A 57,671-nucleotide genomic window follows, 5' to 3' on the forward strand; every position below is an offset into this window, starting at 1 on the left:
AAGCGCACGAAGGCGTTTGTAACCAAAATCAAAATTTTTGCCCTAACAAAACAGGCCATCAATAAGTTGATTGCTTTGGGTGGCCCAAGCGCCATGCAAATGTTTTTTGAAGTCGCCATATTTACGGCAGCCATTTGGTTGAGTGGTATTTTAGGGAAGAACGCCCAGGCGGCCAACCAAATTGCACTCAACCTGTCTTCAATGACGTTTATGGTGGCTATGGGTTTAAGTGTTGCTGCCATGATACGCGTAGGAAACCAAAAAGGCTTGAAAGACTTTAGTAATCTAAAACGAATTGCCGAATCAATATTCTTAGTTGGTTTCGTTTTTGCCATTGGCTTCGCATTGGCGTTTGTTGTTTTTCACGATAGCTTGCCTCATTTATATGTAGATGTCAATGACCCCAAAAACGCTTTAGATACAATGGAAGTAGTTAAAATAGCATCAACGCTGCTATTAGCGGCGGCTGTGTTTCAAGTTACGGATAGTCTTCAGGTGATTGTTTTGGGTGCACTGAGAGGGCTTCAGGACGTTAAGATTCCCACACTTATTACATTTATTGCGTATTGGTTAATTGGGTTTCCTGTATCGTTCTTTCTAGGGAAGGACGATGCCTTGGGCAGTTTAGGGATATGGATTGGGTTGTTGGCGGGACTCACGGCAGCGGCCATGATGCTATTTTGGCGCTTTAATTACCTTACCAAAAAGCTGATTAGACAGAAAACCCTTCAAGCTTAACAATAAATTGTAACTTTGAAGTTTTGAATCTCAAACTTTGAAATAACGCATGGAGCTTCCAAAATTTATACTCGGAGACAACACAGATTTCCCCAATGCTATTTTTATAGTACATACCGAATTCCCGCGATTTGTCATTAATCTCGAAAATGATGAGGTAGAGTGGTTAGAGGAATTTGATCAGCACGACCAAAAAGAATTGGAAACCGAAACCGAGAACTACATCAAGGAAGCCACGGCCTTTTACGACCGTGAAATTGAACGATACGACCAATAGCAAATGGAACAGTTTTTTCAATCCGACTGGGACTTATTTTTATTTCTGAATAATCTGGGGAATGAAACCCTAGATCCTGTAATGCTCGCGATCACTAACGAGTTTACCTTTGTGCCACTCTATACGCTTTTACTTTACTTAATCTACAGAAAGCAAGGCGTAAAACCATTGATACTGGTGGTTTTGGTCACAGTAATTATGATAACCTTTACCGACCAATTGACTAATGTGGTAAAGCACTATTTTGAGCGTCCTCGTCCTTGTCGACAGCCAGGTGTTATGGAAACGGCACGATTTATAGCGGAACGTTGCGGCCCATTTGGGTTCTTTTCTGGGCACTCGTCCAATTCCATGGCAGCCGCAATTTTTGGAGGTCTTATCTTAAAACCTTACTACAAAAAGCTGATTTATATTCTCGTCGTATGGAGTATTATCGTTGGATTTAGTCGAATTTACGTTGGCGTGCATTACCCAACTGATTTATTGTTTGGCTTTATGTTTGGCGCCATCAGTGGTTTTGCATTCTATAAGCTCGATGTGTTTTTAAAGAGACAGTTTATCGACGCGTAAGTTTGTAAACCTTGTTTACCAAGCGTTCCTTGTAACTTCTGCTGTTTTTTTCTGAAGTGTTTAAATCGAAAGTGCCGATTAGTTCTATTCGATATAAGTTTGAAAGCGCTTCTGGAATCTCGGTTTCATTATGATTGAATGCCAATAAGAATGAAGACGCTTCTGGAATTTGCAAGCCTCCTTCGGTTTTTAAAACGGGAATTTTAGAACCGTAATTCCAAATGGCTTCAGGCGAAATACCTGAATAAGCATGTAATTTTAAATCGTCTGAAGTATCGAGTTCTGCAATGGGCTTATAGTTTGAAGCTTTATTGTTATCAGCTAATGGCAAAGCCAACAGACCAAGAGTAAGCATCATTAAGAAATTTAAGGCAATGGTTTTGCTGATGTCTTTCGTTCTAAGGGATTTCAAAATTAAAAAACCTAAAATGAGAAGGCAAATCGATGCCAAAATGTAGAGCACCAAATACAGACCTGAAAAACCGCCCAATGCCAAGTACGCCAAAATAGGAAAAACTACGGCGACTAGTCCAATCAGTCCAAAATTAAAATAAACAGGATAGGTTTCTTTCTTATCCGACATCGACTTGAATGACCGCACCAAATATTCCAAATAAAATCCAATGTTAATCGCCAACGGAATGAGTACTGGCATGAGGTAGCGCGATTTCTTTTCAGGAACAATAGATAAGAGAATAACCGCAAAAAGCGTCCAAAATAAGCTGAATTTATAGGCCTTTAGATTAGAAACACGTGACTTTAAGTAAGGATACAACAAACTAACAAAGGCAGGAATGGTCCACAACCCACTTTGGGTAAAGAAACTCCAATAGTAGTAAAACGGTCTTACATTATAGCTACTCCAATTCCCCGTTTCCTTGCTAGCAATGGCGGTAAAGGTTTCAGGATCTGCAATACGAACATATAAATACCACAAACCGCCAATGGCTATTCCGAACACCAAAAGAGTAATCCATTTGAGATGTCTCAAAATCCCACCTTCAAATTTATAGACGAACACATAGCTCAGTACAAATGGTAGAAAAAGCGCATATAAGGAGACCGGGCCTTTGGATAATACTGTTGCGGCTATCATAATGGCAAACAAGATGCTATTCCAAAATTTCGCTCTGCCCTGAAACAACATGAATAATTGACACAAAGCAATAGTCGTAAACCCATGGGCGTAGATATCCCAAGGCGCTTCAACCACAATACCGATGATATAAAATGAGGTTACGGCAACAAATGCGTTCCGTAGACTTTGGGCCTTTTCTAATTGTAATTGTTTGGATAATAGGTAGACTTGACTCCCAATAATCCCAATAAGCAAAATGGCTGGTAAGCGTAAGGCCCAAACCTTTGTAATGCCAAAGATGCTTCCAAAAAATGCTGTAATCCAAGTCGGTAGAGGGGGCTTTTGATAGCGGGCTTCACCGTTCATGGTGGTCAAAATCCAGTTGTCGTCTTGCAACATTTCTCTAGCGGCGATAAAATTCCGGGCCTCCATAATACTTACAGGTAAGACCCAAAGACTTAGTCCCAGCATTAGAAAGACAAAAGCAAAGATGCTCGCTATCGGATATTTCTCAATGGTCTTAATCATTTGTTTTTTCGGATTAGCATGGCGTTTCTAGCGTAAATTATAATTCCGAATAAGTGACCTACAAACAACACGGGATCTTTACGGATAATGGCGTAACATAAAATCATAAGTGCACCAATGAGGCTCATCACCCAAAACCCCATTGGTAAGCTCGATGTTTTTTCACGTTCAGAATATAACCACTGGTAAATAAAACGCAAGGTAAAAACAACTTGTGCAGCGATGCCCAAAATCAAGAGCCATATTGGGATTGCTTCATTCTTAAAGAGTAAATCAATATCTATTTTATTGTTATTGAAGTAGTAAACACCGATGAGTATAGGCAAAATGACAAAGCCAATTTGTGCTATTTTAGGATAGCGTTTCCATTCACCTTGCAACTGTAAATTTCTTATATAAATGTAATACGTTAGCGACTGGCCTAACATTATGGCAAAGTCTAATCGGAGATAGCCATAAATAAATAGGAGGAATGAGGCAATTAAACTCAGCGTCCAAAACAAGGTCGGTGTAACGACTTTCTTCTGTTTTTCAGATTTTACCCATTGCACAATGAGACGCGATGAAAACAAGATTTGAGCTAAAAACCCAATACTATAAATCATCCAATCTTTCATTCGCTTTTAGAGGCTACTTTGTAATTGATGTATTTTTTCTTCATCCATAAATAGGCGAAACAGTCCATTAATGGGCCTAGAAGTCGATTCCATAAACCATATTTCGCTTCTCCGGCAACACGCGGAAAATGTTGGACGGGCACTTGCTTTATTTTTCCCTCTTGAAGAAGAATCATCGCTGGTAAAAACCGGTGCAAGCCTTTAAACATAGGAATGCGCTTGGCATAATCCGTATGAATGATTTTTAACGGACAACCCGTATCGTCCATACCGTCTTTGGTAAACGCCCTTCGAATACCGTTGGCAATTGTTGAAGACATATTCTTCACAAAGGAGTCCTTTCGATTAGCGCGTACACCAGTTACCAAATGGTAATCTTCGGAATGTTCCAATAATAAATTGAAGTCTTCAGGTGCGGTCTGTAAGTCAGAATCGATATAACCCACCAATCGGGATTCGGTATGATCAAAGCCAGCTTTAATGGCGGCACTTAATCCTTTGTTAGCTTCAAACGAAATAAAATGGAAATCGGGTTGACGAGCACAAATGGCTTCAATCATTTCTTGACTATTGTCCTTGGATCCGTCATTCACAAAGAGAATCGAAGTGGGGACAGATGCAATCTTTAAATAATCTGAAAGCTCTTTTTCTACCCGCTCCAGGTTGTCTTCTTCATTATAAACAGGAACGATAATGCTAAGGTCATACCCCATAAAGCCGTGTGTTGGTCTAATTTGGCTGTAAAAATATCGTTTTTTTTGGATAGTCTTTGTGGTGGTAGGTTTAAATACAAAAAAGATGTTTCTTTGTGATGCTCAGAACAAATTATGAAGATTTTAGTTACAGGAGTTGCCGGATTTATAGGGTCACATTGCGCCGAACGCTTATTGCATTTGGGGCACGAAGTGATTGGTATAGACAATTTTTCTGATTATTACGCTGTTGATTTAAAAGAAATGAATGCCAAAGCGGTTAAAGATAAAGGTGGTAAAATCCTAAAACTCGATTTAAGAGATGCTGAATTTCATCACATACTTTCTACAGATTTCGATTACATCTTTCATTTTGCCGCACAACCTGGGATTTCTCAATCATCGACGTTTGAAGATTATGAAAGCAATAATGTCATCGGAACAAAAAACCTGATTGATTTTGCCCTTCTGAATAAAAAACTCAAACTGTTTGTTAATATCGGAACCTCGTCCATTTATGGATTAGAAGCTACTTCGCCTGAAGATGTTGCGCCCAAACCTGCATCACATTATGGTGTTACTAAATTGGCGGCGGAGCAATTGGTGCTTCAGAAGAGCAGGGAAGGGAAGATGAAGTCCTGCTCCTTACGTTTGTATTCGGTTATTGGCCCAAGGGAGCGCCCAGAAAAAATGTACACCAAACTGATAGCCGCGGGATTGAATAATACATCCTTTCCTCTTTTTGAAGGAAGCGCCAAACACCTGAGAAGTTTTACTTATGTTGGTGATATAATTGATGGTGTAGTTGCTGTTATTGGTAAGGAAGATTCTGTTGACAGCGAAGTGATTAATTTGGGTACGGAGCAAGAACACACTACACAAGAAGGTATCGATACGGTATCTGAAGTTTTAGGACAATTCATTACAATAGAAAAAGTTCCTGCAAGACAAGGTGATCAATTGCGCACTAAAGCCAATATTGATAAAGCCCGAAAATTATTGAATTATAATCCTACCAAAACGTTAAGAGAAAGTATTGAGGCACAAGTAGCTTGGTACGAGGCTAATTTTTCTTAAAGCTTAATCTGGCTCGAGAAGTAACTAAATCATCATCTATAAATACCCCTAAAGTCCCCTCAAGGGGACATCAGTTCTAAGTGTATTTTTAAGATTGTCCCCTTGAGGGGACTTTAGGGGTGTAAGGTTTGGACGAGAATCGCCTTAATAAAACTAAAGACTATGTAGACTCAACAAATAATCCGCCGCTGCAAAAGGCGTAGTCTCACCATCTTTAATCAATTGAATTTGTTTTTGCAATTCGTCTTCCAATTGTGGTTGATTATAAAATCGGCTTTTTAATTGTTCCTCAATAGTTTGCTTCAGCCAAAATGTGTTTTGTTCGTTTCGGTTGTGCTCAAAGAAGTTATTAGCTTTTACCGTATCTAAATAGTCTAGAATCATGTCGTAGATCTCAGAAATCCCTTCGTTTTTCAGTGCACTACAAATAGCGGTCTTTGGTGACCAGCCCGAAGCTTTTTCCGGATAAAGATGCAAGGCTCTATTGAATTCCAGTTTTGCCGCTTTTGCCGCTTTAACGTTTTCGCCATCTGCTTTATTGATAACAATAGCATCAGCCATTTCAATAATCCCGCGTTTAATACCTTGAAGTTCATCACCTGCACCAGCCAGTTTCAATAGCAAGAAAAAATCCACCATGCTATGTACGGCGATTTCGCTTTGGCCAACGCCGACAGTTTCAATGATAATGGTATCGTAACCTGCCGCTTCGCAAAGAATAATGGTTTCACGCGTTTTTCTCGCTACGCCTCCCAAAGAATCTCCAGAAGGTGAGGGTCGGATAAATGCATTCTCCGTTTTCACCAAGTCTTCCATTCGGGTTTTATCACCCAAAATACTGCCTTTACTTAAACCGCTACTCGGGTCAACGGCCAATACGGCAATTTGTTTTCCTTCGTCGATGAGGTGCTTTCCAAAGGTCTCAATAAAGGTGCTTTTGCCCACGCCAGGAACACCTGTGATGCCTATTCTTATAGAATTATTTGCATGTGGCAAACAGCCTTTGATGACAGTAGATGCTTTTTCGGAATGTGCAGGATTTGTACTTTCAATTAAGGTAATTGCACGACTCAAGGCCGAAATATCTTGCGCGAGTATCCCTTCGATTAAAGCTTCAGCTGTTGGATTGTTCTGTCGTCGTTTTTTTATGTTGTGAAGTGCATCCGTATTTAGCGCATCTGGTTCAGAAATACCAGGTTGTTCATGAAGCGCTGAGGTTTTGGATGTTTTTTTCTTCGTCACGACAGTTTATAATTACGGTCGTGTTCTATTGACCAATTTCAGTGGAATTGCTACTTTGGTTTGGTCCCAAGCCATGGTTAGCTTTAGGTCTCCAGTAGTATTATCAAAGGCTATGGTAAAATCCTCAACAACGGTTTCTAAGTCTTGAGTTGGGACTTGGAGGGTTATCACATCGAAATTAGGGTCCCACATGGGTTCCATTTTTTCATCGACACCCCAAGGGTATTGCTTGCTGTTAAACATCACTTTCCACGCAGAATCCATGGGGACCGACCATAAGGTATAATCGCCTTTTGGAAGAAACATACCTTCAATCATCAAATCTTGATTTGTGGAAAATGTCGTCGCTTCGTTTGCACCAGTTCGCCATACCTTATCATAAGGCACCAAAGCGCCAAAAACCTCTCTGTCTCGTTTGGAAGGGCGGTTGTATTCCACTTCCAATTTTAGGTCGTTTAATTCAATCTTCGCTGTATCCTTCGGGCTTAATCGTGGTGAAAAGATATTTTCAACAAAATAAGAATAGAGAAAAAGACCGAGGGCCACGATGGATAAAACAATGAGAAGGCGTTTGAGAAACGTATTCATAAAAGCGGTAAAATTTTAGGCTTAAAGATAGTTCAAATCTTAAATATCCATTAGGAAAAGGGTGAAATTTAGGTAACTTCAGAAATAATTTTCAAAAATTTGAGAAAATTTGCAACACAGATATTTTTGTGTCGTCTTTAGATTGAACCTAACCAATTAACCAAAACCAATTAACGCATGTTTCACGTTGAAATTGTTGAAAAATGCAAGCAAAACGATAGGCAAGCACAGCTCAAACTTTACAAACAGTATTGCGACGGCATGTTTGTGGTGGCCAACCGATTTGTAAAAAATACCATGGAAGCTGAAGACGTGGTCCAAGAAGCCTTCATAAAAGCCTTCACAAAAATAGACCAGTATAAAGCCGAAGTGACCTTTGGGGCATGGTTAAAACGAATTGTGATTAATAAGAGTATAGACCTCCTAAAATCTAAAAAACAACGGTTAGAAGATTTGGAAGATATCCACTTGAAAGTTGTAGACCAAGATAACGATGACGAGTGGTTAGTTGAAGACCACGTTACTATTGACGAGGTGAAGGCAAAGATTGAAACTTTACCAGATAAATATAAATATGTTCTGATGCTGTATTTGATAGAAGGCTATGACCATCAAGAAATTTCGGAAATACTGAATATCAGTCAAGTGGCGTCAAGAACACAATTATCACGAGGAAAGGTATTATTACAGAACTTATTAAATGTAGAAAAAAATGGCACAAGATATTAGAGACTTATTCAAGCAAGAACAGCAAAATAGTGTATCAAAACTATCCGAAGGCCACGAAGCACGCTTTATTAAAAAGTTGGATGATGCTTTACCAAAAAAAGCGTCCAGGAAAAGCGGTTGGTCGTTTTTAAGCATTGCGGCGAGTGTGGTTGTCCTTTTGGGATTGGGCTATGGCACCTTTCAATATTTGAATCAACCAATAGAAAATGATACAACCGAAATTGTAGAAGCAATAACGCCCGAGGTGAAAACCATGGGCGATTTTTCGCCAGACCTTAAAAAAGTAGAAGATTATTATTTGGCAAGTATCAATTTAGAATTGTCTAAAGTGGAATTAACCCCAGAAAATAAGGAGGTATTCGATGGCTATTTAATGCAGTTAGAAGAACTTAAGACCGAATATCACAACCTCAATTTGGAGTTGACTGAAAACGGAGCTAATCCGCTAACCATTGATGCCCTTATAAATAATTTAAAATTGAGACTCAATTTATTGTATCGTCTCCAAGAGCAGTTAAAAGATTTGCAGGCTGTTGATGCCAACGGCGAATCGAGTATATAATATCAATCTATCAATAATTCATCACTAATTAACGAACAGTTTAAAAATCAATTCATCATGAAAAAAAGAGTAGTACAATTTGCCCTTTGTTGCCTTATCGGAAGTTTAGCTTATGGGCAGACCAAAGTGGAAAAAACCAAAAAGAGTATCAATGCTTCCAAGGATGTTACCATCGATTTAAATACCAATTATGTAGAAATTGAAATCGATACGTGGAACCAAAACACTGTAGAGGTTGAAGCCTATATAGAAAGTACTAAACTCAGCAAGGACGAGTTGCAAAAGGCCTTAAAATCGTGGGGTTTAGAAATCAGTGGTTCGGGAGACTATGTCAGCATCAACTCTAAAGGAGGGCTAGCAGGCGGGCTTTTTTCGGAAGGCGATTATGCTAACGAATTACGGGATTTAGAAATCCGTTTGGCCGATTTACCGGACATACCTAATATTCCAAATTTACCAGAAATGAATTTTGCTATTACTGAAATGCCTAACATGTCAGAGTTTCCAGAAATGCCAGAGTTACCAGAATTACCAGAAGGCGTCAGTTCGGTGCAGTTTGATTATGACCGCTATAAAAAAGAAGGTGATACCTATCTAGAAAAATGGAGTTCGGAGTACGAAGCCAAATATGGTAAGGAGTACAAGGAGAAAATGAAAAAATGGGCTAAAGAGTTTGAAGCGTCCGGTTTTCAAGAAAAAATGGAAAAGTGGGGTGAGGAATTCGGAAAGAAGTTCGAAGGCAAATGGTCCAAAGAGATGGAAGCTTGGGGCAAAAAGTTCGGAGAGCAATTCGGAAAAGATTTTGAGAAAAACATGGAGAATTGGGGTAAGGAGTTTGAGAAAAGCTTCGGAAAAGATTTTGAAAAACGCATGGAAGCTTGGGGCGAGAATTTAGCCAAAAGTTTAGAAGCGAGAAGCGAAGCCATGGAAAAGCGAGAAGAAAGCCTTGCTAAACGCCTAGAGTCCATGGAAGAGCGTCAAGAAGCCTTAGCCGAACGCAACGAGGCTAGACGTAGCGCTTTAAATAACAGAGCCTTGTTTAGGTCTCGCGGTACAAATAGCGATGTAAAAAAAGTCATAAAGATTAAAATGCCAAAGAAGGCAAAATTAAAACTGAATGTAAGGCATGGCGAGCTTAAAATGAGCTCTGTGATATACAATGCCAAAGGTGATATTTCACATTCAAAAGTATTGGCACAGCACATTGATGGGAGTTCTACTTCCATCAATGCTAGCTATTCGCAGGTGTTGATTGACGAATGGAACAAAGGCAGTCTTAACTTAAAATATGTGGATGATGCAGTATTAAATAAGGTGTCTGGCTTGAGTTTAACCTCCAAGTCTTCAAACATTAATATCGATTACCTGTCGGGTAATAACATGATTAACGGAAGTTTTGGAGAGTTGGCCATTCATAATATTATGGATGATTTTAATAACCTCAATGTCGTTTTAGAAAATAGTGATGCTTGGTTAAAGTTACCAAAAACCGACTACAGCCTAATGTATTCTGGTGAACGTTCAAAGTTGAATGACAAACTGATGACGAAGAAAGTGGTGAATTCAGATTCTGGAAAATCCATTATTATCAACGCTAAATTCAGTAATGTGACTATAGAATAGCACTACGTTTCTTATTAAATTTGATTAGTTTTAAGTTCGAAAATAAATGCGATGTCTAAAACTAATTTCGAAGTCTTTTTAGAGGCTTTAAGCCCAAAGCCTTTAACCGTTTTATCCCCTTCAATCTCTTTGAAGGATTTTTGTTTTTTAGACCTTTCCCTTCAGAATGAAGCTTTAAAAGATGTAGATGTATCGTCATCTGATGAACTTGAGACCTTCATTTTTAATCACATTAAATCGAATAATGCCAAAGTCGCTTACGGTGGTTATTTGGAATCCCGTGGCATTTATAACCGGTCAGATTATTTTAACGAGACTGACCCAGAATTAGAACGCAATATCCACTTGGGTCTGGATTTATGGTTGGAAGCAAATGCTCCCATCTTCGCACCCTTAGATGGTATAATACATTCTTTTGCCAACAATACCAATCACGGCGATTATGGACCAACACTTATTTTAGAGCATAAAATCAAAGGTCAAACGTTTTACACCTTGTACGGTCATTTAAGTTTAGCTTCGCTCCAGGGCAAATCGGAAGGTCAACCTATCACAAAAGGCGAAGCAATTGCAACGCTTGGCACTGCAGACGTGAATGGCGATTACCCACCGCATTTACATTTTCAGATAATTAAGGATATTAAAGATTATAAAGGCGATTATCCTGGTGTTTCAAATTTGAAAGACTTAGAGTTTTACAAGGAGAATTGTCCAAATCCTAATCTATTACTAAAACTTTTTTAAAATAAAAACCCCAGAACTAATTCTGGGGTTAAGGTTATTTTTTATATGAATACCTCGAGGGATAATAATTAAATCTTGAAAAAGATTATTCTTGGTCTACCAACACATACTCGCCTTTATCAATCAAAGGAATGGCTTGTTTATATTTTACCACTTTACTTTCACCACTCATCACATGTTTAATGGTCACACGGTCGTTACGCCCAATTTTTGGTTGCTCACGGACAATGGTTTCTACCACTTGTTGCTGACGTGAAGCACCCGCACCAACGGAGCGACTCTGTGCGGCACGCTCATCGAGGTTTTGGATTTCCTCTTTTTGCTCTTGTGTTTTTTCTTGACGACGGGCTTTGGCTTCCTGAATAGTATTGGCGGTTTCCTGAGGGATTTCACCTTTAAACAAGAAGGAAATTACGTCTTTGTTAACTTGGTCGATCATTTGTTTGAAAAGCTCAAACGCTTCAAACTTATAAATCAACAACGGATCTTTTTGCTCGTGAACAGCTAATTGCACCGACTGTTTAAGTTCATCCATTTTACGTAAATGGGTTTTCCAAGCGTCATCCACAATTGCCAGGGTAATATTCTTTTCAAAATCGTTTATCAGTTGCTTTCCTTTGGTTTCATAAGCCTTTTCTAAATCTGTTACGACCTGAATGTTTTTAGTACCATCCGTAAAAGGCACAACAATTCTTTTGAAACGATCGCGCTGTGTGTTGTACACATTTTCAATCACGGGAAAGGCTAAATCGGCAGCACGTTGCATCTTTTCTTTGTAATGCTTGAAAGCCGCTTTGTACACACGACCAGCAATTTCTTGAGCCCCTAGTTTTCCAAATTCTTCTTCAGAAATTGGAGATGGCATAGAGAAGTAGCGGATCAATTCGAATTCAAAATTCTTGTAATCATTGGCTTCCTTGTTTGTTTCTGCGATGCCTTCCGACGTATCAAAAATCATGTTGGCCAAATCCACACTTAATCGCTCACCTTGTAAGGCGTGACGACGGCGTTTGTACACAACCTCACGCTGTGCGTTCATCACATCATCATATTCTAACAAACGCTTACGAATACCGAATTGGTTTTCTTCAACTTTCTTTTGGGCACGTTCAATAGATTTTGAAATCATGCCGTGCTGAATCACTTCGCCTTCCTTAAGCCCCATACGGTCCATCATTTTGGCGATACGCTCACTTCCGAACAAACGCATTAAGTTATCTTCCAAAGACACATAGAATTGCGAACTTCCTGGGTCTCCCTGACGACCAGAACGCCCACGTAACTGACGGTCTACACGACGCGAATCGTGACGTTCCGTACCTATAATGGCTAAACCACCGGCTTCCTTAACGGCTTCAGATAATTTAATATCCGTACCACGACCTGCCATGTTGGTGGCAATAGTCACCTGTCCAGGTTGACCAGCTTCTGCAACGATATCAGCCTCTTTTTTATGAAGCTTGGCGTTCAATACATTGTGCGGAACTTTGCGTTGGGTCAATATTTTTCCAAGTAATTCCGAAATGTCTACAGAAGTTGTACCAATCAATACAGGTCGCCCAGCTTGAGATAAAGCAGTAACTTCATCTACAACTGCATTATATTTTTCGCGCTTAGTTTTATAGACTAAATCGTCACGGTCATCTCTTGCGATTGGACGATTGGTTGGTATTTCAACCACATCTAATTTATAGATTTCCCAAAGCTCACCCGCTTCCGTTACCGCAGTACCCGTCATACCAGAGAGCTTACGGTACATTCTAAAATAATTCTGAAGCGTCACCGTAGCAAAGGTTTGTGTGGCGTCTTCAATCTTCACATTTTCCTTGGCTTCAATCGCTTGGTGTAATCCGTCAGAATAACGACGACCATCCATAATACGACCAGTCTGTTCATCCACAATCATCACCTTGTTGTCCATGACAACATACTGCGTGTCTTTTTCGAATAGGGCGTAGGCTTTTAAAAGTTGATTCAATGTGTGAATTCGTTCTGACTTAACCGAGAAATCACGGAATAAGTCTTCTTTTAACACGGCTTCTTCTTCAGCAGGAAGACCTTTATTTTCTATCTTGGCGATTTCCGTACCCATTTCTGGCATCACAAAGAAATTAGGGTCGTCCTTACCAGATAATTCCTCGACACCTTTATCAGATAATTCAACCTGATTGTTCTTTTCATCGATAACATAATAGAGTTCTGCATCAACCTTTGGCATTTCTCTATTGTTATCTTGCATATAGAAGTTTTCAGTCTTTTGAAGGAGTTGTTTAATCCCTTCCTCACTCAAAAACTTAATCAGGGCCTTATTTTTTGGAATACCTCGATAGACTCTCAGTAATTGGAAACCACCTTCTTTAGTGTCACCTTCAGCAATCAGCTTTTTGGCTTCAGCCAATACACCGACTAAATATTTGCGTTGCGTTTCAACCAAACTGCTCACCTTAGGTTTAAGCTCGTTGAACTCATGTTGATCGCCTTTTGGGATTGGACCAGAAATAATCAAGGGCGTTCTGGCATCATCAATCAATACAGAATCCACCTCATCCACAATGGCGTAGTGGTGTGGGCGCTGTACTAAATCTTCTGGTGCGTGCGCCATGTTATCTCTTAGGTAGTCAAAGCCAAATTCGTTATTGGTACCATAGGTAATATCTGCGTTGTAGGCGGCACGTCGTTCTGGGGAGTTTGGTCTGTGGTTGTCTATACAATCCACGCTTAAGCCATGGAATTGAAATATAGGCGCCATCCAGGCACTATCACGTTTCGCCAAATAATCATTCACCGTTACTAAGTGTACACCATTCCCAGCTAAAGCATTTAAATATACTGGAAGCGTTGCTACCAAGGTTTTACCTTCACCCGTTTGCATCTCCGCTATTTTACCTTGGTGCATAGCGGCACCACCGATAAGTTGGACATCATAGTGAATCATATCCCATGTAATGGGCTTACCAGCGGCATCCCAAGAATTGGACCATAAGGCTTTGTCTTCTTGAAGGGTCACATAATCATTTGCTCCTGAAATCTCACGGTCAAAAGCAGTGGCTGTGACCTCAATTTCGGTATTATTTACAAAGCGCTTTGCGGTTTCCTTTACTACGGCAAAGGCTTCAGGAAGAATCTCGTTGAGAACATCTTCAGAAATGGTATAGATTTCATCTTTGATGCTATCTATTTTCTGATAGATGTCTTCGCGTTCATCAATATCTTCTGTGGCTTCTGCTTGTTTGGTTAGCTCGGCTATTTCGTCATTGTAGGGCTTTCGCGCTTCAGCGATTTTGGTTTTGAATGCTTCGGTCTTAGCTCTTAACTCATCGTGCGATAAGGCTTCCAAGGCAGATTCAAAAGCCTTAACCTGTTCAACGATAGGAGAGAGTGCTTTGACATCTTGTTTGGATTTGTCGCCGACAAAAAGTTTAAGTACGGAATCTAAAATGCTCATTTATGTATGCTTTAAAAGGCTTGGGTGGCCTGTGTTTTCAATATGTTTGGTTAGCCGAAAAGGCTGGTAAATATACGGTTTGTCTAAGGGTTTTTAAAACCTTAATTCATAAAAAAAAGTCTCAAAACCGTTAGGAAGAGACTTTTTGTTTAAGCTGTTGTTATTCTAATATTCATCCTCGTTCCAGAGGTAATCATCATCAGTTGGATAATCTGGCCAAATTTCCTCAATAGAGTCGTATGAATCTCCTTCATCCTCTATGGATTGTAGATTTTCAACGACTTCTAAAGGCGCTCCTGTACGGATAGCGTAATCGATTAATTCGTCTTTAGTGGCTGGCCAAGGTGCATCACTTAAATAAGATGCTAATTCTAATGTCCAATACATTTCGTTATGGGTATTTAATTTTCTGCAAAAATAATTTTTTAGACTAAAAAGCCAAGAAAAAATCAAATTAATTCCATGGTATCAACTATTTAATACTTAAATGTCTCATCAATATTCAAAGAACGTCTGATTTTGTCACGTTTCGGAAGAGCGTATTGCAATGACTTTTCCTAACTGAAAAGCAATCAAGATTCTTTCTTGGGAATCCACTTTACTTCATCGGCTTGCAAGTCATGGGACAACTTTCGTGCCAACACAAAAAGGAAGTCAGACAGTCGGTTGATGTACATTAAGGTTTCGGGTTGAAAAGGCTCTAAACTGTTAAGATGCGAGGCCAAACGCTCGGCACGACGACATACACAGCGCGCAATGTGACAGAATGACACGGTTTGGTGCCCACCTGGCAATACAAAGTGTGTCATCTCGGGTAATTGGGCATTCATGCTGTCCATAGCATCTTCTAGTTTCTTGATGTCGGCGTCTGAAATCTTTGGAATGTTCAATCGGGCTTTACCGTTTTTCAATGTTGCTTTTTCAGGGTCTGTAGCCAAGATTGCGCCTACAGTGAATAGCCTATCCTGAATATCCATCAGCAATGATTTGTAAATCGGGTCTATCTGCTGGTCTCTAATGAGTCCGATGTGCGAGTTGAGTTCGTCTATTGTGCCGTAACTTTCAATACGGATATGGTGTTTTGGAACACGTGTCCCTCCGAATAGGGCGGTTGTGCCTTTGTCGCCTGTTTTGGTGTAGATTTTCATGTTTGTAAAGTTAAGGCTTCTGTAGAAAAATTTAATAGTATTTCTTTCTGTTCATTTTGTCTTGATATAAAACTAATTAATCCCGAAGCGTTGGGAGTAACATGTTTTTTTGTGTATACTTCTCGATACAATTTACTCGTACCTCATAAATCACTCGAAGTGACGAATGTTTGTTGTTCCGTCAGTTCGAGTGGCGGGCCAGAGCACGCTTATCGAGAACCTATTATGGATATACGAATTAGATTTGACAATGAAAGACTTCTCAATATAATTTGCTCGTGCCTCACAAACCACTCGAAGTGACGTTCTTCTTAATACACTTGGCCCATGCTTCACAAATCATTCTCCCGAAGCGTTGGGAGTGACATGTTTTTTTGTGTATACTTCTCGATACAATTTACTCGTACCTCATAAATCACTCGAAGTGACGAATGTTTGTTGTTTCGTCAGTTCGAGTGGCGGGCCAGAGCACGCTGTATCGAGAACCTATTATGGATTTACGAATTAGATTTGACAATGAAAGACTCCTCGATACAATTTGCTCGTACCTCACAAGCTATTGGAACGGATGTTCTTCTCGATACGTTTTGTTCGATTCCTCACAAACCACTCTCCTGAATCCTCGGGAGTTACAAAAAATCATTTTCTAAATTTAATGTGACTATCTACTGCCTACTAACTGTCTACTGCCAACTAAATGATTTTAGATTTAACTAAAAGTCTCTACTCTTTAAAATCTCGATTTTGTTTTTTCTTGAAGTAGGAATCCTTATACCTGCCTCTCTCTTTTGGTTTTGAGATTTTTCCTAAAGTGAGGGAAATGATTATAAACCCAAGTATTAGTAGAAGTAACATTTAATTTCTTTGGTATTTGTCATTATAGTGAATATACTAAAAATTAAAGTGTCTTGATAAATTATGAAGAAATTGGAAATAGTTAGACCTATAATTATTTCCCCTTTGGGGAACATCGATGACCTTTGGAAAAGCTATTACACCATCAAGGGGCTTATTAATTAAAGGTATCACTCTCAATGACCCCATCCCTAAGTCGGATGACACGTTTGGCGTGGGCGGCGATATCTTCTTCGTGGGTGACCATAATTACGGTGTTTCCAGCACTATGGATTTCGTTAAAAAGCGCCATGATTTCTGTCCCGGTTTTGGAATCTAAGTTCCCTGTTGGCTCATCGGCTAAGATAATCGATGGCTTATTAACTAAAGCTCTGCCAACCGCAACACGTTGTCGTTGTCCACCAGAAAGCTGATTCGGTTTATGGTCCATACGGTCGGCAAGTCCAACGTCAGTCAGCACTTCAGAAGCACGGGCGGCACGCTCTTTTTTTGAGGCACCTGCATAAATCATCGGAAGGGCGACATTGTCTAAAGCTGTAGTTCTCGGCAAAAGGTTAAACGTTTGAAATACAAAGCCAATTTCCCTGTTTCGGATTTCGGCCAGTTCATCGTCACTCATTTGGCTGACGTCTGCGCCGTTAAGGATATAACTCCCCGCGGTAGGCGTATCTAAGCAACCCAGTAAATTCATTAATGTGGATTTTCCTGAACCCGAAGGCCCCATAATAGCGACATATTCGCCACGTTTTATATCTAAGTCTATACCTTTTAATACATGAACGGTCTCTTGGCCCATTTTAAAATCCCGAATAATGTTTCGGATTTCAATAACGTTGGATGTCATACAATCACTGTGCTTTAGTTGATTTGCCTGCAAGATACAGGTTTACTGTCTTAATGAGACGTTAAAAGTTTTAGGTTGTTACATTTGGTTTTAAGTTTTTTAGTAGGCAGTAGGCAGTAGGCAGTAGGCAGTAGGCAGTAGGCAGTAGGCAGTAAGCAGTAGGCACTCTTTGCGTCTCTGTGCCTTGGCGAGGTCTGGTTTACTTTTCAACTTCAACTTCAACTTCAACTTCAGCTTCGAATTCTAAAATGTTCTTTCTGTTGTTCCTGTCTAAAAAATATAAAGCCTAGATGAAAGGTATCCACGGTGACTCTTACTTGAGGATGCTTTTTAATTTGTTCCCAAGCCTCTGTCATGCCTTTGGACCAATAGATATCATCAAATATAAAAACTGAATTATTATGCGCCTTGGGCAATAATTTTTCAAAATAGTTGAGCGTGGCTTGCTTTTGATGATGCCCGTCAAAAAACACCAAATCAAAAGTGTCGTTTTGAAGCGTTGGAATTAAGGAAGTGAAATCACCTTTTAAAAAGGTAACAGAATCTATTCCGAATACCTTGTGTGTGGCTTTGGCAAAATCTGATGTGTTAGGGCAACCGTCAATGGTAATCAGGTTGTTTCCTGGCATTCCCAGTGACATTGCGTGTGTGGCCATTCCTAATGAAGTTCCCAATTCTAAAGCGCTTTTTATTTTGAAGTATTTACTCACACAGTATAAGAGCTTTGCCTGCCTAATAGAACTGCTCGACTGACGCACCATTCTTTTAACATGGCGTTTGGTAGTTGGCAAGCGTTTGGAGCCTGCACCCAAATCCGTAACATTTAAAATTGTGTCAGAAGACTTTAAATAATCGCGATACTCTGAAATAGAAGTGTAAGCTTTATACGTTGTTTTGTCATACAAACACTTTGTCACAAAATCATAGACAAAAGGGGAGTGGACACCGTGTTGGTTGGTGGATTTGATAAGGAATTTTATGTATGATAAGATTTGATACACTTGTTAGTTATGAGCTTTGAGTCATTAGTCGTGAGCTGTTAGCTTTGAGTTGTTTGCTTGTTTTTTATTGAGTTAATTTTTGTCAAACTCCCCGTCTTCTCCTATCGTCAAATCCACCCCTCTTCGTCTGAAGCGGGGAGCTTTTAAATTGTGGTTTTATGGTGTTTCGACGTTGAGTTTTGAATTATTGAGTGTGAGGTTAAAATTTTTGTTGTTAAGTTGTAAATATAAATGGTTCTTTGGATACCAAACAATCTCAATTTTGAAAACCTGTATATACTAACTACAACCGAATACTAGGACTCCCGGCTGCGACTGCCGACTGCGACTGAAAACTACATCCCATGCTTCTCCGCCAACTCAAACCAGCGCAGTTCCTTGGTTTCAATGTCTTCTAGTATACCTTGAAGCTTTTCCGATAGTTTGGTAATTTCATCTTGTGACAAATCTGAATTTAAAAACTGCTTTTCCAAGGCTTTTTTATCGAGTTCTAGGCTTCGGATTTTACTTTCGAGATTTTTATATTCTTTTTGTTCGTTATAGGTCAGTTTCTGTTTGTCGTTTTCTGATACACTCTTACTTTCTGAAACGATTTCGACATCGATGTCAGTCTTAGTGGACGTTTTAGGTTGACTTTCTTCATACGTGCGATAATCAGAATAATTTCCTGGGAAATCAGACACTTCGCCTTCGCCTTCAAACACAAATAAATGGTCGACGATTTTATCCATAAAGTAACGGTCGTGTGAAACAACAAGTAGGCATCCAGGGAAATCGAGAAGGAAACTCTCAAGCACATTGAGGGTAACAATGTCCAAATCATTGGTCGGCTCATCGAGAATTAGCACATTAGGATTCTGAATTAAAACCGTACACAAATACAAGCGCTTTTGCTCGCCACCACTGAGTTTTTCAACAAAATCATATTGCTTTTTACGACTGAATAAAAACCGCTCCAATAACTGTTGGGCACTAATCTGTCGGCCTTTGGCCAAGGGAATATAATCCCCAAATTCCTTGATGACCTCAATCACTTTTTGTCCCGGCTTTATAGTAATACCGCCCTGGGTGTAATAGCCAAACTTTACGGTGTCGCCAATGACGATTTTACCGCCGTCGGGTTGAAGATTATTCGTGAGTAAATTGAGAAAAGTGGATTTGCCGGTACCGTTTTTCCCAATAATCCCAACACGTTCTCCTTTTTTAAAAGTGTAATCGAAGCCTTTAAGAATGACCTTGTCTTTAAAGGCCTTGGACACATTATGAAATTCAATAATTTTACTACCAAGGCGTTCCATATTGATTTCCAATTGCACTTCGTGGTCTTGACGGCGTTTGTGTGCTTTGGACTTTATCTCGAAGAAATCATCAATCCTGCTTTTAGATTTTGTAGTTCGGGCTTTGGGCTGACGACGCATCCAATCCAGTTCCTTTTTAAAGAGTTGTTTCGCTTTATTGGTTTCTGTGGCTTCATTTTCGAGACGGGCATCACGTTTTTCGAGATAATAGGAATAATTTCCCTTGTAAGTATAAAGTCGCCCTTGGTCCAATTCTATGATTTCGGTACAGACACGCTCTAAAAAATACCGATCGTGCGTGACCATAAACAAGGTAAAGTCAGACTTGGCAAAATAGGCTTCTAGCCATTCAATCATTTCGAGGTCGAGATGGTTGGTAGGCTCATCGAGAATCAAAATATCAGGATGGCTGATCAGGGCTTGGGCCAATGCCAGTCGTTTTTTCTGACCACCAGAAAGCGTACTGACTTTGGCTTTAAGGTCTTCGAGCTTTAGCTGGAATAATATCTGTTGCATTTGGGTTTCAAACTCCCAGGCATTATGACGGTCCATAGCCTCGAATGCCTTTTGGTAGGCGTCGGTATCTTCAGGATTGGCTAAGGCGTTTTCATAATTCGAAATGACCTTCAAAACAGGAAGGTCTGCCACTCTAATGCTCTCTTCAACGCTGAGTTTAGGGTCTAAATCGGGCTCTTGGTCGAGGAAGGCAAGGCGGATGCCGTTTCGTATGATGACTTGCCCGTCATCTGGTGTGTCTTTTCCCGCTAAAATATTAAGAATGGAGGTTTTGCCACTTCCGTTTTTAGCTACAAATGCTATCTTTTGGTCCTTGTGGATACTAAAGGAAACATCGCTAAAAAGTTGACGTTCTCCGTAGGATTTTGATATGCCTTCAACATTGAGATAATTCACAGCCTGTTTTTTGCAAAGAACGTAAAACTTCCAAAAAGAAGAGCAATAGTTTTGATATTCCTACCGTTAGTTTATATTTGTTTTAAGCTAATAATTTATGAATAAATGTATTGTTTGGCTTTTGTTTTTGAGCCTTATCATTTGTAGTTCTTGTATTCCACATAAGGATGTTTTATACCTTCAGGAACGACCGTCCGAAACAAGCATAGACAGTATTCCGCAGCTCAATCCGCAGAGTAAACCATACCGGGTTCAAATTAATGATATTTTAAATATTAGGATTAAGGTCTTGGATGCCTTGAGTAATGAAGAAGTAACAACAATATTCAATCCTACTTCCGATTCAGCTTTAGACGCCTCCTCAGAGCAACGGGCCTATTACGATGGGTTTACTGTTGACTTACAAGGCGAAATTACCATCCCGCAATTGGGGGATTTTAAGGTGTTGGGGATGACCAACGAAGAGATAGAGAACCTGCTAAAGAAAGAACTTTTAGAAAAAGAATTCAATGAACTGGCGACCATTATCGTTACGGTAAGACTCGCCGGACTGCGTTATACCACGATAGGAGAGATAGGCACAGGAGACCAAACCTTATTTAAGGAACGGGCTAACATATTTGAAGCGGTTGCCAATGCTGGGGATATTACAGAATTTGGAGATCGTACCGATGTGCTCATTATTAGACAATATCCGCATGGACAGGAAATACATCATATCGATTTAACCTCACGTGAGGTGATGAACTCGCCCTATTATTACATTCAGCCCAATGATATGATTTATGTAAAGCCATTAAAGCAAAAAACGCTTGGCTTGGGCTCTAATAATTTGCAAACCTTTACGACTATTTTTAGTGCTATAACACTAATTGCTAGCACTATATTATTAGTAAGCCGATAAAACTATGGCAGGATTAGATGATGACTTAGATTTTGATGAAGCTGGCGGGGGTCGATTGACCTTCGATTTTCAGGGGTTTCTCTTTAAGGTACTCCACTATTGGAAATTGATTGTATTCTGTATTGGTGTAGGTTTGGTCATTGCTTATTTTATCAATGTCAGAAAACAAAACATATACCGTTTAAATGCTCTAGTCTCTGTAGAGTCTGACCAGAATCCCTTTTTTACGGCCAATACCAGCATTTCATTTAACTGGGGAGGCGTCTCCGGAAAGCTGGGAAAGGTTATGACTACTTTAGGAACGCGTCGCCACAATGCCTTAGTTGTGGACTCCCTAAAGCTTTACATGCAGTATTTAAAGCAGGGGAAATACCGTTTGCTGGATGTTTACGGATCTTCACCCTTTTTGGTGGAGCTTGATAAATCCAAGCCACAAGTCCATGGAAAACTTTTAGAATTTAAAGGCGTTGATGCTACGAGTTTTGAAATCATTCACAATTTTCAAAGCCCTAATATACGCTGTCAAATCTACAGTGACCGCTCTGTATTCAATGCGACCATGGAGGTAGGCGAATTTAGACAAACTTTTAACTATGGCGAAACCGTAAATCTTCCTTTTTTTAATGGGGTAGTTTTAAAAAATCGATTTGTAGAATTTAATCCAGCGGAACAATACTTTTTACGATTTTCAAATTTTGATAATATAGTAGCGAGTTATCAAAATTCAGTGGCCGTAAGTTTTTTCAGGGGGAGTTCTACGGTATTGTCTTTGGCGCAAGCTGGCCCCAATAAAGCCAAAATTGTAGATTATTTAAATACAACGGCGGCCATTTTGGCAGAAACGGAATTGCGCTCCAAAAATCTATATGCGACCAATACCATTGCCTTTATAGACAGTAGTTTAAATGCGGTGAATGTCAATCTGAAGGATGTCAATGACGAAATGAACCAATTCCGTAAGTCCAACAAGGTATTTGATGTCAGTGAGGAAATCGCAACGATTTCGGGACGGCTTAAGGAATACGAGTTGCAGAAGGAGGAAGAGCGAAGCAAATTGAGTTATTTGAATAATCTAGAAACCTACCTTCAAAATAAATCCGACTACACCAAAATAGCGGCGCCCACCTCTGTTGGCATTGACGAAGGAGGGTTGCTTGGTAGTATTTCCACAATTACCCGCTTGGCCATTGAACGGCAAAACCGTGAAAAGACCACCCGAGAGGGTTCCATTATCTTAAAGAAAATTGACAGTCAGATTGATGCAGAAAAGAATGTGGCTTTTGAGCTGATCAATTCCCGTAGACGCTCTATTAATTTGCAGTTGGGGACTATCAATGGCTACATAAATAGATTTGAGGCTGAATTGGCTGAATTGCCCGAAGAACAGCAAGAGTTTTTAAAGATACAACGGAAGTTAGATCTCAATCAGGAATCCTATAACGTCTATTTGGCGAAACGCTCGGAAGCAGCAATCGTCAAGGCGGCCAACATTTCGGACATTACCATGATTGATGAGGCCAAGGATATTGGTGGGGGTAAGATTGGACCCAATAAGTCTTTGAACTATATGATGGCACTCATGGTAGGCTTCTTTGTTCCTATGTTTATCATTTTTGTGCGGTTTTTGTTAGACAATACCATTCATGGGTCGGATGAGGTACAGCGTTTATCCAAAATCCCAATCATTGGGGTCATTGGGAAATACAATTACAAAAACAATTTAGTGGCTTTTGAAAAGCCTAAGTCGGCTGTTGCGGAATCCTTTAGGGCCATTCGTTCTAGTCTCCAGTTTATCTTTAGCAAGCAACAACAAAAAGGCTTGGGGCGCACGCTTATGGTCACCTCGTCTGTGAGTGGGGAAGGGAAGACCTTCTGTTCCATTAACATAGCCACTGTATATGCCTTATCTGGAAAGAAGACCATTATATTAGGTCTCGATCTACGGAAACCTAAGATTTTTGGGGATTTTAACATAACCAATGATACAGGGGTCGTTAACTATTTAATTGGGGACACTACATTGGAGGAATCTATAGTTCAGACCAACATCCCTAATTTGGATGTGATTCCATCAGGGCCGATACCACCCAATCCTTCAGAATTGCTAATGGGTGAGCAGATGGAGGTATTGATTGCGGAGCTACGTCAAACCTACGATATGATTGTGTTGGATACGCCACCTCTTGGTTTGGTCACCGATGCTTTGGAACTCACCAAATACGCCGATGCCACCATTTTTATGATCCGATTGGACTATACCAAAAAGGGCATGCTAGGCTTGGTGAATTCTAAATGGCAAAAGGGGGAGCTGAAGAATGTTAACTTCCTACTTAACTTTTACAAACATAAGAGCAACCACAACTACGGCTATGGTTACGGCTATGGTTACGGCTATGGCTATGGTTACGGTACCTATGGTAATGCCTACCATGAGAATGATAAAGTATCTGTGCTCAAGCGAGTAAAACGATTTTTAAAACGCTTATGATGAAGGACAACCCAGTTATTGCAGTTGTTGGTTTGGGCTATGTAGGTTTGCCCTTAGCCGTTGAGTTTGCTAAGCAATTTAAGGTATTGGGTTATGATATTAAGGTGTCTCGTGTTCAAGACCTAAATAAGGCAAAAGATCGTACGCTCGAAGTGGAATCAAGCGTATTGCAAGAGGTATTAACCTCAAAAACGGCAAAGAAAGGTTTAAACTTAACGAGCATTCCTGATGACATAAAAGAGGCGGATGTCTACATTGTCACGGTGCCAACGCCGACGGACGACTTAAACAAACCGGTGCTTACCCCTTTGGCGGATAGTAGCGTAACCGTGGGTGCTTGTCTTTCAAAAGGGAATATTGTGATTTATGAATCTACCGTATACCCTGGCGTGACGGAAGAGTTCTGCGTGCCGATTTTAGAAGCAAATTCAGGCCTCACATATAATACCGACTTTTTTGTAGGCTACTCTCCAGAGCGTATCAATCCGGGAGATAAAACCCGAACCATTACCAAAATATTGAAAGTGACTTCAGGGTCTACACCTCAAATAGCAACCTACATTGATGAACTTTACGCCAAAGTGATTACGGCAGGCACCTATTTAGCACCTTCTATAAAAGTGGCCGAAGCCGCAAAAGTCATAGAGAATTCCCAACGCGATATTAATATTGCTTTTGTCAATGAACTATCAAAGATTTTTAGATTATTGGATATAGACACTAAAGAAGTTTTAAAGGCAGCAGGGACCAAGTGGAACTTTTTAAACTTTACCCCAGGATTGGTAGGGGGGCACTGTATTGGCGTTGATCCCTATTATTTGGCGCAAAAAGCCATAGAAGTTGGTTATGATCCTGAAATTATTTTGGCAGGCCGCAAGATGAACGATAGTATGGGGAAATATGTTGCCGAAGAGACGGTGAAGCTTATGATTAACAGAGGGACGACCATCAAAGACTCTAAAGTTTTGGTCTTAGGTATTGCCTTCAAGGAAAACTGTCCCGATATCCGTAATTCTAGGGTTATTGATATCATTAAAGAATTAAAGAGTTTTAATGTTGAGGTAACGGTCTGCGATCCTTGGGCATCCGAACAGGATGTAAAAAAAGAATATGGGTTCGACTTGCTGAAAGATTGTGACGATTTAAATAGGACTTATGATGCGATTATATTAGCTGTAGCCCACAATGAATTTATCCAGCTCAATTTAGAGCCCCTTAAACATGATCATACCGTGGTTTTTGATGTTAAGTCCGTTTTGCCTTCTGCGTCAGTTGATGCGCGATTGTAACAGATTGTAAATCATTTGGTGGTTGTGGTCAAACTCCACGTCTTCTCTAATAATTGTTTGTTTTATAGTCGTTTTGTCGTTTAGTTGCTATCAAACTCCCCGTCTTCTCCTGTCGTCGAATCCACCCCTCTTCGTCTGAAGCGGGAAGCTTTTTAATTTTAACTAGTTTTAAAATATAGTCTTATTTTATTTTGAAATTTAGCATGGTTACAGTACCAAAAGTACTTTATACTAATAAATTGACCAGCAAAAGCTCTTCCCTTTAGACGAAGGACGACCGAACGTATAGCGCACATCTAGTAGATGTGTGTAGTGAAGGGGCAAGCTGGCGCAAGGCACGCAATAGCGAAACCGAAGGGTTTGATTAAGTCATATTAAATGTCTCCTGAATAGTCAACAAAACAGAAGGCAAAGCCTCAAAAACCAATCTATTTTCAAAACGTATTACACTATAGCCTTTGGCTTCCAGAAATTGTGTGCGTTTTAAATCATAAGCTTTGGCCTTTGGATTGTTATGGACTTCACCGTCCAATTCAATAATCAGCTTTTCGGAAGCACAATAAAAATCTACAATATAATTTCCGATGCTATGTTGGCGATTGAAACGTCTACCCAATAATCGCCGTCCTTTTAGTTCAGACCATAATTTTGCTTCTGCGGGGGTGAGGTTACTTCGTAATTCCTTACGAAAATTGCTTAGATGATTTTTATTGTGTAGGTTTTGGTTATTCATGACTTAAATGTATTGTATAAATAATAAATTTCAAACTCCCCGTCTTCTCCTAAGGTCTAATCCACCCCTCTTCATCTGAAGCGGGGAGCTTTTTAATTGTGACTTATTTTGATATATGGTCTTAATTGGTTTTTGAAATTAAAATAGCCTACTAAAACAAAAAAGGACTTCGTACTAAGGCATTGATAAGCAAAAGCTCTTCCATTTAGACAAAGGGAAGTGGTTCCACGATAGTGGAAGCGAAGGGTTTGAAAAGACAAAAGACGACCGAACGTTAAGCGCACATCTAGTAGATGTGCGTAGTGAAGGGGCGAGCTGGCGCAAGGCACACGATAGTGGAAGCGAAGGGTTCGAGTTAGTTTCATTCAAACTCCCCGTCTTCTCCTACGTCGAATCCACCCCTCTTCGTCTGAAGAGTGGAGCTTTTTAATTCTGACATGTTTTAATATTTGTTCTTGTTTTATTCAAATTTAGCATGGTTACAGTACCAAAAAGTACTTTATACTAATACATTGACCAGCAAAAGCTCTTCCCTTCAGACAAAGGACGACCGAACGTTAAGCGTACATCTAGTAGATGTGCGTAGTGAAGGGGCGAGCTGGCGCAAGGCACACGATAGTGGAAGCGAAGGGTTTGAAATATTAACCCTAAATTTACCAAACATCTTAAATCGTATTTCATAGGTCAGGACGAATAATGAAAGAAATTTACAAACACAAAATTGCACAATCAAGCTTTTTAATTACTGGAGGTGCAGGCTTTATTGGAAGTAACCTAGTTGAACAACTATTAGCTAGTGATGCCAAAAAAGTTAGGGTCTTAGATAATTTGTCTACAGGTTACTTGTATAATATTGAGCCCTTCCTACAAAAGCCTAATTTTGAATTCATAGAAGGCGACATCAGGGATCTGAAAACCTGTCAGGATGCTTTACAAGGTATAGATTATGTCAGTCATCAAGCCGCATTGGGATCTGTGCCTCGGTCTATTAATGATCCTATTACCTCAAACGCGGTTAACGTTTCAGGGTTCTTAAATATGCTTGTGGCCGTTAAGGAAAATACTCAGGTTAAGCGTATGGTTTATGCGGCCTCAAGTTCTACCTATGGGGATAGTAAAGTATTGCCTAAGGTAGAGGAGACTATAGGGAAACCATTATCGCCTTATGCGGTAACAAAATTGGTCAACGAAATCTATGCTGATGTGTTTGCAAAATCATACGGAACGGATACTATTGGGCTACGCTACTTTAATGTCTTTGGACCCAATCAGAGTCCGAATGGTGCTTACGCAGCGGTAATTCCTTTGTTTATGCAGGCGCTTAAAGATGGGCAATCGCCAAACATACATGGTGATGGTGAACAAACGCGCGATTTCACATTTGTAACTAATGCTGTCAACGCCAATATCAATGCGTTCTTTGCTGAAACAGATGCTGCAAATCACGTATACAACATTGCTTGTGGGGAGCGCATCTCTGTTAACCAATTATGGAAAGGACTTCAACAGGCGGCCAACATAGTTATGGAGGCGACCTATGTACCACCTAGACCAGGAGATGTTCGGGATTCTTTGGCAGATATTTCAAAAGCCAAGAATCTACTGGGTTATCACCCTGAGGTTAAGGTCAAGGAAGGTTTGCAAAAAACGTGGGATTGGTTTAGTCGGGAGTGATAGATATTGGCGGTTAGACGTTAGCTGTTAGTGGTTGGTCGTTTAATTATGGTCAAACTCCCCGTCTTCTCCTACGTCGAATCCACCCCTCTTCTTCTGAAGCGGGGAGCTTGTGATATGAGGTAGTTTTAAATCTGGTCTTATCCCTTTTATAATTTGGGAAGTTTCTGAAAACCGCAGAGCGAAAAAAGGTTGACTGGTGAAATTAGTGGATTGAGTTTGTTCTTGTCAAACTCCCCGTTTTCTCCTATGTCGAATCCACCATTCTTTGTCTGAAGCGGGGAGCTTTTGATTTGTGGTTGGATTACTAATGGGAACAAAAAAAAGAGGGCAGTGCCCTCTTTTTTATCGGATATTTCCGTTTTATAAGACTTCCATGAGTTTTAGGGTGTTGTATGCCCCATTGTTTAAGGGATACTGTACACCATTAAGTTCTTGAAAGAATGCAATTTTCAGGAAATATAGAGATACACCTGAGGCTGTTGGGACTGTTGGGGTAAGTGTTACATCCGTCTGTGTATTGTTTAGAGTTAGATTAACTTCATTAGACAGTTGTAACTCTTTTTCTCCCGTTGCAAAATCCATTTTAAGGAAAGCGCTAGAAAAGGTCACGTGTGTGGCGCCGTCTGGCGGATTGATGCGCTGTGCCGTTTTTAGATTGGGAATGGTAAAGATTCCTGTTGCTTCATCCAAATTGATATCCGCTAAAATGACGGAACTCAAGGTGGAGCGCACATTAAATTCAAAGCCTTTCAATAAAGCTTTGCCATTAGCTGTTGTGATTCCAGAAGCGACGTTTCTCTGTCCTCGTACTGATGTGGTATCTTCGTTTTTGACTTGGGTCATAACCCTGGTTAAACGGCTTGTGACTTTTGGGTCTTTAGCATCGTTCAGCAAGGGTATGATTGCCTGTCTGAGTAGTTTTCCGGATGTGGCACTGGCACCAAATTCAGAGTTGTTTTCGCGGGTCCTAACAAAGGCAGGATCGGTTTGGATACGGTTTTTAGATACGCCGCCTTTTTGGCGTACCACATAGCCGTCTTCCGTTTTGTAGAAGGTGAGGTCATCTAAGGTTCCTTCAATTTTAATAAGGCTTTTTAATTTTGCCATAATACATTGTTTTGAGACAGAACTTGTCTGTCAGTTATACATTAATTTCTGTGATGCAAGTTTTAGTGTTCACTATTTTATGCCACACAGCTTATTTGATTACAAATGTATTTGGGTGATGTATGTGCATTCTACTATTCGAAAGTTTTCGGTACTATTTGTGAAAATTTGATATTATATGGGAATTTTCATGACTAAGTGATATAATCTGATACTTTTTGATACAATTCTGTTGTTTTTGAGTTTTAAGGGTGATTAATCAAAATTTATTTTTTATGCTTTAATCAAATATTTAATGTTCCTAATTTGGCCTATTGTCGACTTAAGTATAACTCACCTATGGGGCATCTATAGATTAAAATTGATGTTTTTATGGTCGTTGATTAGAATAATCAAAAAGTCTGTAAAGTTATCAACATTTGTTTAACGTTCTGTTTTTTAGTTGTTTAATGAAATTTTCAGGATTAAAAGGATCATGACTCATTTGCCTGTGTTGTTGATAAGTTTGTTTTCTTAGAACATGATTAGGTTTTAGTTTTGAAAAAAGCAAATAAAGTGCCTATTCTTTTTTTACATACTAATGATATTGTTGTTACTCATGAGGTGAGCATTGGCACTGCACGACAAATTATTAAAGAAGTCAATACACATTATAAGTCCCCAAAGCGAAGTTATATATCTGTAAAGGCTTATTGCGACTATTTTTTATTAGATAAAGATGACGTTCTTCATTGTTTGGAGACTTATCGTAAAAAGGCTTCGTGATTAAAGCCCATCCTGATATCGAGGCTCCATTTTAAATTTTTGAGCATTTTCATAATTACACATTTTGTAATTGTTTACACTTCCGTTGATAACTTCAATGTTAAGCATGATTTAAGGTTTTATTCGTTTATGGTCATTGGCTATATTAGCGGATAACTAAATCTTTTGACTTGAATACTCCTGAGGATACTTCATGGCTCTACACCATCTCCGCTAAACGGAAGCTGATTGATTTCAACTTTAAGGAGATTTGGCTCTACAGGGATTTGCTCATGCTGTTTGTAAAACGAGATGTCATTACCGTTTATAAGCAGACGGTATTAGGGCCTCTTTGGTATTTAATTCAACCCTTGTTTACGGCCTTAACCTTTACTATCATTTTTAACAAAGTGGCCAATATAGATACGGGGTCGGTACCACCTTTTTTGTTTAATTTAGCAGGGATTTCTATATGGAATTACTTTAAAACCTGTCTCACCAACACCTCCAATACCTTTAGCGGTAATGCAGGTATTTTTTCTAAAGTGTATTTCCCCAGAATCATTAGCCCACTATCCAACGTCATTTCAAACCTTGTACGTTTTGGGATTCAACTCATTATTTTCTTTTTGTTTTTTATTTATTATAAAATAAATGGCTCCGATATCAGTTTAAATGGGACTAGCTGTTTGTTTCCTATTTTGGTAGTAATGATGGCCTTATTGGGCTTGGGCTTGGGCATGATGGTCTCCGCTCTGGTCACAAAATATAGAGACCTTAAGTTTTTAATCAGCTTTGGGACCCAATTGCTCATGTACCTCTCTGCCGTCATGTACCCCTTGGCACTAATGCGCGAAAAACTGCCACGTTTTGCCTGGTTGGTAGAATATAATCCCTTAGCCTACATCATTGAAGCAACTAGATATACCTTACTAAGCGAAGGGACGCTTTCAGCAAAAGGCCTTTTGCTCACAACGGCGGTAACACTGATAATTTTGTTTTTAGGAATATTAATATTTAATAGAACGGAAAAAACCTTTATAGACACAATTTAAATGCCAAATAACAACCCAGATATCATTTTAAAGGTTAGTGACCTCTCCAAGCAATACCGCTTGGGTCTCGTAGGTTCGGGTACGATAAGCGACGATTTAAAACGTTGGTGGTACCGTATCAGGGGAAAGGAAGATCCTTTTTTACAAGTAGGTGCTGTAAACGACCGAACGGCAATAGCCGATAATGATTATGTTTGGGCCTTGCAGGATATTAACTTCGAGGTAAAGAAAGGGGAAGTATTGGGCATTATTGGTAAAAATGGAGCAGGTAAGTCAACTCTACTTAAAATCTTGTCGCGCATCACCTTACCGACAACAGGCGAAATAAAAACCAAAGGGCGGATTGCGTCTTTACTGGAGGTTGGTACAGGTTTCCACCCAGAATTAACAGGTTTAGAGAATATCTATCTTAACGGAGCTATTCTAGGAATGACAAAGGCGGAGATACAATCCAAGGAGGAAGAAATTATAGAATTTTCAGGTTGTAAATTATATATTGATACCCCTGTAAAACGGTATAGTTCTGGTATGCGGGTACGCTTGGCCTTTGCCGTAGCAGCGTTTTTAGAGCCGGATATCTTGGTTATAGATGAGGTACTTGCCGTTGGCGATGCCGAATTTCAAAAAAAGGCGATTGGTAAAATGCAAGACATCAGTAATACTGAAGGCCGAACCGTATTATTTGTAAGCCATAACATGGCCTCAGTTAAAGCCTTGTGCACCAAGGCCTTGGTCTTGGAAAATGGACAAATGGTGTTTGAAGGGCAAACGGATGAGGCCGTTAGTTATTATCTAAAAGGAGGTGAAAAATTAGAAAACGTGAAGTCTTTTTCCGATGAATATGAAACGGAACTTTTTTCATTAGATAAGATTGCAATATATAATATCAATGCACCTGAGGATGCGCCGATATTGGAAGATAAAGAAATTCAGATAATTACATGTTTAACATTAAAGGTCAAAGATGTTGAACGTTATCACATTACCTATCATCTTATTAATGAAATGGGAGATCCACTTTTTCCTTTTTCAAGTAGACGGGGTAACTTGGATTTGAAACAAGGTACAAATATCTTGACGTGTTTCATTCCACAATCTTTTCTACAGGCCGGTCAATACTACCTTACTTTTCATTTGATAGAAGACCAAAAGAGAGCCGCATTTATGGAGAAAGATATCATTAGCTTTACCGTGGTCGATGCAAAACGAGAAATCGGTACGTATATGGGTAAAGAACCTGGCTATATTAAACCACAATTTAAATGGCAGTGTCAATGATCAATGTCACTAAAACTTTTTTACCGCCACAAGAAGAGTACAATTTCATACTTAAGTACGCATGGGATACTGGATGGATGACCAACCGCGGCGTACTTGTGAAAGAACTAGAGCATAAGATTCAAAATTACTTGCAAAGCAGACCTATAATTGCTATGACTAATGGTACTTTGCCCTTGCAAATTGCTATTAAAGCACTGGGACTGACGGGCGAAATCATAACCACCCCTTTTTCTTATGTAGCTACCACCAGTAGTATCGTTTGGGAAGGCTGTTCGCCCGTTTTTGTTGATATAGATCCCAAGTATTTAACTATTGACGAGACACAGATAGAAGCCTCTATTACAAAAAACACCTCGGCAATTTTGGCGACTCATGTGTATGGTAATCCATGTAACGTAGAGGCTATAGATAGAATTGCCAAGACGTATAATCTTAAAGTAATTTATGATGCCGCTCATTGTTTTGGTGTACAATACAAAGGGAAATCCATTTTTGACTATGGAGACGTGAGTACTTGTAGCTTTCATGCTACAAAGCTTTTTCATACTGGAGAGGGCGGGGCTTTATTTTGTGGTTCAAAACATTATGATACAATGTTTTACCACCATAATTTCGGGCATAGTGGTAAGGAAGATTTTAAAGGTGTTGGCATCAATGCCAAAATGTCTGAGCCACAAGCAGCGATGGGCTTAGCTGTATTGCCTCATTTGGAGAATATAATGGCGAAACGTAAATCCATTATTGACCATTATAATCTTGGGCTCAGTAAAAGCTTAAATATTAAACTATTAAACATAAGACCAGATACCAAATGGAATTACAGTTATTTGCCTGTCATATTCGACACGCCGATGTTAATGAGTAAAGTTAAATTGGGTTTGGAGAAGGAAGGCATTTACCCGCGGCGTTATTTTTACCCGTCGTTAAATACCTTAGATTATGTCAATGGCCAAAACTGTCTTATCTCGGAATCAATAGCAGACAAAGTATTGTGCTTGCCACTGTATCATAGTCTAAAGCTCCATGAAGTAAAACACATCATCAACGTCGTAAAACGATACCTATGACTTTAGGCATTATGCAACCCTATTTCTTTCCTTACTTTGGATATATTCAATTGATATATGCGGCGGATACCTTTATTATATACGATGATGTCAATTTTATTAAAGGAGGTTGGATAAATAGAAATAGAATTGTCATAAATGGTGTTCCTCACTTTTTTACTGTTCCGTTGGAGCAAAGTAGCTCATTTAAGAAAATCAGTGACATTGAGATAAACGAAGACAAATATGATAGATTTAAAACCAAATTTTTGAAAACCATCCGTCAGACTTATATCAAAGCGAACAATTTTGGAGACTTTTATCCAAAATTGGAAGAGTTTTTTAATAGACCTTTCGTATCGAGTATTTCAGAGCTGAGTACAGAGACTCTTACATTTGTATTTGACTATTTAGGAAAAAAGGTAAACATAATATATAACAAAGACATTCTGAAGCAGACAGCACATTTAGGTGGAGAAGAGCGTATCCTTGATATATGCCGAAAGCTTAACGCAAGCAAATATATTAACCTAAGCGGTGGTGTTGATTTATATAACAAGACGACTTTTGACAGCCATGGTATTGAACTAAAATTTCTTTCCATGGATGAGCTAAAATATAGTCAAGGATCAAATTCATTTCTGCCAAACCTCTCCATAATTGATATATTAATGCACAATGACAAACTATCCGTAATCGAGTATTTGAAAAACTACAGCTTATCGTGAAATACATCGCAATTCATAGTGTGCCGAGAAGCGGATCTACTTGGCTAGGTAACATTTTTAATAGTCACCCTGACATTGCATTCAAGTTTCAGCCATTGTTTTCATATGCCTTTAAAGGATTTTTAACGGAAGATTCATCGAGTTCCGAAATCAATCAATTCTTTAATGAAATTGCAGTGAGCCGAGATTCATTTTTAAATCAAGAAGATGGAATCAGTAGAGGGATGATACCTAAATTTGAAAAGCGCTTAGAACCTAAATTTTGCTGTTACAAGGAGGTAAGATACCATAATATTTTACCTAATATGCTCGAAAAGAGCCCTGATGTAAAATGTGTTTTACTGATTAGAAACCCTTTGGCAGTGATTTACAGTTGGTGGAAAGCACCCAAAGAGTTCAGGGAAGATGAAAAATGGGATATCTTGGAGGAGTGGAAAAATGCTCCAAAAAAAAACTTAAACAAAAGGGAAGAATTTCATGGGTACACCAAATGGAAAGAGGTGACACTATTATTCCTGATTTTACAGCGTAAATATCCGGAGCAAGTTACTGTTTTAAATTATAACGACTTACTGTCGCAACCATTTCAAGTGGTTGAAAAGACCTTTAAATTTTGTGGAATAGACATGGCGACTTCAACGAAATCATTTATTGAAAAGAGTCAAAATATACATCATGACGATGCTTATTCTGTATTTAAAAAGCGAAAAAAAGATGATGCCTGGGATGGTCAATTACAACAAGAAATTATTGACTATGTAACCAAAGATTTAAAGGATACACCATTAGAACAATATCTATATGATTCCCTTAGTTAGTATATGTGTACAAACCTACAACCACAAAGATTACATCAAACAATGTTTGGATGGCATTTTAATGCAAAAAACCGATTTTTCTTTTGAAATAATATTAGGTGAAGATGAAAGCAATGATGGGACGCGTGAGATTTGCAAGCAATATGCCAGTAAACATACAGAAAAAATACGTTTATTTTTACGTTCTCGAAAGGATGTTATATATATTAATGGACGGCCAACAGGGCGTTATAACTTTATAGAAAATTTAAAGGCTTGTAAAGGGAAATATATTGCACTTTGTGAAGGTGACGATTATTGGATAAATCCGCTTAAGTTGCAGAAACAAGTGGATTTTTTAGAAAAGAATCAAGATTTTAGGATTTGTTACCATGCGGTAAAAATTTATAATCAGGGAAAACAAGAATTTATACCAGAGTACAACACTAGAGAAGTCGAGGATATAACTACAATAAATGATTTAGCGCAAGGTAATTATATAAATACCCCCTCTGTTTTAATTAGAAATGAAATAAAAATTCCTAAATGGTTTACCAAATGTGCTTTAGGCGATTGGACGTTTTATATGCTTGTTGTTAATTCTTCAAAAATAATGAAAATGCCAGAAGAAATGGCAGTTTATAGGGTTCATACGGAAAGTATTTGGTCAGGTAAAAGTGTTGAGCAGAGAATGATTGATACAAATAAAAACATAAAAATTTTAATATTATCGCGACTGTTTAATGAGAAAGTTAATAGTATTCTTATAAAGAAACTGAATTATTATAATAGCAAACTAGATAAAAGCCAAAGAATTACAATTGGAAAATTTGATAGACATATATTTAGACTAAAATATGGACAATCCACTGATTTCTATTTGCGTTCCCACATTTAATGGTGAGCAGTATATCACTGATGCATTAAAAAGTGCTATAAACCAAACGTATAAGAAAATAGAAATAATTGTTTCTGACGATGCCTCCGTTGATTGCACTTTAGATATTGTTAAAGATTTTAAAAACAGAACAACAATTCCAATCCATCTATTTAACCATCTTCCTAATGGAATTGGTGCAAACTGGAACAACTGTATAACACATTCATCTGGGGATTATATTAAATTTTTGTTTCAGGATGATGTGCTGAAACCTAATTGTATCGAAAAAATGTTGGAGGTACTACAAAATGATGAAACTATAGGCTTAGTAGCTTGTCAAAGAACATTCCTTTATGAACAGGAGTACATGACAAAAGAATTAGCCAAGTGGATTGAGACATTTGGAAATCTTCAAAAAGATTTGAAACTAATAAACAGAGGAAATTATCAGGTTTTAGATAAATCTTTTTTTGGTTCCAAACAATTCCTTAAATCGCCTATGAATAAAATTGGGGAGCCAACAGCGGTTTTATTTAAAAAATCAATTATAGAAGAGATAGGTTATTTTAGAGAAGACCTTAAGCAAATATTAGACTATGAATTTTATTACAGAGTTTTAAGTAATGCTGAAATTGCAATTTTGCCAGAGACATTGGTTTATTTTAGATTACATCCAAAACAGACATCTGTCTATAATAGTGAGAATTATGATGAAGACGAAGATGATTTCTCTAAAATACTTTATCAAGATTACATGGGCTTTTTAGATAATTATACTAAAATTCATTTGAGAAAAAAATATTGTTGGTTTTATAAGTTTTATTATTACTTAAAAAGTTATAGCAATGGTAAATAAGATAAGTGTTGTTATCCCTTGTTATAATATGGGGCACTATATAGGAGAAACTCTAGACTCGGTACTAAATTACAGTACTAAGTATGATATTGAAGTTTTAATAATTAATGACGGATCTGATGATGGTACCACTGAGGCACTTTTAAAAAAATTGGATAATCCTATAATACGAGTAATTCATCAAGAAAATAAAGGATTAAGTAACGCCAGAAATACGGGTATTAATTTGGCTCAGTCGGAATTCATAATTCTACTAGATGCAGACAATAAAATTAGTGAAGGCTATTTTAATAAGGGCCTATCGATATTGAAAAATAATGAAAACATTGGCTTAGTCTTTGGAAATGTTCAATATTTTGGTGACGACGATCACTACCATAAACCAGGTGAGTTTAGTATTGTAAGATTACTTCGAAAAAATTACATCGATGCGTGTATCTTATTGCGTAAATCAGCTTTTAATTCTGTTGGTGGTTACGATGAAAATATGCTTATAGGGTTTGAAGATTGGGATCTGAATATTCGCATATTTTTTAAAGGATGGAAGATATACTATGTTGATGAACTGTGCTTCCATTATAGGATTAAAAAGGTTTCAATGTTGACTAAAGCAAATGAGAAAAGGCAAGAAATAATAAATTATATGTTTTCTAAACCAAAACTTCGAGATGCAATGGAGCTAAGAAAAATTATTTTGAACAGTGATAGTACAACAGCGGAATTGAAAAGTATAACACAGAGGAAAATGATGAAATTAGCTATGCGTGTTGAACGAATGTTAAAGAGTTTTAAGTCATAAATATGCAAGCCCTATTAATAACAGCATACAAAAATTTTGAGCATCTCTACGAATTGGCAAGCGTATTCGACGAGCAAATGCATGTGTATATTCATATTGATAAACGGTCTTTTATACCAAAAAAAATGCTTGCTAAGCTGAGGGAACTACCACAGATAAAATTAATATCTCAAAAATTTAAAGTCTTCTGGGGCGGTTTTAGCCACCTAAGAGCAATACTCTATCTAGTCAGAGAAGCTCAGTGTAACAAAGAAATTGTGCGTTTTCATCTCATAAGCGGCCATGACTATCCTATAAAGACTTTTAAAGAATTTGATGAATTTTTTCGTGATAATAGTGCTACGAATTATATATTAAATTACAAGCTTCCAATTGCTCAATGGCCGAATGGAGGAATGGAAAGATACGAGTATTACAATTTATATGATGTTATAGACGCGAAGAAGAAAAGGCAATACATTTTTAAAGCGATTGAGTTTCAGAAGCGTCTCGGCATAAAACGTTCAATGCGATACTTTAATAAACCTATTTATGGTGGGGACACTTGGTGGAGCTTGAATAGGGAAGCCGTGGATTATATTATCCATTTTACGAGAGAAAATCCTAAATTTTTTAGCAGACACAGACATACATTTTGTTCTGAAGAAATATACTTCCAAACAATTTTATGTAATTCTTATTTATCTGATTCTTTACAAAATAATAGCCTTAGATACATTGATTGGTCAGATAGAAATGGCAATTTTCCGGCTAATTTAGATAGTTCTGATTTTAAACATTTAATACATAGCGAACATTTCTTTGCTAGAAAGTTTGAAGTGCCAATCTCAGCAGACTTAAAAGAAACTATTAAAAATGAATTATTTTCTAATTAGATTGAAACTATGAAAATTGCAATGGTTTCTCCTGGAAGAGATAATTATTCTGAGACTTTTATTAAAGCTCAGAAAGATGGTTTACATGACGTACTTTTCTTTTATGATGGAGAAATCCCTAAACAACTTGAAGGTTATGGTAAGCTCGTAGAAGCACCAAAGGTATATTTATACAAGATAAAAAGATTATTGGGAATAAATGCTCTCACAGATGCTGAGCAAGGATTTAAAGAAGCACTCAAGATTCACAAGGCGCAGGTGATCATAACCCATTTTGGGCCTACAGCAGTAAAAGTCCTTGATGTTTGCCAATTACTTGACTTGCCGCTAATAGCTCATTTTCATGGATATGATGCTTCTATGTTTAGAATTTTAGAAGAATATAATAATGCTTATAAAGAAGTGTTTAAATATGCTCATTCAATTATTTCAGTTTCGAATGATATGACAGAGGCTTTAATAGCATTAGGTTGTCCAAAAAACAAAATTGTTTATAATCCTTGTACACCTGACCCCGACTTTTTAGAAATAAAGCCTTTCTATGAAAGTAATAATATTCTCGCTGTTGGACGTTTTACAGAAAAGAAAGGGCCACAAACAAGTGTAAAGGCATTTGCAAGTTTATGCCTTAAATATCCGAATGCGCAATTAATTATGATTGGAGATGGTCCAGAGATTATGGAATGTAGGGCTCTAGTTGAAGGGTTGGGTTTAGAGAATAGAATTCTATTTAAGGGTGCTTTACCTAAAAGGGATATTATGGATTGGATGTCTAAGTCTAGAGCTTTCATTCAGCATTCTGTAACAGCAAAAAATGGAGACAAAGAAGGTACCCCGGTGGCAATATTAGAAGCAGGTTTGGCAGGTCTACCTGTGATTTCAACACGTCATGCTGGTATTAAAGATGTTGTCAAACACAATGAAACTGGACTTTTATGCGAAGAAAATGATTTGTTGGCATATACTAAAAACCTCGACACAATTATGGCATCTTCAAGATTAGCAATGGAACTTGGACAAAATGCTAAGAATTATATATATAACAATTTTAACCGAAAAAATCAACTTCAAAAATTGGAGAAATTGCTTCTTTCTGCTTGTATGGACGCAATATAAAAACTAGTAATTATGAATACCTCTAAAGAAAATACAGATCATAATCGAGCACATTATAATAAAGTATATAAAGATGTAAGAATTGACAATATCTTAAACAAGATGAGTCGCGTGAATGATTTTTTGGATGAAGCAGCATCCACCGATACTTCATGGGTATGCATGTATAAAGAGAATTTTAGAGAATACCTCAAGGGTAAAAAAGTTTTGGAACTTGGTTGCGGTGACTGTACTAATGCAGCAGTAATGTCTGCTTTAGGCGCTAATGTTTGGGCGAATGATATTTCTGATGAGTCAGGTCAAATAATCGAAAAATTGAATAAAAATTTACCCGATAATAAAAAAATAAATTTTATTTCTGGTAATTTTCTAGAAACTGATTTGGCATCTAATTTTTTTGATGTCGTTGTCGGAAAAGCATTCGTCCACCATCTAACACATGCCCAGGAAAAAAAATTCATCGAAAAAATTGTGACTATATTAAGGCCGGAAGGACTTGTTAGGTTTGTTGAACCAGCAATAAACAGTAAAATTCTCGATACTTTGCGATGGATGGTACCTATGGATAACAGGCCTTCATCCTTACAAAAAAGGAAATTTAAAATATGGAAGGAATTGGATCCCCATCCAGAAAGGGAGAATAGCGGTAAACATTATCAACAGATAGGAGCTATCTATTTTGAATATGTAAACATTTATTCAGTTGGAATGATTGAAAGATTTTACAGATTTTTCCCATCAGCAAAATGGAGTAGAAGATTTAGAAAAAAAGCTTTAGCTTTTGAACGTTATTTACCAAAGAGTTTACGTGATGTATTTGCGCGAACTCAGACAATAGAATATGTTTTTCCAAAAAAGGTACAATAACAGTATAATTAAAAATTGCCTAATACATTTTAGATTAAAAAATAAAAGATGACACCCTCATGGTTTCGATAATCATCCCAACTTTCAATCGTGCCAAGCTAATTGGTGACACACTAGACTCTATCTTAGCTCAATCATACGAAAATTGGGAATGTTTAATCATTGATGATGGATCTGAAGATGACACAGAAAAAATCATCAGAAATTATATTAATAAAGATAGCCGATTTAAGTTTTATAAAAGACCTTCAAATCTCCCCAAGGGTGCTAATGCATGTAGAAACTTTGGATTTGAAAATAGTCGAGGTGATTACATCAATTGGTTTGATAGTGATGATCAAATGGAGCCTGATAAATTAAGAAAACAATTAGATTTATTAAAAAAATACCCAAAAAGCCCATATTGTATTTGTCAAACACAGTGGACTGATAAAAAGTCTGGTAGTTTTATTGGTCTAAGATCTAATTCAATCTCATCTGAAAAACGGTTTGAGGATTATCTTCTTTTCAATATCTTTTGGTCAATTCTAGCACCATTATGGCGAAGAAATTTTTTATTAAATAACAACATAAAGTTTGATGAAAAGTTGCATCAATCTCAAGAATATGACTTTCATCTTAAAGCTCTTAAAATAGACAGTAATTACATTTTTACAAACGAATCGTTATGTACAATGTACAAGCACGACGATAATCTTTCCAACCATATTTATACAGATGATAAAAAAGTTATATCAAACCTTAATGTGAAATCTAAAATTGTTGAAGACTATTTTACTGACTTAACACCATCTGGTAAATTGAAATATTTAGAAATCTTGATAATCATGTTCAAGAATTTACTAGTTCAGAAAAGAAACAGTATTGTATTAAGATTAAAAAAAATAATTATTAAAGCATTAAAAAAAACACCTGTTTCAACAAGTCAAAAATTGCAATTTATTTTAAGGTTAAATTTGATGATATACTCTTACTTTTTAATCGGTAAAGGGTATAATTTACTCAAACCTATCAAGTATGCTGAGTAATTTAATTAAGAGAAACAAGCACAGAACATATCAACTTTCGAAATTTATATTGCATTATTTTCAATTATATATTTCAAGGTTAAATAAACATGTCAAATTTCAACTAAAAGATTTTAAATCAATACCAATAATAATTATCAGTTTTAATCAGTTTTCGAGTCTTAAAAAACTGATTGATTTTTTAATTGCCAATGGATATAAAAACATCATCGTTATTGACAATGGTTCAAGTTATCCTCCTCTAATTGAATATTTTCAGCAGCTTGATCATAGGGTAGTTTTACATCGTTTAAATGAAAATATGGGACACCTTTGTTTTTGGAAGAATGAAGCTATATTTAAAACATATAGCAAAGGGTATTACGTAGTTACTGATCCGGATGTGGTTCCCGTTTTTGAGTGTCCTAACGATTTTTTAAATACGTTTAGAAAAATGTTGGATAAAGCATACGATAGAACAAAAGTCGGATTCTCATTGAAGATCGATGATATACCTGTTGCAAATCCCAATAGAGATAAAATTATAAAATGGGAACGGGGACTATATTCAAAAAAAATTAATGAACATGCTCAGAAAGCTCCGATCGATACTACTTTTGCGCTATACAGACCAGGCTACAAATATAGATTAAAAGATTTCACAAAAGCTTGGCGTACCAACTTTCCTTTGCAGGCCAGGCATTGTGGGTGGTATATAGATATCAATAATTTAACTGAGGAACAAATATACTATCAAAAAACAGCAAACGAATCTGCTTCTTGGCTCACGGACAAAAAAGGTGTGTTGACCAATGAAACACATAGAAATATTTACTAAATGAGAACAGACAAGTATCCTTTGGTCTCTATTTGTATACCGACATATAATGGTGCGAATTTTATTGAAGAAGCAATTAAATCGGTTTTAAATCAGAGCTATAAAAATATTGAAATTATAGTGTCTGATGATAATTCTAGTGATGCAACCCTGAGCATAATAAAACATTGTTTAAGTGAATCTAAAATAAAACTTAATATTCATCAACATAATCCTATGGGTATTGGTGCAAATTGGAACAATTGTGTGCGTAAAGCAAACGGTGAATTTATCAAGTTTTTATTTCAAGATGACGTATTGACTAATAATTGTTTAGAGGAAATGGTCAATAAAATAATATTGTCAGAAAGTATTGGATTAGTGTATTCAAGAAGAGCTATAATAGGAAAAAAAAAGAACAAAGATTATATAGATTTTGTAAGCGTTTATGGAAATTTACATAATTATTGGGGTGAACTTAATGTCGTTGAAGGTATACATTCAGGCAAACTGTATCTAAAAGATAGTCAATTCCTAAATGCACCAAAAAATAAAATCGGGGAACCCACAAGTGTGTTATTACGGAGATCTTGTTTTGATAAAATTGGTTATTTTAATGAGGATCTAAAGCAAGCTTTAGATTGCGAATTTTGGTATCGGTTAATGCCATATTACGATATAGGATTTGTAGATAAGATACTTAGTAAATTTAGATATCATAATATGCAGGCGTCTCAAGTTAATAAGCAAAATAAGATTAATGAAACAGAATACCTGTACAAAAGTTATTATAGAATGTTAATGCCTTATCTAAATGCAAAATGCCGATGGAAACTGATGAAATTGTACCACCCTATTTGGTCAACATTGGTCAAAATAAAAAATATAATATATGCCAATCGTGCCTAAGGTTTCTATTTTATTACCTGTTTATAACGGAGAAAAAACTATTGAGGAAACTGTTAAAAGTCTATTAAATCAAAGTTTCAAAGATTTTGAAATTATTGTTGGAATAGATGGCTCATCGGATAATTCTAAAAATATTGTTCAGTCATTCAAAGACTCAAGAATACGCATTATTGAACATTCAATAAATCTTGGTCTAGCTAATAACCTTAATGCTTTAGTAAGCAAAGCACACCCAGAAACCCAATATTTTGCTATGGCAGAACAGGATGATGTTTATGTATCTGAACGTCTTCAATGGCAAGTTGAATATTTAGATGATAATGTATCATTTGGTCTTGTTTCAGGCATAGCCGAACTTAAATCAGAAAATGGTTCTGTGTTTTTCCCTGGATTATTGGTAAATAATAAAAAATTTCCGCCGGGTATAGAATTATTCAAATATTTATATATAAATCAGCTAAAAGTTGTAAATACATGTATGTTATGGAGAAAAGCTATTCATATAAAATATAATCTTAAGTTTAGGGATACTTACGGCAACTTTAATGTTGATTGGAATTTTATATTACGTTTCTCTCTAATTTCTGACATACATGGATTGAATAAAATTTTAGTTAGAATGAAAAGATTGAGGTCCCTCAACTCTGTTACCACTGACAAGAAAACTCAACATAATGCTTCGAGACGGCTACTTTTAGATTTTAAAAATGAATTTGAAATTATTAATAATGACATTTATAGCGAAGCCCTAAAAACTCATAGAAAAATAGAATTAGGTCATAAATCGAAACTAGGAATTTTTATTTATGGTATTGCCTATTTTGTAAGATACACTGATCCATATTTTATTAAATATATTTATCATAGATTAAGAAAATATTTTAAATGAATAAGATAAATTATAAACATAGATCAACCATTCACAACCCAAAAGATGCATTGACAATATTACCCTTTATTCTTGATGTAACTAAGTCTAAAACTATTATAGATGTAGGGTGTGGTAATGGTAGCTGGTTAAATGCGGCGAAAAAGTTGGGTGCCAATGAGGTATTTGGAGTAGATGGAATTGAAGTTGCTGAAGAAGAACTACTAATTTCAAAATCAGAATTTCTTAAATATGATTTATCGACTTCATTAAACTTGAATAAAAAATATGATTTAGCAATAAGCCTTGAAGTAGCTGAACACCTTCCAGAATCAAGCGCTGTAACTTTTATTCAAACACTATGTAATCATAGTGACGTGATTTTGTTTTCGGCAGCCATACCAAATCAGGGTGGAGATCATCATTTTAATGAACAATGGCCAGAGTATTGGGAGAAATTGTTTAAAAAGAATAATTATTTAGCGTATGATTTTATAAGACCAAAAATATGGAACAACAAGGAAATATTTTGGTGGTATAAACAGAATACATTGCTTTATATTAAAAAAGGTCACAGCATAATTGATTCTTTGGATAATTCTCAAAAAAGACCCTTAAGCATGGTTCATCCAGAATTGTATTCTAGAAAAATGGATAAGCCAGAACATTTAACGTCCAATATTGAATTAATAAGATTAATAAAAAAAACTCTGAAAATTTTGACTAAAAGATATTTGGGATATGGGAAATCATAAATTGATCGATAGCCCAATGGTTAGTGTTTCAATTTTAACTTACCAACACAAAAAATTTATAGAAAAATGCTTAAACAGTGTTTTGTCTCAAAAAACAAATTTTACGTTTGAAATAGTTATTGGAGAGGATGAAAGTATTGATGGAACTAGAGAGTTATGTCTAAAGTACGCAAAGAAACATCCTGATAAAATTAGATTAATTTTACGCAATAGAAAGCAAGTTATTTATATTGATGGTAAACCTACAGGACGTTATAATTTTATTGAAAATTTAAGGGCATGCAGAGGGAAATATATAGCGTTGTGTGAGGGTGACGATTTCTGGATAGATAAGTATAAATTGCAGAAGCAAGTTGATTTTTTAGAAAATAATGAGGATTATGTGATGACATGTCACAATTCCATTGTTGTCAATGAAAAAAATGAAATTTTAAGTGATTCTAGATTATCTAAAGATCGAATGATTGATTTTTCTTCAGAAGAATTAAAAGAAGGACGACAGATTATTACTAATACGATGTGCTTTAGAAATATTCTAAGTGATTTTCCTCAAATCTTTAGTAGAGTGCCAGGTGGAGACACATTCCTGGTTGCTCTCTTGGGAGAATTTGGAAAATCAAAATTTCAAAATGAAATAGAAAATAGTGCATATAGAATCCATGGAGGAGGATTATGGAATTCGAAAAGTAATATTGATAAATTAAATGCTCTTTCAAAATCTTATTTACTAATGTCTAAATATTTTAAGAGTCGAAAAGAACAAGTTCCATCCAAAAAACTATTTGGTAAATATTTCAATGTGGAAAGAAGTATTATTGATCATAATATTCAGTTTAAAATTAAATTGAAACTTTTTTTTAGAGTTTTAATAGTTTCTAAAGAATGCTTTATTCATTCAGAATACAGGAAAATATTGACTATCAATCGTTTTTTGCTAGTTAGGATTGTTAAATCATTATCAGCAAATTAAGCAAAAAAATATATTAGTATATGGCGAAGATTGAGAGTAAAATTAAAGTAATTCAAATATTTGAAGAATATCCTCTTTTTTATCAGCCTTATATTCCACCCGTCATTACTGAAATTCAAAACTCTAATGATTTTGATATAAAAATTATCGCGTTTAAAGGTAAATCGTCATCTGAAGTACAAGTAATGCCAAGCTATTATTTAAGAAGAATAATTGAACGTTGGTACGGTTTCGTAAACCGAAACCAACAAAATTTAGCCTATAATGAGATATTAGCTATAAAGAATAATGCCCATATTATTCATTTGCAACATGCGTTTTTATTCCCAAAAATATTAGGATTGGCAAATTCCAGAATGTCTATAATGAAGCCAAAACTTATTGTTACCTTAAGGGGGACTGAAACTTATGCCAGACCTTATATCCAAAAAAAATGGAAAGATTTTTTTTATAAGTATGGAACAAAAATAGACGCTTATGTAGTAATGAGCGACGACCACAAATCTTATTTAATGCGTTGGGGTGTTCCAAAAGAGAAAATACATATTATTCCTATCTCATTTGGTGAAACCTTTCAAATTCAGCCTAAAATACCCAATAACAAATGTTTACAGTTAGTTTCTGTGTTTAGACTATGTTGGGAAAAAAATATAAATGGAAACCTATTGGTAGCCAAACACTTAAAATCTCTTGGGGTAAAATTTAAGTATACCATCATTGGCGACGGTGAAGAATTAATGAAAGTTCATTATTTAATAGATAAATATCAACTTAATGATTTTGTAGAGGTCTTGGGTAGGATAGAAAATTCTAATCTTAAGATGAAACTAAAATCATATGATATCATATTGCAGTTAAGTCATTTGGAATCACTAGGTATGAGTATAATAGAAGCTCAGTCTATGGGTATACCTGCAATAGTTTCAAATACGGGAGGATTACCAGAAGCCGTTATAGATAATGTTACTGGCTTTGTGGTCGATGCCAATGATTACGTTGGAGCGTCAAAATCAATTTTGAAGCTTTGGCAAAACAAAGACTGTTATTTTAAGTTTTCTAAAGGAGCAATTGAGCATGCTCAATCGAGTTTTTCCATTAAAGTAGAGTCGAACAGGTTAAAAAATCTGTATAAATCGTTGATCAATAAATAGCATGTGTGGATTTCTAGCTGAATTTTGTTTCAATAATATTGGTATAACAAGTCCAGAACATTTTGGAGATCTGTTACGTATATCAAAACATCGTGGTCCAGATGATACACAAACAATCAGACATGATAATTTTCAGCTTGGTTTTAATCGACTTTCTATTCTCGATTTGTCGACCAATGGCAGCCAGCCCAAAGAAAGCCCATCAGGTCGTTATTTAACTGTGTTTAACGGTGAAATCTACAATTATCAATCACTAGCCAGCGCTTTTAATTTACAGGCACTAAGATCCACATCTGATACAGAGGTATTGGTTCACCTTCTTGATGGTTTAGGGGTTGAGGAAACATTATGTCGTTTAGATGGTATGTTCGCACTGACTATTATAGATAGAAAAACGAATCAATGCTATATGGCTCGGGATTTTGCTGGCATAAAACCTCTATTTTACGGAATTTCTCCTTTAGGCTTGGTAAGTGCCTCTCAATTTAATCAGGTATTTAAACATCCTTGGTTTAAAAAGGAACTAAGTCTTCGGCCAGATACGATGAAAGCCTATTTTGGCTTTGGCTATATGCCAAGTCCTGATACGGTTTTTGACAATATATACCAAGTGGAACCTGGTCAATACATCATAGTGGAGAACAATGGCACAATTCGTAAAAAGTATGTGGAAAGATTTGATGATCTTAATTTTAGATCGGATGAGACGTACTCCGAAATTTTGAACCAAACAATAAAGGAACAAATGACGGCTGATGTTCCTCTAGGGACCTTTTTAAGTGGAGGTATTGATAGTCCATTAATTACCGCAACCGCATTTCAAAAAGATAAAACAATTGAAGCCTTTACCTTTAAGGCAGAGGACGCTCTAATGGATGAGAGTCAAATTGCCATGGCTTACGCCGAACACATTGGTATTGCACATCAAGTTATTAAGGTGTCATTTGAAGATGTCAAAGGGATTGTGGACTTCACCTTTGATAAGATGTCAGAGCCGCTTGGAGATTATTCAACCATCCCCACATATTTGGTGACAAATAGGGCAAGTAAGTCAAAAACCGTAATGCTTTCTGGAGATGGTGGTGATGAACTATTTTTTGGCTATCCGAGATTTTTACATGTAATGAATCATCGCCATTGGTTTAAATTACCTTTCAAAATACGCCGTCCTCTAGCGCGCATAGCATTAAAATTTAATCTGCTCAAATCTTGGGGGCCGTATCAGTACAGGACTGTCGGTCAATGGGTCATGTCAAAGCAAATCCACATAGACGAGCAGATTCTTAATGACATGATACCTGAAGTCAATTGGTCTCAAGCTGTTAAAACATTATACGAGTATAAATCAACAAAGAAACAAAACTTATTGGGGTGGTTACGGAGGAATGAATTTTTTGGGCATTTACAACGTGTTTTGGCTAAAGTAGATCGTATGAGTATGGCCAATAGTTTAGAAGTCCGGGTGCCGTTTTTATCTAAGCAATCTATTTATTATGCATTTGGTTGGATGCCTAAGTCCTTTAAAAAAAATATTCATCTAAAGCAAAAGTTAAAAACAATCTTGGCAACTCATGTGCCACAAATTTTAATATCTCAAACCAAAAAGGGGTTTACAATCCCGATAGAAGATTGGCTAAAAGGGCCATTGTCAGAGGATGTTCATAAACTTTTGCTTACCGATACATTTTATGGGGCTCAACTTATTGAAAAGGCTGTAATTGAAACCTATGTTAATGATTTCTATGCAGAAAAACATAACAGTTCTTGGGGCATATGGCACCTTTACGCTTGGCAAAAATGGGCAATTAAGGAGGGTCTCATATGAAAATAGCAATATACTCGGGAGTCATTCCAAGCACCACCTTTATAGAAAACGTTATAGAGCTTGTAGCCCAAAACAACACGGTGCTTATTTTTGGAACTAAAAAAAAAGCATTTAGCTACCAATCAGAGCAAATACAAATAGTAGATACCCCAACACAGCTATGGCCAAATATTAGTCGTACTATCGCTAGAAGTATAAAACTCTTGTTTAAAAGTCCTCGGCTCTTGAGTGTAGCTCTCAGTCAGGCCAATGGCTATTCAGGTGTCTACAAAAAATGGATGCGCTTTTCCAGGTTTGTCCCGGTTCTGTTATACCGTCCAGACATTTTCCATTTGCAGTGGGCCAATGAGCTAGACCGTTGGGTATTTTTAAAAGACGCTTATGGTTGTAAGCTAGTCGTGAGTCTTTTGGGTACGCATATAAATATTAGTCCCAAGGTAAAACCCGATTTAAAACGCATGTATCTGACCTATTTTAAGGCGGTGGATGCCTTTCAATCGGTTTCTGAGGATCTTGTAGAAGAGCTAAGGGCTTACGGCGTGGAAAGCACGAAGGTACGTGTCATCAGAACACCAATAAAAAAATCAATACTTGCTCAATTTCAGGAGTCGCAATCAAATAGCCAAAACCTGATGAATATTGTGTCAGTTGGGCGTCACCACTGGGTAAAAGGCTATAGCTATGCCTTACACGCTATGAAATTCTTAATAGATTCCGGTCAAAAGCTTACCTATACTATCATTGCACCCGGAAAGCCTACTGAAGAACTCTTATTCATGGCTTATGAATTGGGATTAACAGATGTACTTATCTTTAAGTCCAGTTTAGAGCATAAAGCTCTAATTAAGGATTTAAAATCATACGATGTTATGTTGTTGCCCAGTGTATCAGAAGGGATTGCCAATGTTGCGGTCGAGGCCATGGCTATAGGCTTGCCAGTGGTTTCAACGGATTGTGGCGGTATGCCCGAATTGATAAGGCATCAAAAAACAGGCTGGCTTGTATCCAAACGTAATGCAACGGCACTTGCAGAAGGGCTACTTCAGTATGTAAATTATCCTTTTAAGGAAAAACAACAACTACTGGAGCGCGCGCACGACCTTGTAAAGGCAAACTACGCAGAAGGGAGTATTGCGCAGCAATGGGTTAATTTTTATAGCGAGCTAATAAGGGCTTAAATGAAAGCGATGAAAAACAATAAGACAAGATCCGTAGCCATCCTTTCTGGTGAAATTCCGAGTACCACCTTTATAGAGCATCTCATTTTAGGGGTATCAAAAACCTACACCGTAAAACTCTTTGGTACGGTTTCAAAATCGACAACGTACGAAGCTAATGTCGAAATCTATGAGACCCCAACAAACCGTTTTAAAAATTTGTGCCTTACTGTATATCGAGGTTTAAGTCTGCTTATAAGACGTCCTAAGGATTATAAACTTTTGGTTAAGGAAATACAACGGTTTTCATCCCGTTTTGAACGTTGGACTTGGTTTTCAAAATTTGTACCTATTGTACTGTATAGACCGGACATCTTACATTTGCAATGGGCAAGGGATTTGGAATTTTATGCCTTTTTTAAAACAACATTCAACATCCCATTGGTATTAAGCCTAAGGGGTGCCCATATCAACTATACCCCGATTGTAGAGCCTAAAATAGCATCCTTGTACAAAAAGACATTTCCTTTGGTGGATACCTTTCACGCGGTTTCTAATGCAATTGCAGGTGAAGCGACTAAATATGGTAACATTGAAAATAGAACAGTCCATATTCCATCACCACTGCCCAATGCATTTTTCACGAAGTACAAGCCTAGACCAACAAGGACTAATGGCCTAATAAATATCGTTTCAGTGGGTCGATTCCATTGGGTAAAGGGATTTCGCTATGCCATCGATGCCATAAGCATATTAAAAACTAGGGGGTATGAGGTTCGATATACAATTATAGGAGCATCCCAAAAGTCTGAGGCCATTTTGTTTCAGCTACACCAACTTCAACTGCAGTCTGAAGTCCATATTAAAGGGAAACTACCCCAAGACGACGTCTTAAAATATTTACAAACCCAAGATGTGTTGCTCTTGCCGAGTATAAAAGAAGGCTTGGCGAATGTAGTGCTAGAAGCTATGGCTATAGGCTTGCCTGTAATCTCCACAGATTGTGGTGGTATGGCAGAAGTCATCATCCATAAAGAAACAGGATGGCTGGTGCCGGTTAGGGATGCAGAAGCTATTGCAAATGCAGTTGTTGACTTTGTGAATACCGATAATGAATCGCTGAATCAACTGACAAAAAAAGCACATCATCGCGTGTCAGAACAACATGACTATGATACAATTATAGCAGCTTTTATTAATTTGTATGATACTATTTGTACTTAAAATTGAATCAAATTGAGTCTTTCACAGTACTTTAGTCAACACTAATATGACCGAAATAAAGCAACCCATTATTCCCAGCACCGTTGTAGAGGTACAAACGAAGGCCAAAACGGAGTTAGACCTTAAGGCCATCTGTATATTTACAGCTATTGGTTTTTTTTTGGATACAGATACCTACTGGAAAAACAAGAAAGTACTTAAGCCCGCATGCACGCATCGTATAGATGCCGATGGTATTTTAATGGATTCTAAACCCTATTTTAAATGGCACTATACACCACGAAACATAAGTTTTAATAAGGCGCTTGAAGAATTTACAGAACTGTTTGAAAACATACTTAAAGAACAAACCCAAAACCAAAAGGTCATACTTCCATTATCTGGGGGTTTGGATAGTCGTACCCAAGCGACGGGCTTACATTACATAAACGCAGAAGTGCAATCCTATTCATATGCCTTTAAAAACGGCTTTAACGAGGTTGCCATTGCAAAGCAGATCGCCTCTGTATGTCAGTTTCCATTTAAGGCCTACACAATTTCAGACGGCTATCTGTGGAATAAGCTTGGTGAATTGGTGGCATTAAATGGATGTTACTCTGATTTTACGAGCCCCAGACAAATGGCAATAGTCAATGAATTCAAAGCTATGGGAGATGTTTTTTCCTTAGGCCATTGGGGCGATGTATTATTTGATAATTATGGGGTGCCGCAACTCAGTGAACAAGAGGAACTGCAATTCCTTTCTAAAAAACTCCTCAAAAAAGGAGGGTTGGAATTAGCCGAAGACTTATGGAAACACTGGAATTTGGATGGTGAATTTAAAGACTATCTAAACCAAAGACTATCAGATCTCTTGAAAACCATTGATATTAAAAATTCTAACCCCAAGTTAAGAGCCTTTAAATCCAAATATTGGGCCCCGCGTTGGACTTCGGTTAACTTAGCCATATTTCAATCGCAACAGCCTATCGCTTTGCCTTATTATGACGACCGTATGTGCCAGTGGCTATGTACCATACCAGAAGAGTATTTGGTTGATAGAAAGATTCAAATCGAATACATAAAAAAAAGAAACCCTAGTCTTGCCAAAATAATGTGGCAAGATAAACGCCCTTACAATTTGTATACGTATCAGACCACTAACAAATTGGTGTCATGGTGTTATAGAATTGGGTCAAAAGCAAAACGTTCATGGGCGGGGATGATAGGCAACCCATACATTCAAAGAAACTGGGAATTACAGTTTAATGGCAAAGCGAATGAAAAAAAACTAAGAGTTGAGTTGGAGCAAACACAACTAAAAGAATGGGTTGGAGAGCATATACAGTCTACATACCTAGAGGGTTTTTACCGAGGCGAATTCAAGGTTTGCGCTCATGGGCTTAATATGCTACTGACCTTGGCCAAATTTCACCAAAAACACCACCATGGAGAAGCGAACTAAAATTTTGTACACAATCCCAAATTTTGATACGGCAGGTAGTGGAAAAGTCGTCTATGATTTGGTGAAGCATATCGATAAAACCAAATTTGAACCGCATATTGCTTGTGGCCATACCAGAGGTGATTTCTTTAAACAGGTAGAGCAATTAAATGTACCGATACATGTTTTTAATGTGGCAGTACCTTACAAACCCTATTGGAATCTCCCAGTTAGACTCTACAAAACCGTTCGATTTTTCAAATCCCACTACTTCGACATTATTCATTCTTGGCATTGGAGCTCGGACTTTACAGAACCCTTGGCAGCTAAGTTGGCAGGTATCCCTTTTGTATATACAAAAAAGGCCATGGGCTGGGGGAATAAAGCCTGGCGATGGCGTAGTCAATTGAGTACGCATATTATTACTATTAATCAAGACATGCGAGAGCAGTTCTTTAACAACATGTCAAATAAAACTTCATATATTCCAATTGGTGTAGATACAGGTAAATTTAAACTTGCGGACAAAAATTATACGGCATTAATTGGAACTCATTTAAAAGAAGAAAAGTTTGTAATTGTAACTGTGGCTAATTTGGTTCCTATTAAAGGAATTGAGGTGCTTCTTGAAGCTATGGGAAAACTAGAAAACCCGGATATTGTAGCTTATATAATAGGTGATTATACATCTGATTATGGACGGGATTTAAAACAGCAATATGAAACAGATCAAGTGATTTTTACTGGTAAAAAAAGAGATGTGAGAACATATCTTCAAATAGCAGATTTATTTGTTATTTGTACACCAGAAATTGGAGAGGGTCAACCTATTGCCCCAATAGAAGCTATGTTGTCCGGTAGATTAGTGATTGGTTCCAATATATCAGGGATTAAGGATGTCTTGTCAACATGGCCGCAGACCCTTGTTAAGCCTAATGATATAGTGGCTTTAGGTCATAAAATCAAAGAGGTCATAGAGTGGGGTGAAGAAAAGCGTATGCAGTTGGCTAACGAACAACGTCAAGAAGCGCAACAGCGGTATGCCTTGTCAAAAAGTATAATGTCTCACATGGATTTGTATGCTAATATGGCTAAGAGTTAACTAAACAAAACATGAAAATAGGATTAGTTTTATCGCAACCACCCTCATATTCCGAGACCTTTTTTAACTCTAAGGTTCTGGGCTTGCAAAAGGCAGGACATACAGTAAAACTATTTGTGCAGACCAGCACGAGAGACTTTAAAGTAAATGAGGTAAAAACAGCACCAAAAGTCTATAAAAACCCATTGATTCAAATAGGTTCAATGATACGACATGCGATAGCTTTGATACCGCATATAAGAAAGGTAAATCATTTTTTGTCTCTAGAAAAGGCAACAGTGCGCAGTTTTAAGCAACGCTTAAAAAATGTCTATACCAACGCCCATTTGTTAAAGGCAGATGTCGATTGGCTACATTTTGGTTTCGCCACCATAGCTTTACAGAGTGAAAATGTGGCACAAGCCATTGGCGCTAAAATGGCGGTGAGTTGCAGAGGCTATGATATGGATGTCTACCCTTTAAAGCATCCCAAGTGCTATAACTTACTTTGGAAGCGGGTAGACAAGGTGCATGTTATTTCAAATTATATGGAAACAAAAGCCCTAAGTTTGGGTATGCAAAAGGAAACACCAGTACAATGCATTACTCCAGCTATAGAAGGCTCTAAATTTCAGCCAGATAATAATAGTAAGCAAAAAAATAAACTTCAAATTACCACAATAGCGCGCTTACACTGGATTAAAGGGCTCACCCAAACCCTAGAGGCCTTGGCGCGGTTTAAAAAATCCGATATTCCATTCCACTATACCATAATAGGTACAGGGCCACAGTACGAAGAATTGGCATTTGCCGTACATCAATTAAATCTAAAAAATCAAGTGACATTGCTGGGGCAAGCAAAGCAAAAAGAGATTATTGATATTTTGAACCAAACGGATATTTACATTCAGTATAGCCAATCAGAGGGCTTTTGCAATGCGGTGTTGGAAGCACAAGCGATGGACTGTACCGTTGTAGTGTCAAACGGTGGGGCGCTACCTGAAAATGTGATAGATGGTGAGACGGGTTGGGTCATCACTAAAAACAAGCCTGAATTGCTGGCTAAAACCTTAAAAAGTTGTGTTGAGCATTGGGAAGATCATGAAGAAATCAGACGTAAGGCTAAGGAACGTGTAAAACAGCATTTTAATTTACAACAGCAGTCCAAACAATTTCTGGAATTTTATGAATAAGCTATGGGTATATATCTATGGGAAAATCCCTAAATCGATAAGGCATCGCTTAGTAAAACAGAAGCTTTTTACTGGTTTACGTCGTTATATTTTAAAACCTAAGGGGTCTTTTCGGGTTGCCTCTGCAAAGTTGAAAAAAAACTATGACGCCTATACCATGGAGTTTGAGTATGTGGCTTCAATAAAAGATGTAGCACGTGCGCAACAAACAGGGATTGAGAATAAAATCTTAAATCAATCTATTGCATTACTGAAAAAAGAATATAAGGATGCATCACATTTTACAATTTTGGATGTTGGCGCCAATTTTGGGTATTTGTCCCTTGTTTGGGCACAGTCTATCTGTGCGAACGATGGAATGGTTTATGCTTTTGAACCCAACCTCGAAGTGTTTCAATGCCTAAAAAAGTCGATTAAAGCCAATGGCTTATCAGAGCGACTAAAAGTTGTAAATAAGGCTGTTGGTAATCAAAATGCGACTGTCGACATATACGTAGAGAACGCGACTTCAAATATGATGCAAGATGCTAAAATGATTGAAAGCCATAATAGTATTACAATAGACATGACAACTATTGATGATTTTGTGAAGCATAATCCTATAGACGAATGCCATCTCATAAAAATAGACGTAGACGGCATTGAGTTAGACATTCTAAAGGGGGCAGAACAGACCATTACAGAATTAAGACCCATATTAATCGTGGAAACCAATGGTATGCAAGGCATTTACGATTATTTAAAAACGCTCAACTATCGGCTATATGATTTGGATATGGCAATTGTACAAGAGCACCAAGCCTTACCAGAAAATATCATTGCATGTCCAATAGACCATAAATTATAAGCAAGACAGCATAAAAAAAACGGGGCAAAGAAATAGAATACGCCCAGCCATTAATCTTAAGTGTATGGTTTTGAAGAATAATAATGTATTTTAAAAATTCCTTCCCTTAGCAAGGTCCACATGTCGCCAAAGCTACAGCGGAAGTACAAGTCTTGCTTTAGGTCGCACAAAGCGAGATGAAGACGGAAGGGTTTGAGCAAAATCAAGTTAAAACGCTTTTTTCTTAATTAAAGTGGTTTTTTATTATCGCTTAACATATTAAATACCTAAACCCTATCTCCTCCCTATCCAACTCCACCCAAAGCCCTATCAACCTGCTCTCGGAAAAAAAATAGGGTAACCGTTTTACAAAGCGCTTATATTGTCTATTTTGCAGGGGTCAGACAAAAACCGATTATAGCTTACGCTAAGTGCTGTTCAAACTCTATTCTTACATACAACCCATACACTACTTTGAATTGTACCGAAAGGACGGCACGAGTATATTTCCGACAGAACAAACCTTAAAAATCAACGGACTAATACCATCTAAAGAGGTGTCAAACCAACCACAACCATTAGGTCAACAGTATAGCCTAGCATTTCAAGCCATTAAAACAGGGCTAATTTCTGAAGCGACAACATTGACTGCGGTTAAAGAACTCACACTATTAGAAGAATATACATTTCTTAGAACTCAGGTTAACAGGCTTTGGGTGGGGTACGTCTTGCTACTTCGACTCCTAGCCCTAAAAAATCCATTGAAGGAGTTGCGTGCGGTTTATCAGACACGGCATACTAAAAAAAAGCCAGTTATTGGAAACGGGGAGTCCCATAAGGCGTATAGGGCCTTCAAGTCAGACCTCATAAACCAACAGCCCTTAGTCTCCGTTATCATTCCAACCCTAAACAGATACCCATACCTTAAGGATGTTTTAACAGACCTTGAACAGCAAGAATACCAAAACATAGAGGTTTTGATTGTGGATCAATCGGACGCTTTTGATCAAGAATTTTATAAGGATTATAAACTAAATATAAATCTTACCTATCAAAAAGAAAAAGCCTTATGGCGGGCAAGAAATACAGCCATACGAAAAGCCAAAGGCGAGTATTTACTCTTTTTTGATGACGATAGCCGTGTCGACACGGACTGGGTAAGCGAGCATCTAAAGACTTTGGATTATTTTAAAGCCGATATATCTTCCGGGGTGTCCATCTCAAAAGTTGGGGATAAAGTACCAGCACATTATGCCTACTTTAAAATTTCAGAACAGCTCGATACAGGGAATGCCATGATAAAACGTAGCGTGTTTAAACAGATTGGTTTGTTCGATAGGCAGTTTGAAAAAATGCGTATGGGCGATGGCGAATTTGGCTGTCGGGCTTTTGTGGCGGGCCTTAAAAATGTGTCCAACCCAAAAGCAAAGCGTCTGCACCTAAAGGTAGGGCAGGGCGGGCTGAGGGCGATGGGAAGCTGGGATGCTTTTAGAACAAAGTATCTTTGGCAACCACGCCCCATTCCAAGTGTTCTCTATTACTTTAGACGTTATTATGGCACCAAAAGATCTCTGTTGGCTATTGTAAAGACGGTGCCCTTGGCCATTATGCCCTATCGTTTTAAGGGAAGCGCCAAAGCGACAGGCTTAGGGCTAGTACTTTTGCTTTTTATTTGGCCCCTTGTACTCTTCCAAGTTATGAGGTCATGGCGCATGGCATCTAAAATGCTAGCCACTGGACCTAAAATAGAGCAGTTATAGATGGAAGGTCAAAAGGTGCTTATAATTAGTTCAGAATTTCCACCCCTACCAGGAGGGATTGGAAAGCATGCCTACCATTTGGCAAAAGCCCTAAGTGCACAACATTATAAGGTTACAGTCTTGACCGATCAACGCGATACTAAGGCGGCTGAAGCGCAGTTCGATGCCACCTGTTCTTTTAGAGTGGAGCGAGTGCCTTTGTCCAGGCCGCGATGGCAAATGTATGTAGCTCGGTTTGTCAAGGCCAAAGCATTGGTGAAGACCGCTGATAAAATCATAGTTACAGGCAAATTCTCCTTATGGTTGGGCGGCTATTTGTCTCGCTTTCAGTCCAAATCGGTTATCGCCATAATTCACGGTACAGAAGTCAATTACAACTCTTGGCCATTGCGTCGAAGTATAGACTGGTCGCTCAAGCAAATGCACAAAGTTGTAGCAGTCTCCAAGTTTACAGCGGACTTAGTCGAGCACTTAAATTTACAGCAAATTAGGGTGATTCCAAACGGCTATAATCCGGAAGAATGGCAGGGTGCACCTCAAGGAGCTAAATCTCTAATAGGTTCACCCATTTTATTGACCGTTGGGCGACTCTCTGAGCGAAAAGGCCAGGCACAGATGATTCAATGTCTACCGTCACTAAAACAAAAATACCCTACAATTCATTACCATTGCGTCGGTATAGATAGTGATAAAAAGCGCCTGAATGATTTAGCACTGACCTTGGGCGTAGATAACCATGTAACGTTTCATGGCATCGGAACACATACGGAAGTGCAACAGGCCTACCGCGAGGCAGACATTGCGGTGATGTTAAGCCAAAATACAGCATCTGGCGATGTGGAGGGTTTTGGTATTGCCCTTCTCGAAGCCAATCATTTTGGCGTACCAAGTTTAG

53 protein-coding genes (2 of these 53 only partly in view) are annotated in these 57,671 nt (G+C 37.6%); 40 read left to right on the top strand and 13 right to left on the bottom strand.

Annotation, left to right across the window (positions count from 1 at the left end):
* The 3 genes in view from ACFOSX_RS08440 to ACFOSX_RS08450 are tightly spaced (at most 49 nt apart) and all read left to right on the top strand, a layout consistent with a single transcriptional unit that may run on beyond the window.
* Window positions 1-738, top strand: partial view of an MATE family efflux transporter gene (locus ACFOSX_RS08440; RefSeq protein ID WP_386099201.1) — the 3' portion only. It extends 648 nt beyond the left edge of the window; 738 of the gene's 1,386 nt are visible here — the last part of the coding sequence; its start codon lies beyond the left edge, outside the window; the stop codon is at window positions 736-738.
* A gap of 49 nt (window positions 739-787) precedes the next feature.
* Window positions 788-1,015, top strand: coding sequence for a hypothetical protein (locus ACFOSX_RS08445; protein ID WP_386099204.1), 228 nt, complete (start codon window positions 788-790; stop codon window positions 1,013-1,015).
* Between the two features lie 3 nt (window positions 1,016-1,018).
* The gene (locus ACFOSX_RS08450; protein ID WP_386099207.1) at window positions 1,019-1,585 is read left to right on the top strand and encodes a phosphatase PAP2 family protein; all 567 of its coding nucleotides are present in this window, start codon (window positions 1,019-1,021) and stop codon (window positions 1,583-1,585) included.
* Here the strand turns inward: ACFOSX_RS08450 and ACFOSX_RS08455 are convergent.
* From ACFOSX_RS08455 to ACFOSX_RS08465, 3 genes are read right to left on the bottom strand one after another with little or no spacing between them, the layout of a single operon-like run.
* Window positions 1,572-3,191, bottom strand: coding sequence for an ArnT family glycosyltransferase (locus ACFOSX_RS08455; protein WP_386099210.1), 1,620 nt, complete (start codon window positions 3,189-3,191; stop codon window positions 1,572-1,574). The two genes, ACFOSX_RS08450 and ACFOSX_RS08455, sit on opposite strands and share 14 nt — an antisense overlap.
* A complete protein-coding gene (locus tag ACFOSX_RS08460; protein ID WP_386099213.1) occupies window positions 3,188-3,808 on the bottom strand; it encodes a lipid-A-disaccharide synthase N-terminal domain-containing protein in 621 nt (206 codons plus the stop codon). Before ACFOSX_RS08460 ends, ACFOSX_RS08455 begins: the two co-directional genes overlap by 4 nt.
* Window positions 3,805-4,521 (bottom strand): glycosyltransferase family 2 protein, encoded by a 717-nt coding sequence (locus ACFOSX_RS08465; RefSeq protein WP_386099216.1) that lies wholly within the window; start codon window positions 4,519-4,521, stop codon window positions 3,805-3,807. Before ACFOSX_RS08465 ends, ACFOSX_RS08460 begins: the two co-directional genes overlap by 4 nt.
* A gap of 114 nt (window positions 4,522-4,635) precedes the next feature.
* Between ACFOSX_RS08465 and ACFOSX_RS08470 the strand changes: the two genes are divergently transcribed.
* Complete coding sequence (locus ACFOSX_RS08470) at window positions 4,636-5,577, top strand: NAD-dependent epimerase/dehydratase family protein (RefSeq protein WP_386099219.1); 942 nt, start codon at window positions 4,636-4,638, stop codon at window positions 5,575-5,577.
* Between the two features lie 153 nt (window positions 5,578-5,730).
* Here ACFOSX_RS08470 and meaB read toward each other — a convergent pair whose 3' ends face one another.
* Both meaB and ACFOSX_RS08480 read right to left on the bottom strand, forming a co-directional pair.
* The gene (meaB, locus tag ACFOSX_RS08475; protein ID WP_386099222.1) at window positions 5,731-6,819 is read right to left on the bottom strand and encodes a methylmalonyl Co-A mutase-associated GTPase MeaB; all 1,089 of its coding nucleotides are present in this window, start codon (window positions 6,817-6,819) and stop codon (window positions 5,731-5,733) included.
* A gap of 12 nt (window positions 6,820-6,831) precedes the next feature.
* The gene (locus ACFOSX_RS08480) at window positions 6,832-7,407 is read right to left on the bottom strand and encodes a DUF2911 domain-containing protein (protein WP_386099225.1); all 576 of its coding nucleotides are present in this window, start codon (window positions 7,405-7,407) and stop codon (window positions 6,832-6,834) included.
* A gap of 177 nt (window positions 7,408-7,584) precedes the next feature.
* Between ACFOSX_RS08480 and ACFOSX_RS08485 the strand changes: the two genes are divergently transcribed.
* The 4 genes from ACFOSX_RS08485 to ACFOSX_RS08500 are packed head-to-tail and all read left to right on the top strand — an operon-like array spanning window position 7,585 to window position 11,065.
* On the top strand, window positions 7,585-8,136 hold the full coding sequence (locus ACFOSX_RS08485) for an RNA polymerase sigma factor (RefSeq protein WP_386099228.1): 552 nt from the start codon (window positions 7,585-7,587) through the stop codon (window positions 8,134-8,136).
* The gene (locus ACFOSX_RS08490) at window positions 8,120-8,698 is read left to right on the top strand and encodes a hypothetical protein (RefSeq protein WP_386099231.1); all 579 of its coding nucleotides are present in this window, start codon (window positions 8,120-8,122) and stop codon (window positions 8,696-8,698) included. The genes ACFOSX_RS08485 and ACFOSX_RS08490 overlap by 17 nt, the downstream gene beginning before the upstream one ends.
* Before the next feature lie 57 nt (window positions 8,699-8,755).
* A complete protein-coding gene (locus ACFOSX_RS08495; RefSeq protein ID WP_386099234.1) occupies window positions 8,756-10,321 on the top strand; it encodes a hypothetical protein in 1,566 nt (521 codons plus the stop codon).
* Window positions 10,322-10,372: 51 nt separating this feature from the next.
* Window positions 10,373-11,065 (top strand): peptidoglycan DD-metalloendopeptidase family protein, encoded by a 693-nt coding sequence (locus ACFOSX_RS08500; RefSeq protein WP_386099237.1) that lies wholly within the window; start codon window positions 10,373-10,375, stop codon window positions 11,063-11,065.
* A gap of 85 nt (window positions 11,066-11,150) precedes the next feature.
* On the opposite strand, the gene secA is transcribed toward ACFOSX_RS08500, so the two are convergent.
* The 6 genes from secA to ACFOSX_RS08530 form a co-directional block, all read right to left on the bottom strand.
* Window positions 11,151-14,510 carry a preprotein translocase subunit SecA gene (gene secA, locus ACFOSX_RS08505; RefSeq protein WP_386099240.1) on the bottom strand — a complete coding sequence of 1,120 codons (3,360 nt, stop codon included), beginning with the start codon at window positions 14,508-14,510 and terminating at the stop codon, window positions 11,151-11,153.
* Between the two features lie 165 nt (window positions 14,511-14,675).
* Window positions 14,676-14,897, bottom strand: coding sequence for a DUF2795 domain-containing protein (locus tag ACFOSX_RS08510; RefSeq protein WP_013187564.1), 222 nt, complete (start codon window positions 14,895-14,897; stop codon window positions 14,676-14,678).
* Window positions 14,898-15,082: 185 nt separating this feature from the next.
* The gene (locus ACFOSX_RS08515) at window positions 15,083-15,658 is read right to left on the bottom strand and encodes a cob(I)yrinic acid a,c-diamide adenosyltransferase (RefSeq protein ID WP_386099243.1); all 576 of its coding nucleotides are present in this window, start codon (window positions 15,656-15,658) and stop codon (window positions 15,083-15,085) included.
* Between the two features lie 1,012 nt (window positions 15,659-16,670).
* Window positions 16,671-17,357, bottom strand: a complete 687-nt coding sequence (locus ACFOSX_RS08520; protein ID WP_386099246.1) for an ABC transporter ATP-binding protein — start codon at window positions 17,355-17,357, stop codon at window positions 16,671-16,673.
* A 230-nt stretch (window positions 17,358-17,587) separates the two neighbouring features.
* Window positions 17,588-18,358, bottom strand: a complete 771-nt coding sequence (locus ACFOSX_RS08525) for an O-methyltransferase (protein WP_386099249.1) — start codon at window positions 18,356-18,358, stop codon at window positions 17,588-17,590.
* A 335-nt stretch (window positions 18,359-18,693) separates the two neighbouring features.
* A complete protein-coding gene (locus ACFOSX_RS08530; RefSeq protein WP_386099252.1) occupies window positions 18,694-20,568 on the bottom strand; it encodes an ABC-F family ATP-binding cassette domain-containing protein in 1,875 nt (624 codons plus the stop codon).
* 97 nt (window positions 20,569-20,665) lie between these two features.
* Here ACFOSX_RS08530 and ACFOSX_RS08535 point away from each other — a divergent pair, with 97 nt between their 5' ends.
* The 3 genes from ACFOSX_RS08535 to ACFOSX_RS08545 are packed head-to-tail and all read left to right on the top strand — an operon-like array spanning window position 20,666 to window position 25,249.
* Entirely contained in the window at window positions 20,666-21,472 is an 807-nt protein-coding gene (locus ACFOSX_RS08535; RefSeq protein WP_386099255.1) for a polysaccharide biosynthesis/export family protein, read from the top strand.
* Window positions 21,473-21,476: 4 nt separating this feature from the next.
* Window positions 21,477-23,960, top strand: coding sequence for a polysaccharide biosynthesis tyrosine autokinase (locus tag ACFOSX_RS08540; protein ID WP_386099258.1), 2,484 nt, complete (start codon window positions 21,477-21,479; stop codon window positions 23,958-23,960).
* Window positions 23,960-25,249: a nucleotide sugar dehydrogenase gene (locus tag ACFOSX_RS08545; RefSeq protein WP_386100257.1), complete on the top strand. Its 1,290-nt coding sequence runs from the start codon at window positions 23,960-23,962 to the stop codon at window positions 25,247-25,249. The genes ACFOSX_RS08540 and ACFOSX_RS08545 overlap by 1 nt, the downstream gene beginning before the upstream one ends.
* A 364-nt stretch (window positions 25,250-25,613) precedes the next feature.
* Here the strand turns inward: ACFOSX_RS08545 and ACFOSX_RS08550 are convergent, their stop codons facing one another.
* Window positions 25,614-25,982: an endonuclease domain-containing protein gene (locus ACFOSX_RS08550; protein ID WP_386099261.1), complete on the bottom strand. Its 369-nt coding sequence runs from the start codon at window positions 25,980-25,982 to the stop codon at window positions 25,614-25,616.
* Between the two features lie 455 nt (window positions 25,983-26,437).
* Between ACFOSX_RS08550 and ACFOSX_RS08555 the strand changes: the two genes are divergently transcribed.
* Both ACFOSX_RS08555 and ACFOSX_RS08560 read left to right on the top strand, forming a co-directional pair.
* Window positions 26,438-26,665 (top strand): hypothetical protein, encoded by a 228-nt coding sequence (locus ACFOSX_RS08555; protein ID WP_386099264.1) that lies wholly within the window; start codon window positions 26,438-26,440, stop codon window positions 26,663-26,665.
* 13 nt (window positions 26,666-26,678) lie between these two features.
* On the top strand, window positions 26,679-27,656 hold the full coding sequence (locus tag ACFOSX_RS08560; protein WP_386099267.1) for an SDR family oxidoreductase: 978 nt from the start codon (window positions 26,679-26,681) through the stop codon (window positions 27,654-27,656).
* Between the two features lie 363 nt (window positions 27,657-28,019).
* Here ACFOSX_RS08560 and ACFOSX_RS08565 read toward each other — a convergent pair whose 3' ends face one another.
* Window positions 28,020-28,766 (bottom strand): hypothetical protein, encoded by a 747-nt coding sequence (locus tag ACFOSX_RS08565; RefSeq protein ID WP_386099270.1) that lies wholly within the window; start codon window positions 28,764-28,766, stop codon window positions 28,020-28,022.
* A gap of 935 nt (window positions 28,767-29,701) precedes the next feature.
* On the opposite strand from ACFOSX_RS08565, the gene ACFOSX_RS08570 reads away from it, so the two are divergent.
* The 27 genes from ACFOSX_RS08570 to ACFOSX_RS08700 form a co-directional block, all read left to right on the top strand.
* Complete coding sequence (locus ACFOSX_RS08570) at window positions 29,702-30,565, top strand: ABC transporter permease (RefSeq protein WP_386099273.1); 864 nt, start codon at window positions 29,702-29,704, stop codon at window positions 30,563-30,565.
* Window positions 30,566-31,843, top strand: coding sequence for an ABC transporter ATP-binding protein (locus tag ACFOSX_RS08575; protein WP_386099276.1), 1,278 nt, complete (start codon window positions 30,566-30,568; stop codon window positions 31,841-31,843).
* Window positions 31,840-32,913, top strand: a complete 1,074-nt coding sequence (locus ACFOSX_RS08580; protein WP_386100260.1) for a DegT/DnrJ/EryC1/StrS family aminotransferase — start codon at window positions 31,840-31,842, stop codon at window positions 32,911-32,913. The genes ACFOSX_RS08575 and ACFOSX_RS08580 overlap by 4 nt, the downstream gene beginning before the upstream one ends.
* The gene (locus ACFOSX_RS08585; RefSeq protein ID WP_386099279.1) at window positions 32,910-33,620 is read left to right on the top strand and encodes a WbqC family protein; all 711 of its coding nucleotides are present in this window, start codon (window positions 32,910-32,912) and stop codon (window positions 33,618-33,620) included. Before ACFOSX_RS08580 ends, ACFOSX_RS08585 begins: the two co-directional genes overlap by 4 nt.
* The gene (locus tag ACFOSX_RS08590; RefSeq protein WP_386099282.1) at window positions 33,617-34,438 is read left to right on the top strand and encodes a sulfotransferase domain-containing protein; all 822 of its coding nucleotides are present in this window, start codon (window positions 33,617-33,619) and stop codon (window positions 34,436-34,438) included. The genes ACFOSX_RS08585 and ACFOSX_RS08590 overlap by 4 nt, the downstream gene beginning before the upstream one ends.
* Entirely contained in the window at window positions 34,422-35,315 is an 894-nt protein-coding gene (locus ACFOSX_RS08595; RefSeq protein WP_386099285.1) for a glycosyltransferase family 2 protein, read from the top strand. The genes ACFOSX_RS08590 and ACFOSX_RS08595 overlap by 17 nt, the downstream gene beginning before the upstream one ends.
* On the top strand, window positions 35,275-36,153 hold the full coding sequence (locus ACFOSX_RS08600; RefSeq protein ID WP_386099288.1) for a glycosyltransferase family 2 protein: 879 nt from the start codon (window positions 35,275-35,277) through the stop codon (window positions 36,151-36,153). Before ACFOSX_RS08595 ends, ACFOSX_RS08600 begins: the two co-directional genes overlap by 41 nt.
* On the top strand, window positions 36,143-36,952 hold the full coding sequence (locus ACFOSX_RS08605; RefSeq protein WP_386099291.1) for a glycosyltransferase family 2 protein: 810 nt from the start codon (window positions 36,143-36,145) through the stop codon (window positions 36,950-36,952). The genes ACFOSX_RS08600 and ACFOSX_RS08605 overlap by 11 nt, the downstream gene beginning before the upstream one ends.
* Before the next feature lie 2 nt (window positions 36,953-36,954).
* Entirely contained in the window at window positions 36,955-37,827 is an 873-nt protein-coding gene (locus tag ACFOSX_RS08610) for a beta-1,6-N-acetylglucosaminyltransferase (RefSeq protein WP_386099294.1), read from the top strand.
* A 9-nt stretch (window positions 37,828-37,836) separates the two neighbouring features.
* Complete coding sequence (locus ACFOSX_RS08615; RefSeq protein WP_386099297.1) at window positions 37,837-38,943, top strand: glycosyltransferase; 1,107 nt, start codon at window positions 37,837-37,839, stop codon at window positions 38,941-38,943.
* 12 nt (window positions 38,944-38,955) lie between these two features.
* Window positions 38,956-39,810, top strand: a complete 855-nt coding sequence (locus ACFOSX_RS08620) for a class I SAM-dependent methyltransferase (protein ID WP_386099300.1) — start codon at window positions 38,956-38,958, stop codon at window positions 39,808-39,810.
* Between the two features lie 59 nt (window positions 39,811-39,869).
* Window positions 39,870-40,838 (top strand): glycosyltransferase family 2 protein, encoded by a 969-nt coding sequence (locus ACFOSX_RS08625; RefSeq protein WP_386099303.1) that lies wholly within the window; start codon window positions 39,870-39,872, stop codon window positions 40,836-40,838.
* On the top strand, window positions 40,828-41,655 hold the full coding sequence (locus tag ACFOSX_RS08630) for a glycosyltransferase (protein WP_386099306.1): 828 nt from the start codon (window positions 40,828-40,830) through the stop codon (window positions 41,653-41,655). Before ACFOSX_RS08625 ends, ACFOSX_RS08630 begins: the two co-directional genes overlap by 11 nt.
* A complete protein-coding gene (locus ACFOSX_RS08635; protein ID WP_386099309.1) occupies window positions 41,656-42,543 on the top strand; it encodes a glycosyltransferase family 2 protein in 888 nt (295 codons plus the stop codon).
* Window positions 42,527-43,432 carry a glycosyltransferase family 2 protein gene (locus ACFOSX_RS08640; protein ID WP_386099312.1) on the top strand — a complete coding sequence of 302 codons (906 nt, stop codon included), beginning with the start codon at window positions 42,527-42,529 and terminating at the stop codon, window positions 43,430-43,432. The genes ACFOSX_RS08635 and ACFOSX_RS08640 overlap by 17 nt, the downstream gene beginning before the upstream one ends.
* A complete protein-coding gene (locus ACFOSX_RS08645) occupies window positions 43,429-44,166 on the top strand; it encodes a class I SAM-dependent methyltransferase (RefSeq protein WP_386099315.1) in 738 nt (245 codons plus the stop codon). Before ACFOSX_RS08640 ends, ACFOSX_RS08645 begins: the two co-directional genes overlap by 4 nt.
* The gene (locus ACFOSX_RS08650; RefSeq protein ID WP_386099318.1) at window positions 44,153-45,136 is read left to right on the top strand and encodes a glycosyltransferase; all 984 of its coding nucleotides are present in this window, start codon (window positions 44,153-44,155) and stop codon (window positions 45,134-45,136) included. Before ACFOSX_RS08645 ends, ACFOSX_RS08650 begins: the two co-directional genes overlap by 14 nt.
* A 20-nt stretch (window positions 45,137-45,156) precedes the next feature.
* Entirely contained in the window at window positions 45,157-46,287 is a 1,131-nt protein-coding gene (locus ACFOSX_RS08655) for a glycosyltransferase family 4 protein (RefSeq protein ID WP_386099321.1), read from the top strand.
* 1 nt (window position 46,288) lies between these two features.
* The gene (asnB, locus tag ACFOSX_RS08660; RefSeq protein ID WP_386099324.1) at window positions 46,289-48,112 is read left to right on the top strand and encodes an asparagine synthase (glutamine-hydrolyzing); all 1,824 of its coding nucleotides are present in this window, start codon (window positions 46,289-46,291) and stop codon (window positions 48,110-48,112) included.
* On the top strand, window positions 48,109-49,290 hold the full coding sequence (locus ACFOSX_RS08665) for a glycosyltransferase family 4 protein (protein WP_386099327.1): 1,182 nt from the start codon (window positions 48,109-48,111) through the stop codon (window positions 49,288-49,290). The genes asnB and ACFOSX_RS08665 overlap by 4 nt, the downstream gene beginning before the upstream one ends.
* Before the next feature lie 9 nt (window positions 49,291-49,299).
* The gene (locus ACFOSX_RS08670; protein WP_386099330.1) at window positions 49,300-50,493 is read left to right on the top strand and encodes a glycosyltransferase family 4 protein; all 1,194 of its coding nucleotides are present in this window, start codon (window positions 49,300-49,302) and stop codon (window positions 50,491-50,493) included.
* Between the two features lie 46 nt (window positions 50,494-50,539).
* Entirely contained in the window at window positions 50,540-51,937 is a 1,398-nt protein-coding gene (locus ACFOSX_RS08675; RefSeq protein WP_386099333.1) for an asparagine synthase-related protein, read from the top strand.
* Window positions 51,921-53,018 carry a glycosyltransferase family 4 protein gene (locus tag ACFOSX_RS08680; RefSeq protein WP_386099336.1) on the top strand — a complete coding sequence of 366 codons (1,098 nt, stop codon included), beginning with the start codon at window positions 51,921-51,923 and terminating at the stop codon, window positions 53,016-53,018. The genes ACFOSX_RS08675 and ACFOSX_RS08680 overlap by 17 nt, the downstream gene beginning before the upstream one ends.
* 11 nt (window positions 53,019-53,029) lie before the next feature.
* Window positions 53,030-54,190 carry a glycosyltransferase family 4 protein gene (locus ACFOSX_RS08685; RefSeq protein WP_386099339.1) on the top strand — a complete coding sequence of 387 codons (1,161 nt, stop codon included), beginning with the start codon at window positions 53,030-53,032 and terminating at the stop codon, window positions 54,188-54,190.
* Window positions 54,183-55,037, top strand: coding sequence for an FkbM family methyltransferase (locus ACFOSX_RS08690; protein ID WP_386099342.1), 855 nt, complete (start codon window positions 54,183-54,185; stop codon window positions 55,035-55,037). Before ACFOSX_RS08685 ends, ACFOSX_RS08690 begins: the two co-directional genes overlap by 8 nt.
* Window positions 55,038-55,447: 410 nt before the next feature.
* Window positions 55,448-56,776, top strand: coding sequence for a glycosyltransferase family 2 protein (locus ACFOSX_RS08695; protein ID WP_386099345.1), 1,329 nt, complete (start codon window positions 55,448-55,450; stop codon window positions 56,774-56,776).
* Window positions 56,777-57,671, top strand: partial view of a glycosyltransferase family 4 protein gene (locus ACFOSX_RS08700; protein ID WP_386099348.1) — the 5' portion only. The gene runs 212 nt beyond the window's last position; 895 of the gene's 1,107 nt are visible here — the first part of the coding sequence; its start codon is at window positions 56,777-56,779; the stop codon falls past the right edge of the window.

The organism is Winogradskyella maritima, assembly GCF_042650215.1.
Lineage (GTDB): Bacteria > Bacteroidota > Bacteroidia > Flavobacteriales > Flavobacteriaceae > Winogradskyella > Winogradskyella maritima.

Excerpts from the sequence above, each read along its gene's own strand:
- ACFOSX_RS08600 (WP_386099288.1), top strand. The coding sequence starts at position 35,275 with ATGGACAATCCACTGATTTCTATTTGCGTTCCCACATTTAATGGTGAG.
- ACFOSX_RS08670 (WP_386099330.1), top strand. The coding sequence starts at position 49,300 with ATGAAAAACAATAAGACAAGATCCGTAGCCATCCTTTCTGGTGAAATT.
- ACFOSX_RS08445 (WP_386099204.1), top strand. The coding sequence starts at position 788 with ATGGAGCTTCCAAAATTTATACTCGGAGACAACACAGATTTCCCCAAT.
- ACFOSX_RS08495 (WP_386099234.1), top strand. The coding sequence starts at position 8,756 with ATGAAAAAAAGAGTAGTACAATTTGCCCTTTGTTGCCTTATCGGAAGT.
- ACFOSX_RS08635 (WP_386099309.1), top strand. The coding sequence starts at position 41,656 with ATGAGAACAGACAAGTATCCTTTGGTCTCTATTTGTATACCGACATAT.
- ACFOSX_RS08645 (WP_386099315.1), top strand. The coding sequence starts at position 43,429 with ATGAATAAGATAAATTATAAACATAGATCAACCATTCACAACCCAAAA.
- ACFOSX_RS08605 (WP_386099291.1), top strand. The coding sequence starts at position 36,143 with ATGGTAAATAAGATAAGTGTTGTTATCCCTTGTTATAATATGGGGCAC.
- ACFOSX_RS08465 (WP_386099216.1), bottom strand. The coding sequence starts at position 4,521 with ATGGGGTATGACCTTAGCATTATCGTTCCTGTTTATAATGAAGAAGAC.
- ACFOSX_RS08510 (WP_013187564.1), bottom strand. The coding sequence starts at position 14,897 with ATGTATTGGACATTAGAATTAGCATCTTATTTAAGTGATGCACCTTGG.
- ACFOSX_RS08630 (WP_386099306.1), top strand. The coding sequence starts at position 40,828 with ATGCTGAGTAATTTAATTAAGAGAAACAAGCACAGAACATATCAACTT.
- ACFOSX_RS08620 (WP_386099300.1), top strand. The coding sequence starts at position 38,956 with ATGAATACCTCTAAAGAAAATACAGATCATAATCGAGCACATTATAAT.
- ACFOSX_RS08595 (WP_386099285.1), top strand. The coding sequence starts at position 34,422 with ATGATTCCCTTAGTTAGTATATGTGTACAAACCTACAACCACAAAGAT.
- ACFOSX_RS08575 (WP_386099276.1), top strand. The coding sequence starts at position 30,566 with ATGCCAAATAACAACCCAGATATCATTTTAAAGGTTAGTGACCTCTCC.
- ACFOSX_RS08550 (WP_386099261.1), bottom strand. The coding sequence starts at position 25,982 with ATGAATAACCAAAACCTACACAATAAAAATCATCTAAGCAATTTTCGT.
- ACFOSX_RS08450 (WP_386099207.1), top strand. The coding sequence starts at position 1,019 with ATGGAACAGTTTTTTCAATCCGACTGGGACTTATTTTTATTTCTGAAT.
- ACFOSX_RS08490 (WP_386099231.1), top strand. The coding sequence starts at position 8,120 with ATGGCACAAGATATTAGAGACTTATTCAAGCAAGAACAGCAAAATAGT.
- ACFOSX_RS08485 (WP_386099228.1), top strand. The coding sequence starts at position 7,585 with ATGTTTCACGTTGAAATTGTTGAAAAATGCAAGCAAAACGATAGGCAA.
- ACFOSX_RS08680 (WP_386099336.1), top strand. The coding sequence starts at position 51,921 with ATGGAGAAGCGAACTAAAATTTTGTACACAATCCCAAATTTTGATACG.
- ACFOSX_RS08675 (WP_386099333.1), top strand. The coding sequence starts at position 50,540 with ATGACCGAAATAAAGCAACCCATTATTCCCAGCACCGTTGTAGAGGTA.
- ACFOSX_RS08665 (WP_386099327.1), top strand. The coding sequence starts at position 48,109 with ATGAAAATAGCAATATACTCGGGAGTCATTCCAAGCACCACCTTTATA.
- asnB (WP_386099324.1), top strand. The coding sequence starts at position 46,289 with ATGTGTGGATTTCTAGCTGAATTTTGTTTCAATAATATTGGTATAACA.
- ACFOSX_RS08615 (WP_386099297.1), top strand. The coding sequence starts at position 37,837 with ATGAAAATTGCAATGGTTTCTCCTGGAAGAGATAATTATTCTGAGACT.
- ACFOSX_RS08455 (WP_386099210.1), bottom strand. The coding sequence starts at position 3,191 with ATGATTAAGACCATTGAGAAATATCCGATAGCGAGCATCTTTGCTTTT.
- ACFOSX_RS08535 (WP_386099255.1), top strand. The coding sequence starts at position 20,666 with ATGAATAAATGTATTGTTTGGCTTTTGTTTTTGAGCCTTATCATTTGT.
- ACFOSX_RS08470 (WP_386099219.1), top strand. The coding sequence starts at position 4,636 with ATGAAGATTTTAGTTACAGGAGTTGCCGGATTTATAGGGTCACATTGC.
- ACFOSX_RS08655 (WP_386099321.1), top strand. The coding sequence starts at position 45,157 with ATGGCGAAGATTGAGAGTAAAATTAAAGTAATTCAAATATTTGAAGAA.
- ACFOSX_RS08480 (WP_386099225.1), bottom strand. The coding sequence starts at position 7,407 with ATGAATACGTTTCTCAAACGCCTTCTCATTGTTTTATCCATCGTGGCC.
- ACFOSX_RS08500 (WP_386099237.1), top strand. The coding sequence starts at position 10,373 with ATGTCTAAAACTAATTTCGAAGTCTTTTTAGAGGCTTTAAGCCCAAAG.
- ACFOSX_RS08565 (WP_386099270.1), bottom strand. The coding sequence starts at position 28,766 with ATGGCAAAATTAAAAAGCCTTATTAAAATTGAAGGAACCTTAGATGAC.
- ACFOSX_RS08585 (WP_386099279.1), top strand. The coding sequence starts at position 32,910 with ATGACTTTAGGCATTATGCAACCCTATTTCTTTCCTTACTTTGGATAT.
- ACFOSX_RS08460 (WP_386099213.1), bottom strand. The coding sequence starts at position 3,808 with ATGAAAGATTGGATGATTTATAGTATTGGGTTTTTAGCTCAAATCTTG.
- secA (WP_386099240.1), bottom strand. The coding sequence starts at position 14,510 with ATGAGCATTTTAGATTCCGTACTTAAACTTTTTGTCGGCGACAAATCC.
- ACFOSX_RS08540 (WP_386099258.1), top strand. The coding sequence starts at position 21,477 with ATGGCAGGATTAGATGATGACTTAGATTTTGATGAAGCTGGCGGGGGT.
- ACFOSX_RS08690 (WP_386099342.1), top strand. The coding sequence starts at position 54,183 with ATGAATAAGCTATGGGTATATATCTATGGGAAAATCCCTAAATCGATA.
- ACFOSX_RS08545 (WP_386100257.1), top strand. The coding sequence starts at position 23,960 with ATGAAGGACAACCCAGTTATTGCAGTTGTTGGTTTGGGCTATGTAGGT.
- ACFOSX_RS08520 (WP_386099246.1), bottom strand. The coding sequence starts at position 17,357 with ATGACATCCAACGTTATTGAAATCCGAAACATTATTCGGGATTTTAAA.
- ACFOSX_RS08580 (WP_386100260.1), top strand. The coding sequence starts at position 31,840 with ATGATCAATGTCACTAAAACTTTTTTACCGCCACAAGAAGAGTACAAT.
- ACFOSX_RS08640 (WP_386099312.1), top strand. The coding sequence starts at position 42,527 with ATGCCAATCGTGCCTAAGGTTTCTATTTTATTACCTGTTTATAACGGA.
- ACFOSX_RS08650 (WP_386099318.1), top strand. The coding sequence starts at position 44,153 with ATGGGAAATCATAAATTGATCGATAGCCCAATGGTTAGTGTTTCAATT.
- ACFOSX_RS08515 (WP_386099243.1), bottom strand. The coding sequence starts at position 15,658 with ATGAAAATCTACACCAAAACAGGCGACAAAGGCACAACCGCCCTATTC.
- ACFOSX_RS08625 (WP_386099303.1), top strand. The coding sequence starts at position 39,870 with ATGGTTTCGATAATCATCCCAACTTTCAATCGTGCCAAGCTAATTGGT.
- ACFOSX_RS08610 (WP_386099294.1), top strand. The coding sequence starts at position 36,955 with ATGCAAGCCCTATTAATAACAGCATACAAAAATTTTGAGCATCTCTAC.
- ACFOSX_RS08685 (WP_386099339.1), top strand. The coding sequence starts at position 53,030 with ATGAAAATAGGATTAGTTTTATCGCAACCACCCTCATATTCCGAGACC.
- ACFOSX_RS08560 (WP_386099267.1), top strand. The coding sequence starts at position 26,679 with ATGAAAGAAATTTACAAACACAAAATTGCACAATCAAGCTTTTTAATT.